The 57671-nt window shown below is 71.4% G+C and carries 47 protein-coding genes (2 of these 47 running past the window's edge); 30 read left to right on the top strand and 17 right to left on the bottom strand.

Annotated features, from left to right (window positions below; translation table 11 throughout):
- The 5 genes from WMF24_RS11600 to WMF24_RS11580 form a co-directional block, all read left to right on the top strand.
- Nucleotides 1-18: the 3' end of an NUDIX hydrolase gene (locus WMF24_RS11600; RefSeq protein WP_437736455.1), read on the top strand. It extends 672 nt beyond the left edge of the window; only the last 18 of its 690 coding nucleotides appear in the window; its start codon lies beyond the left edge, outside the window; its stop codon occupies nucleotides 16-18.
- Nucleotides 19-334: 316 nt separating this feature from the next.
- Nucleotides 335-1168 carry a protein phosphatase 2C domain-containing protein gene (locus WMF24_RS11595; protein WP_437738792.1) on the top strand — a complete coding sequence of 278 codons (834 nt, stop codon included), beginning with the start codon at nucleotides 335-337 and terminating at the stop codon, nucleotides 1166-1168.
- 134 nt (nucleotides 1169-1302) lie between these two features.
- Nucleotides 1303-3243 (top strand): hypothetical protein, encoded by a 1941-nt coding sequence (locus tag WMF24_RS11590; RefSeq protein ID WP_437736454.1) that lies wholly within the window; start codon nucleotides 1303-1305, stop codon nucleotides 3241-3243.
- Between the two features lie 55 nt (nucleotides 3244-3298).
- The gene (locus WMF24_RS11585) at nucleotides 3299-4345 is read left to right on the top strand and encodes a nicotinamidase (protein WP_437736453.1); all 1047 of its coding nucleotides are present in this window, start codon (nucleotides 3299-3301) and stop codon (nucleotides 4343-4345) included.
- Between the two features lie 52 nt (nucleotides 4346-4397).
- Nucleotides 4398-5210 (top strand): hypothetical protein, encoded by an 813-nt coding sequence (locus WMF24_RS11580; RefSeq protein WP_437736452.1) that lies wholly within the window; start codon nucleotides 4398-4400, stop codon nucleotides 5208-5210.
- 6 nt (nucleotides 5211-5216) lie between these two features.
- Here WMF24_RS11580 and WMF24_RS11575 read toward each other — a convergent pair whose 3' ends face one another.
- Nucleotides 5217-6185 (bottom strand): hypothetical protein, encoded by a 969-nt coding sequence (locus WMF24_RS11575; RefSeq protein WP_437736451.1) that lies wholly within the window; start codon nucleotides 6183-6185, stop codon nucleotides 5217-5219.
- A 150-nt stretch (nucleotides 6186-6335) separates the two neighbouring features.
- Here WMF24_RS11575 and WMF24_RS11570 point away from each other — a divergent pair, with 150 nt between their 5' ends.
- The gene (locus WMF24_RS11570) at nucleotides 6336-9608 is read left to right on the top strand and encodes a HEAT repeat domain-containing protein (protein WP_437736450.1); all 3273 of its coding nucleotides are present in this window, start codon (nucleotides 6336-6338) and stop codon (nucleotides 9606-9608) included.
- A 43-nt stretch (nucleotides 9609-9651) separates the two neighbouring features.
- Here WMF24_RS11570 and WMF24_RS11565 read toward each other — a convergent pair whose 3' ends face one another.
- The gene (locus WMF24_RS11565; protein ID WP_437736449.1) at nucleotides 9652-10647 is read right to left on the bottom strand and encodes an AraC family transcriptional regulator; all 996 of its coding nucleotides are present in this window, start codon (nucleotides 10645-10647) and stop codon (nucleotides 9652-9654) included.
- A 246-nt stretch (nucleotides 10648-10893) separates the two neighbouring features.
- On the opposite strand from WMF24_RS11565, the gene WMF24_RS11560 reads away from it, so the two are divergent.
- Nucleotides 10894-11439 carry an NUDIX hydrolase gene (locus tag WMF24_RS11560; protein WP_437736448.1) on the top strand — a complete coding sequence of 182 codons (546 nt, stop codon included), beginning with the start codon at nucleotides 10894-10896 and terminating at the stop codon, nucleotides 11437-11439.
- An 88-nt stretch (nucleotides 11440-11527) separates the two neighbouring features.
- The gene (locus WMF24_RS11555) at nucleotides 11528-12457 is read left to right on the top strand and encodes a Uma2 family endonuclease (protein WP_437736447.1); all 930 of its coding nucleotides are present in this window, start codon (nucleotides 11528-11530) and stop codon (nucleotides 12455-12457) included.
- A gap of 29 nt (nucleotides 12458-12486) precedes the next feature.
- On the opposite strand, the gene arfB is transcribed toward WMF24_RS11555, so the two are convergent.
- Complete coding sequence (gene arfB / locus WMF24_RS11550) at nucleotides 12487-12915, bottom strand: alternative ribosome rescue aminoacyl-tRNA hydrolase ArfB (RefSeq protein WP_437736446.1); 429 nt, start codon at nucleotides 12913-12915, stop codon at nucleotides 12487-12489.
- Between the two features lie 3 nt (nucleotides 12916-12918).
- Between arfB and WMF24_RS11545 the strand changes: the two genes are divergently transcribed.
- Nucleotides 12919-13143, top strand: coding sequence for a hypothetical protein (locus WMF24_RS11545; RefSeq protein WP_437736445.1), 225 nt, complete (start codon nucleotides 12919-12921; stop codon nucleotides 13141-13143).
- A 155-nt stretch (nucleotides 13144-13298) separates the two neighbouring features.
- On the opposite strand, the gene WMF24_RS11540 is transcribed toward WMF24_RS11545, so the two are convergent.
- Nucleotides 13299-14810: a DUF1990 family protein gene (locus WMF24_RS11540; protein ID WP_437736444.1), complete on the bottom strand. Its 1512-nt coding sequence runs from the start codon at nucleotides 14808-14810 to the stop codon at nucleotides 13299-13301.
- A gap of 98 nt (nucleotides 14811-14908) precedes the next feature.
- Here WMF24_RS11540 and WMF24_RS11535 point away from each other — a divergent pair, with 98 nt between their 5' ends.
- The 3 genes from WMF24_RS11535 (at nucleotide 14909) to WMF24_RS11525 (ending at nucleotide 17740) form a co-directional block, all read left to right on the top strand.
- Nucleotides 14909-15289, top strand: coding sequence for a hypothetical protein (locus WMF24_RS11535; RefSeq protein WP_437736443.1), 381 nt, complete (start codon nucleotides 14909-14911; stop codon nucleotides 15287-15289).
- A gap of 272 nt (nucleotides 15290-15561) precedes the next feature.
- Nucleotides 15562-16749, top strand: coding sequence for an FIST signal transduction protein (locus WMF24_RS11530; protein ID WP_437736442.1), 1188 nt, complete (start codon nucleotides 15562-15564; stop codon nucleotides 16747-16749).
- A gap of 7 nt (nucleotides 16750-16756) precedes the next feature.
- Nucleotides 16757-17740 carry an STAS domain-containing protein gene (locus tag WMF24_RS11525; RefSeq protein ID WP_437736441.1) on the top strand — a complete coding sequence of 328 codons (984 nt, stop codon included), beginning with the start codon at nucleotides 16757-16759 and terminating at the stop codon, nucleotides 17738-17740.
- 67 nt (nucleotides 17741-17807) lie between these two features.
- Here the strand turns inward: WMF24_RS11525 and WMF24_RS11520 are convergent, their stop codons facing one another.
- A complete protein-coding gene (locus WMF24_RS11520; RefSeq protein ID WP_437736440.1) occupies nucleotides 17808-18212 on the bottom strand; it encodes a hypothetical protein in 405 nt (134 codons plus the stop codon).
- A 496-nt stretch (nucleotides 18213-18708) separates the two neighbouring features.
- Between WMF24_RS11520 and WMF24_RS11515 the strand changes: the two genes are divergently transcribed.
- On the top strand, nucleotides 18709-21480 hold the full coding sequence (locus tag WMF24_RS11515) for a hypothetical protein (RefSeq protein WP_437736439.1): 2772 nt from the start codon (nucleotides 18709-18711) through the stop codon (nucleotides 21478-21480).
- 92 nt (nucleotides 21481-21572) lie between these two features.
- Here WMF24_RS11515 and WMF24_RS11510 read toward each other — a convergent pair whose 3' ends face one another.
- The gene (locus WMF24_RS11510) at nucleotides 21573-22199 is read right to left on the bottom strand and encodes a CAP domain-containing protein (protein WP_437736438.1); all 627 of its coding nucleotides are present in this window, start codon (nucleotides 22197-22199) and stop codon (nucleotides 21573-21575) included.
- A gap of 507 nt (nucleotides 22200-22706) precedes the next feature.
- Between WMF24_RS11510 and WMF24_RS11505 the strand changes: the two genes are divergently transcribed.
- From WMF24_RS11505 to WMF24_RS11490, 4 genes are all read left to right on the top strand, one after another.
- Nucleotides 22707-23900 (top strand): alpha/beta hydrolase, encoded by a 1194-nt coding sequence (locus WMF24_RS11505; protein WP_437736437.1) that lies wholly within the window; start codon nucleotides 22707-22709, stop codon nucleotides 23898-23900.
- A 400-nt stretch (nucleotides 23901-24300) separates the two neighbouring features.
- Entirely contained in the window at nucleotides 24301-25956 is a 1656-nt protein-coding gene (locus WMF24_RS11500) for a DUF1592 domain-containing protein (protein WP_437736436.1), read from the top strand.
- Between the two features lie 9 nt (nucleotides 25957-25965).
- Complete coding sequence (locus tag WMF24_RS11495) at nucleotides 25966-27270, top strand: DUF1552 domain-containing protein (protein ID WP_437736435.1); 1305 nt, start codon at nucleotides 25966-25968, stop codon at nucleotides 27268-27270.
- 321 nt (nucleotides 27271-27591) lie between these two features.
- Nucleotides 27592-27714 carry a hypothetical protein gene (locus WMF24_RS11490; protein WP_437736434.1) on the top strand — a complete coding sequence of 41 codons (123 nt, stop codon included), beginning with the start codon at nucleotides 27592-27594 and terminating at the stop codon, nucleotides 27712-27714.
- Nucleotides 27715-27870: 156 nt separating this feature from the next.
- Here the strand turns inward: WMF24_RS11490 and WMF24_RS11485 are convergent, their stop codons facing one another.
- From WMF24_RS11485 to WMF24_RS11465, 5 genes are all read right to left on the bottom strand, one after another.
- Nucleotides 27871-30846, bottom strand: coding sequence for a glycoside hydrolase family 3 C-terminal domain-containing protein (locus WMF24_RS11485; protein ID WP_437736433.1), 2976 nt, complete (start codon nucleotides 30844-30846; stop codon nucleotides 27871-27873).
- Nucleotides 30843-33197 (bottom strand): alpha-xylosidase, encoded by a 2355-nt coding sequence (gene yicI / locus WMF24_RS11480; RefSeq protein WP_437736432.1) that lies wholly within the window; start codon nucleotides 33195-33197, stop codon nucleotides 30843-30845. Before yicI ends, WMF24_RS11485 begins: the two co-directional genes overlap by 4 nt.
- Entirely contained in the window at nucleotides 33194-33961 is a 768-nt protein-coding gene (locus tag WMF24_RS11475; protein ID WP_437738791.1) for a carbohydrate ABC transporter permease, read from the bottom strand. The genes yicI and WMF24_RS11475 overlap by 4 nt, the downstream gene beginning before the upstream one ends.
- 116 nt (nucleotides 33962-34077) lie before the next feature.
- Nucleotides 34078-34989: a carbohydrate ABC transporter permease gene (locus tag WMF24_RS11470; protein ID WP_061618040.1), complete on the bottom strand. Its 912-nt coding sequence runs from the start codon at nucleotides 34987-34989 to the stop codon at nucleotides 34078-34080.
- A complete protein-coding gene (locus WMF24_RS11465) occupies nucleotides 34986-36272 on the bottom strand; it encodes an ABC transporter substrate-binding protein (protein WP_437736431.1) in 1287 nt (428 codons plus the stop codon). The genes WMF24_RS11470 and WMF24_RS11465 overlap by 4 nt, the downstream gene beginning before the upstream one ends.
- Before the next feature lie 305 nt (nucleotides 36273-36577).
- Here WMF24_RS11465 and WMF24_RS11460 point away from each other — a divergent pair, with 305 nt between their 5' ends.
- The 6 genes from WMF24_RS11460 (at nucleotide 36578) to WMF24_RS11435 (ending at nucleotide 43770) form a co-directional block, all read left to right on the top strand.
- A complete protein-coding gene (locus tag WMF24_RS11460) occupies nucleotides 36578-38329 on the top strand; it encodes a DUF4215 domain-containing protein (RefSeq protein ID WP_437736430.1) in 1752 nt (583 codons plus the stop codon).
- 1124 nt (nucleotides 38330-39453) lie between these two features.
- Nucleotides 39454-39756, top strand: a complete 303-nt coding sequence (locus WMF24_RS11455) for a hypothetical protein (RefSeq protein ID WP_437736429.1) — start codon at nucleotides 39454-39456, stop codon at nucleotides 39754-39756.
- A gap of 268 nt (nucleotides 39757-40024) precedes the next feature.
- Nucleotides 40025-40549 carry a hypothetical protein gene (locus tag WMF24_RS11450; protein WP_437736428.1) on the top strand — a complete coding sequence of 175 codons (525 nt, stop codon included), beginning with the start codon at nucleotides 40025-40027 and terminating at the stop codon, nucleotides 40547-40549.
- Between the two features lie 65 nt (nucleotides 40550-40614).
- A complete protein-coding gene (locus tag WMF24_RS11445) occupies nucleotides 40615-41544 on the top strand; it encodes an HTTM domain-containing protein (protein WP_437736427.1) in 930 nt (309 codons plus the stop codon).
- Between the two features lie 86 nt (nucleotides 41545-41630).
- Nucleotides 41631-42929 (top strand): flavin-dependent oxidoreductase, encoded by a 1299-nt coding sequence (locus tag WMF24_RS11440; protein ID WP_437736426.1) that lies wholly within the window; start codon nucleotides 41631-41633, stop codon nucleotides 42927-42929.
- A gap of 205 nt (nucleotides 42930-43134) precedes the next feature.
- A complete protein-coding gene (locus WMF24_RS11435; RefSeq protein WP_437736425.1) occupies nucleotides 43135-43770 on the top strand; it encodes an HD domain-containing protein in 636 nt (211 codons plus the stop codon).
- Between the two features lie 55 nt (nucleotides 43771-43825).
- On the opposite strand, the gene WMF24_RS11430 is transcribed toward WMF24_RS11435, so the two are convergent.
- Nucleotides 43826-44260, bottom strand: a complete 435-nt coding sequence (locus WMF24_RS11430) for a hypothetical protein (RefSeq protein ID WP_437736424.1) — start codon at nucleotides 44258-44260, stop codon at nucleotides 43826-43828.
- Between the two features lie 602 nt (nucleotides 44261-44862).
- Here WMF24_RS11430 and WMF24_RS11425 point away from each other — a divergent pair.
- The 3 genes from WMF24_RS11425 (at nucleotide 44863) to WMF24_RS11415 (ending at nucleotide 48054) form a co-directional block, all read left to right on the top strand.
- Nucleotides 44863-46302 carry an FAD-dependent monooxygenase gene (locus WMF24_RS11425; RefSeq protein ID WP_437736423.1) on the top strand — a complete coding sequence of 480 codons (1440 nt, stop codon included), beginning with the start codon at nucleotides 44863-44865 and terminating at the stop codon, nucleotides 46300-46302.
- 229 nt (nucleotides 46303-46531) lie between these two features.
- Nucleotides 46532-47842 carry a cytochrome P450 gene (locus tag WMF24_RS11420; protein WP_437736422.1) on the top strand — a complete coding sequence of 437 codons (1311 nt, stop codon included), beginning with the start codon at nucleotides 46532-46534 and terminating at the stop codon, nucleotides 47840-47842.
- Between the two features lie 56 nt (nucleotides 47843-47898).
- Nucleotides 47899-48054: a hypothetical protein gene (locus WMF24_RS11415; protein WP_437736421.1), complete on the top strand. Its 156-nt coding sequence runs from the start codon at nucleotides 47899-47901 to the stop codon at nucleotides 48052-48054.
- 27 nt (nucleotides 48055-48081) lie between these two features.
- On the opposite strand, the gene WMF24_RS11410 is transcribed toward WMF24_RS11415, so the two are convergent.
- Complete coding sequence (locus tag WMF24_RS11410; protein WP_437736420.1) at nucleotides 48082-48543, bottom strand: macro domain-containing protein; 462 nt, start codon at nucleotides 48541-48543, stop codon at nucleotides 48082-48084.
- A 71-nt stretch (nucleotides 48544-48614) separates the two neighbouring features.
- On the bottom strand, nucleotides 48615-49679 hold the full coding sequence (locus tag WMF24_RS11405) for a hypothetical protein (protein WP_437736419.1): 1065 nt from the start codon (nucleotides 49677-49679) through the stop codon (nucleotides 48615-48617).
- A 227-nt stretch (nucleotides 49680-49906) separates the two neighbouring features.
- Here WMF24_RS11405 and WMF24_RS11400 point away from each other — a divergent pair, with 227 nt between their 5' ends.
- The 4 genes from WMF24_RS11400 (at nucleotide 49907) to WMF24_RS11385 (ending at nucleotide 54977) form a co-directional block, all read left to right on the top strand.
- Nucleotides 49907-51274: an RNA polymerase sigma factor gene (locus WMF24_RS11400; protein ID WP_437736418.1), complete on the top strand. Its 1368-nt coding sequence runs from the start codon at nucleotides 49907-49909 to the stop codon at nucleotides 51272-51274.
- A gap of 197 nt (nucleotides 51275-51471) precedes the next feature.
- Entirely contained in the window at nucleotides 51472-52515 is a 1044-nt protein-coding gene (locus WMF24_RS11395) for a hypothetical protein (RefSeq protein ID WP_437736417.1), read from the top strand.
- Between the two features lie 156 nt (nucleotides 52516-52671).
- Nucleotides 52672-53850, top strand: a complete 1179-nt coding sequence (locus tag WMF24_RS11390; RefSeq protein ID WP_437736416.1) for a hypothetical protein — start codon at nucleotides 52672-52674, stop codon at nucleotides 53848-53850.
- A gap of 254 nt (nucleotides 53851-54104) precedes the next feature.
- Nucleotides 54105-54977, top strand: a complete 873-nt coding sequence (locus WMF24_RS11385; RefSeq protein ID WP_437736415.1) for a hypothetical protein — start codon at nucleotides 54105-54107, stop codon at nucleotides 54975-54977.
- A gap of 151 nt (nucleotides 54978-55128) precedes the next feature.
- Here WMF24_RS11385 and WMF24_RS11380 read toward each other — a convergent pair whose 3' ends face one another.
- The 3 genes from WMF24_RS11380 to WMF24_RS11370 form a co-directional block, all read right to left on the bottom strand.
- Nucleotides 55129-56472, bottom strand: a complete 1344-nt coding sequence (locus WMF24_RS11380; protein WP_437736414.1) for a serpin family protein — start codon at nucleotides 56470-56472, stop codon at nucleotides 55129-55131.
- Nucleotides 56473-56790: 318 nt separating this feature from the next.
- A complete protein-coding gene (locus tag WMF24_RS11375) occupies nucleotides 56791-57357 on the bottom strand; it encodes a hypothetical protein (protein ID WP_437736413.1) in 567 nt (188 codons plus the stop codon).
- Between the two features lie 104 nt (nucleotides 57358-57461).
- A protein-coding gene (locus WMF24_RS11370; RefSeq protein ID WP_437736412.1) for a hypothetical protein crosses the window boundary here: on the bottom strand, nucleotides 57462-57671 show its final stretch. 336 nt of this gene lie beyond the right edge of the window; only the last 210 of its 546 coding nucleotides appear in the window; the start codon falls outside the window, past its right edge; its stop codon occupies nucleotides 57462-57464.

The following is a 57671-nucleotide window of genomic DNA, read 5'->3' as shown; positions in this document are numbered from 1 at the left end:
TTCAGCTTCGAGATCTAGGCGCGCGCCACCCCCGGCGGCCCTCGGGCCCCCGCCGCCGGCGCGCGCTGCGCGGCGAGGGCGGCCGGTCCGCCGGCGCCCGGCTTGACAACGTGTATATCGAACACTAAGCTTGGTGTGTACGACACACGAACGGCCGAGGGCTCGCCGCGCGCGAGCGCCGCAGGCCGGCATGGACGGTGGAGCAGACGGTGGAGCGCTGGCGTCGGGAGCGGCGCGCGCCTCCCGGTCCGTCTGCCCGATGTCCGGACGCAGCGCGCCCTCGCCGGGCGCAGAAGGGAACTCCATGTCTCGCGAGGTCGCTTTCTTGGCTGACGTGGGCGGGGGCTCGGCCTTCCAGGTCGCCGGAGGCACGGTGACCGGGACAGACCACCTCGCGGCCGGGCGGCCCAACCAGGACGCCTATGCGTTCCGGGCCGAGGGCGGCTGTCTTGCCGCGGTCGTCTGCGACGGCTGCGGCAGCGGCGCGCGCAGCGAGGTGGGCGCGGCGCTCGGCGCGCGGCTCGTCGTCGAGCAGGTGCTCGGCGCGCTCCGGCGCGGCGGAGACATCGAGTCGCCGGAGACATGGGAAGAGGTGCGGCGCGGGGCGCTCGCGCCGCTCCGGGCGGTGGCCGCCGGCATGGGCGGGAGCCTCGCCGAGGTCGTGTCGACCTACTTCCTCTTCACCGTCGTCGGCCTCGCGGTCTCCGGCGGCAGGGCGTGCGCGTTCTCGCTCGGCGACGGCCTCATCGCCCTCGGCGACGAGGTCCTGCGGCTCGGCCCCTTCCCGCGGGACGAGCCCCCGTACCTCGCGTATGGCCTGCTCGACCGGCCGCCGGGCGGCGAGGCGCCGCGCTTCACCGTGCACCGCGCCCTGCCGTCGAGCGCGCTCCGGGCTGCCCTGCTCGGGACCGACGGCGCCGTCGATCTGCTGGAGTCGTCGTCCCGGCAGCTCCCGGGCGGCGGCGGCGAGGTCGGCCCGCTGTCGAGCTTCTGGGAGGACGACAGGTATTTCCGGAACCCCGACGCGGTGAGGCGGCGGCTCGCGCTCATCAACCGATCGGTGGCGCGGCCCGTGTGGAAGGAGGAGCGGATGCATCGCGAGGGCGGGCTGCTCCGCGACGACACGACGGTGGTCGTCGTGCGGAGGGCGCAGAGCGCCCTCGATTGACGCGCGGCCCTGCGCGGGAGCGCAGCGGCCGCGGAGGGAGGCGGCGGGGCGCTTCACGCGCCAGGTCGCCGCGGATCGAGCTCGATCGAGCTCGATTGCGCTGGCTCGCGTTCGATTGCCCGGAGGAGGCGAAGGTGGACGTTTATCTCGGTGCGAAGCGCGTGAAGCTCGATCCCCGGGCCTCGATCGGCAAGGGCGGGGAGGCCGACGTGTTCGACCTCGGCGACGGCCGCGCGATCAAGGTCTGGAAGACGCCCGATCACCCGGATTACGCCGGGCAGGACGCCGAGCAGCGCGCCGCCGAGGCCCGCATCGAGCGCCACCAGGACAAGCTGCGCGCGTTCCCGCCGGCGCTGCCCGATCAGGTGATCGCGCCCGTCGAGCTCGCGACCGACCGATCCAGAAAGCGCATCGTCGGCTACGCCATGCGCCTCGTGCGCGGCGCGGAGCCGCTCCTGCGCTACGGCGAGCCGTCGATGCGCCACGGCGGGCTCTCGGCGGCCACCGCCTCTGCGGTGCTCGCGCGGCTCCACCGGGCCGTCGCGGCGATCCACGACCGAGGCGTGGTGATCGGCGACTTCAACGACCTCAACGTGCTCGTCGCCGGCGGCGAGGTGTTCGTCATCGACGCCGACAGCTTCCAGTTCGGCCCGTTCCTCTGTCAGGTCTTCACCGAGCGCTTCGTCGATCCGCTGCTCTGCGACGCTTCCCTCCCCCGGCCGGTGCTGTCGCGCCCGTATTCGCGCGACTCCGACTGGTACGCGTTCGCCGTGATGGTCATGCAGAGCCTGCTCTGCGTCGGGCCGTATGGCGGCGTCTTCCGGCCGCGGTCCGCGGCGGCGCGGGTGCCCGAGAGCGCGAGGCCGCTCCGCCGCATCACCGTGTTCGACAGCGAGGTGCGGTATCCGAGGCCGGCGATCCCCTACCGCGTCCTGCCCGACGATCTGCTCGACGCGCTCTACCGCGTCTTCGTCAAGGACGAGCGCGGCGTGTTCCCGCGCCGGCTGCTCGACGCGCTCGCCTGGACGAGGTGCCCGTCGTGCGGCGTCGAGCACGCGCGCGCCGCCTGCCCCACCTGCGCGGGCGCCGCGCCGGCCGCCGTCAAGGAGTCCACCGTGGTCCACGGCGAGGTGCTCGCCACGCGGCTCCTGAGCACGCGCGGGGTGATCCTCGCGGCGTCGGTCGGCGCGGGCGGGCTCTCGGCCCTCGTGCACGAGGGCGGGCGCTTCGTGCGGGAGGACGGCGCCGTCGTCATGTCCGGCGCGCCCCACCCCGCGATGCGCTTCGCGGTCCAGGGCCGGTCGACGCTGATCGGCCGGGGCGGCGAGCTCGTCGTGCTCTCGCCGGGCGCCGCGCCCGAGCGGATCCAGGTGGATTGCCTCGGGACGACGCCGGTCTTCGACGTCAACGACCGGGCCCGCTACTGGGCGCGCGGCGGCCAGCTCCTGCGCAGCGGCCGCCCCGCCGCGCCCGCGCTCTCGGGCGAGGCGGGCGCCGTCGCGATGGGCGACGTCCTCGCCGGGCAGACGATGTTCTGGGTGGGCCCCCGGTTCGGGCTCGGCTTCTATCGGGCCGGGAGCGTCTCGATCGCGTTCGTCTTCGACGCCGAGCGGCCCGGCCTGAAGGACACGGTCAAGCTGCCTTTCCCCGGCGGCAAGCTCACCGCGGCCACGTGCGTGTTCGACGCGGGCGCCGCGCCGGGGGCCGGCGGCGAGCGCTCGCGCGACGGCCGCGGGCGCGCGTGGCTGTTCCTCGCCGCCGAGCAGGCCGGGCGGAGGGTGCACCGCTGCGTCGTCGTGCGCGAGGACGGCGCCGTGGAGGCCGCCGCCGACGCCGAGGCGGGGGGCGGCTCGTGGCTCGGCGCGCTCACCGGCAAGTGCGCGGCGTCGGGGTTCCTGCTCGCGGCGACCGACAGCGGCGTTGTCCGCGTCGAGGTCCGGGGCGGAGCGCTCGTCGAGGCGCGGCAGTTCCCCGGCACCGAGCCGTTCGTCACCCAGGCTTCCCGGCTGCTCGTCGGCCCCGAGGGGCTGTTCGTCGTCGACGCCCAGGCGATCACCTTGCTTCGCATCGCGTGAATCCACGGCAGTTCTTCCGGCCCGCGCGCGCGGGCCACTCGAGAGGAGAGAGACAATGAAAACGACAGAGCTCCCGCTTCCCGCCTTCTACGATCCGAAGAACGCCGAGCGGTGGGGTTATCACCCCGACCAGGAGGCGCTGCACGGCGCGGCCGCCGCGTGGAAGAAGGCGCACGGCGTGAAGCCCTCGGCCGCCGACGCGCAGAACGTCCACCTCCTGCTCATCGACGTGCAGAAGGACTTCTGCTTCCCGCAGGGCTCGCTCTACGTCGCCGGCCGGAGCGGCACGGGCGCGGTCGACGACAGCCGCCGCATCGCCGAGTTCATCTACAGGAACCTGGGGGTCATAACGAACGTCACCGTCACGATGGACACCCACTTTGCTTACCAGATCTTCTTCCCGGCCTTCTGGGTGGATCGCGAGGACCGCCCGCTCGCCGCGCACCGCGAGATCACGACGGCGCAGATCGACGCGGGCGAGGTGCGGCCGAACCCGGCCGTGGCGCGGTGGCTGTGCGGCGGGAGCTATCCGTGGCTCATGAAGCAGGTCCGGTACTACTGCGAGGAGCTCGAGAAGGCGGGCAAGTACAAGCTCTACCTGTGGCCGCCGCACTGCATCCTCGGCAGCGACGGGCACGCGCTCGCGGGGGTGGTGCACGAGGCGCGGATGTTCCACGCGTTCGCGCGCGGGGTGCAGTCGTGGGTGGAGGTCAAGGGCGGCAACCCGCTCACCGAGAACTACTCGGTGATGCAGCCCGAGGTGCTCACGCGGCACGACGGCCAGCCGCTGGCGCAGCGGAGCACGCTCTTTTTGAAGACGCTGCTCCACGCGGACGCGGTGATCATCGCCGGCCAGGCCGCGAGCCACTGCGTGCGCAGCTCGATCGAGGACATCCTGACGGAGATCGCGCTGACCGACCGCGCGCTGGCGAAGAAGATCTACGTCATGACCGACTGCATGTCGTCGGTCACGGTGCCCGACGGCAAGGGCGGCTTCGTGGCCGACTTCACCGCCGAGGCGGACAGGGCGCTTGGCCGCTTCGCCGCGGCCGGGATGAACCTGGTGAAGAGCACCGACCCGATCGCGCGCTGGCTCGTCTAGCGGCGCGCCCCGGAATTCGCGCGCTCTGAAACGTGTGACGGTGGAGGTTTCGATGAACATGAGCAAGGACGACGGGAAAAGGACGGATCTCGATATAGAGCAGCTCTTCGAGGCGGCGCGCGACGAGGGCGCGCTCTCGCCCGAGGCGATGCAGGCGCTGCACATCACCGACCTCGGCGCCCAGATCCAGGCCGGCTTCGGCGTGCAGGTGGACGACGTCGCGTCGTCGGAGGTGGTGCTGGTCACGGTGATGCCCGACGACTCGGGATCCATCAAGTTCGCCGGCAACTCCCGGGCGGTGCGGGACGGGCACAACCTCGTCGTGAGCGCCCTCGCCGACTCCAGGCAGCGCGACTCCATCCTGGCGCACAACCGGTACCTGAACGGGACGGTGCTGTACCCCTACTGCCCGATCACCCAGGCGGTGAAGATGGACACGAAGAACTACGATCCCCAGCTCGGCACGCCGCTCTACGACCAGACCGTGGTGCTCCTCGGCACGGTGATCGCGAAGGCGCAGGAGTTCGCGCTGAGCGGCGTCCCGGCCCGCACCGTGACGCTGATCATCTCGGACGGCGCCGACGCGGGCTCGACGTGGGCCAAGGCGAAGGACGTGTGCGCGCTCGTCCGCGACATGCGCCGGGCCGAGTCCCACATCGTGGCGGCGATCGGCATCGACGACGGGAACACCGACTTCCGCGCCGTCTTCCGCGCCATGGGGATCGAGGATCGCTGGATCCTGACGCCGAAGAGCGACGCGGCCGATATCCGCAAGGCGTTCGCGCTGTTCTCCCAGTCGGCGGTGCGCGCCAGCCAGGGCGGCGCGTCGTTCTCGAAGGCGGCGGCCGGCGGCTTCGGCGGGTGAGCCGCGTCAGGCCGCGGCCGCCCAGGGGAGGACGCCGTAACGACTGCGCAGCTCCTCCACATCCACGTCCATGACCGCCCAGAAGTCCCAGTCGTCCATCAGGTCGACGGTCATCTTCGTGCCTCGGACGAACGCCCGCGCGATGTCGTCGGCGAGCCCCGGCGCCGCGAGCATCCCCTGCTGCGCCGGCGCGAGCAGCGTGAGCTGGACCCCTTGCTGGAGCTGGACGAGAAGGAACACGAGGATGCCGAACGGGTTCTCGCGGCGATACCCCGCCTGGAAGGCGAGCGTCATCGCCTCGCCGTGGAGATCCGTGCCGTAGCCAGCAAGGATGTGGCTGAGATCGTGGGTGAGCACGCCCTCGGGCACCCCGCGCTTCTCGCCGGGGAAGGAGAAGCCGTTCTCTCGATAGAAGGTGAAGAGCGCCTTGCCGAGGGTGCCCTCCCTGTACCCTTCGAGCGAGCGGTAGCGCGCGGCCACGGGCTCGTTCTCGGCGATGCCGGCGAAGCTCGCGAGGTTCCTGGCGAGGCCGTAAAAGCCGCCCTCGTCCAGCATGCGCCGCACGCTCTTGCCGAGCAGCGCGTTGCGGGCGATGTCGATGCGCAGGAGCAATAGCCGCCGCTCGTGGAGGCGGTGGAGCTGGCGGACCGCGTCGGGGCGCGCGCCGAGCGCCGCGGCGAACCGCTCGACCTCGAGCAGCTCGCGCTCGTCGATGCGCTCTCCGCACAGCGTCATGGCGCAGAGGCCGCTCACGAGCTGCTCGCGGAGCGCCGGGTCGCGGACGGCGCGCGCGAGCTCCTCGGGCGCGATCGGGCCCAGCGCGTCGACGTCGAGGTCCGTGTGGAGGAGGTGCCGCTGCACGGCGGCGACGGCGGCGCGCCGCGGCCCGTCGAGGGGACCGGCCGAGGTGAGGACGACCTTCATGGCGCGCAGGCCCGCGTGCGCCTGCGCTTGGCTCGGAGTGATGTAGCTCATGCGGGAAAGAATGGGCACGGGCGGGTGTCGCGTCCTTGACCGGCCGCGCCAATGAGTTGACCGGCCGCGCCGTCAGGCGCGCTTGCGAGCAACCCCCAGGGTCTCTACCCTGGCGCTCGCTTCGAGGTCCTTGAGCTCGGGGAGGTTCACGTGAGCATCGGCGACGACGACGCATGCGCGGACACCGCGAGAGCCAGCCTGGATCCCACGCCGGTGCTGCAATTCGGGGCCACGTCGCGTGCGCTCGGGCGGAAGCTCGCTCGAGCCGAGCACCGGGACGCCGCGGACCATCGCCTGCTCGGTGAGATCTTCGACGCCCTCGCGCCAGGGGGCGAAGAGGCGCACGCGCTCTTCGCCGCGGATGGGGCGAAGCTCATCCGCCTGCTCGCGGCGCAGCTGGAGCTGCCATCGGGGCGGTTCGGCGAGGCAGAGCTATCGTTGGCCGTGCGCGCGGAGAGCGCCCTGCGTGCGGCGCGTGGCGCCCTCGACCCTGACGCCACGGCGCCGCTCGCGCCGCTCGGCCGGCTCCGGGGGGTGACAGGCGCGGCGGCGCGCGCTCTCCTCTGCGCAGCAGGGATCGATCAGCCATCCCGCCCCGTGTCGAGCCGCGGCGCGGAGCATGTGGGAGGCATGCTGGCGCGCGCGCGGGTCGATCCGGGCTGGCTCATCGAGCAAACGGCGGGCGAGCTGAGCGAGGACGTCCGGGCGGCGGCCGTGCGCGCGCTCGCATGGGATCCGGTCGAGCGCGCGCTCGTGCGGGACGCGCTCCTCGACGAGGGCGCGGCGGTGCGGGCGGCGGCGGTCCACGCGCTCGGGGAAGATGCCGCCTCGCGGCCCATGATCCGCGAAGCGCTGCGCGATCCGAGCGGCGAGGTGCGGGCAGCGGCGGTGCTCGCCCTGGCCGACGATCCGGAAGCAACGCCCTTGATCGTGGCCGCGATCCGGGACGCCGAGGCGCCTGTCCGGGCCGCCGCCGTCCACGCGCTCGCCGCCGAGCCGTCCATGCGGCCCCTCGTGATCGAGGCGTCCCGCGACACGGACAGCGCCGTGAGGGTGGCTGTCGTGAGGGCGCTCGCATCGGACCCGTCTGCGCGCGCGCTCCTGCACCGCGCGCTCGGAGATATCGATATCGCCGTCCGGGCAGCGGCCTTTCTTGCGCTGCGGCTCGACCCCGATGCGCGCCCGGTCTTGCTCGGTGCCCTCCGCGATTCGAACGGGAACGTCCGCGCCTCGGCGGTGGAGGCGCTCGCCGGCGATCCGGCGGTGTTGCCGCTCCTGCGCGGCGCGCTCGGCGACGTGGAGCACGCGGTCCGCGCCGCCGCTGTGACCGCGCTCGTGGCGGACCCGGAGGCGCGCGGGATGCTTCGCGATGCGCTCCAGGACGAGCACTGGCTCGTGCGCGCCGCCGCGCTGGACGCGCTCGCCCACGATGAGGCGGTGAGACCGCTCGTGCGGGCCGCGCTCCAGGATCCGAACCCGGCCGTCCGGGCGGCAGCGGTGGACGCGCTGTCGCACCACCCGGAAGAGCGCCCGCTCGTGCGCGAGGCGCTGGGCCAGGCGAGCTACGCGGTCCGCGCGGCCGCGATCGCCGCCCTGGCCGGGGATACCGAGGCGCGCCCGGCGCTCCGCGCCGCGCTCCACGACGTGAACTACGCCGTGCGGGCCGCAGCGGCGCACGCCTTGGCGGCCGATCCAGAGGCGCGCCCGCTGCTGCGCGCCGCGGCCCGGAGCGAGCTCCTCGCCGCGCAGGCGGCGGCATTCCAGCAGCTGGGCGGCGATCCCGGCGCGAAGGTCGCGCTCCGCGGCGCGCTCGGGAGCGAGCGGTGGGGCGTGCGGGCGGCGGCAGCGCGGGCGCTCGCAGGCGATCCCGAAGCGCTCCCGGCGCTCCGCGCGCTGGTCCAGGATCCGAGCGCCGAGGTCCGCGCGGCCGCGGTCCAGGCGCTCGCGGGCGACGTCGGATCGCACCCGGTCCTGCGCGCCGCGCTCCGCGACAAGTTTCCGCACGTGCGCAAGGCGGCCGCCGATGCGCTCGCCTCGGATCCCGAGTCGCGCCCGCTGCTCCGCGCTCTGCTCCGCGACCCAGACGCCGCGGTCTGCGCCGCCGCGGTCCATGCCCTGAACGCGGAGCCGGCTGGCGAGCCGTTCCTGTATGATATCGTCCGCGATCCGAACCCGGCGGTGCGGGCGGCAGCCGCCCAGGAGCTCGCGTCGGATCCTGCCGCCCGTGCGGTGCTCCCCGGCATGCTCCGCGATGCGAGCTGGAGCGTGCGGGCCGCGGCCGTTCGCTCCCTCGCGTCCGATCCGTCAGCCCGGGTCCTGCTCACAGGCGCGCTCGCGGATCCCGACGACGATGTCCGCGCCGCGGCGGTCCGGGCGCTCGGGGCGGCCGAGGAGGTCAGACCAGCGCTCCGCGCAGCGCTCGCGGACGCCTCGCCTCCGGTGCGGCGGAGCGCGGCACTGGCGCTGGGCTCGGATCCCGCGGTACGGGCGCTGCTGAGCGACCCGGCCCGGGACGTCCGCGCGGCGGCCGCGGAAGCTCTGGGAGGCGCGCGCCCACGGCGCCCCGGCGTGCCCATCGCCACCCTCCCGACCGTCGCGCAGGCGGCGCGCGCGGTGGGGTGGCTCGCGGGTCTACCCCCGCGGTCCCCGCGAGCGTCCCTGCTCGAGGAGCAGCTCGCCGCTTTTGTCCGCTCCCCCTGCGACCTGGTCCTGGAGAGCGATCCGCTCCTCGCGGAGCTCTTGCTCGCCTGGCTGTGCGCCCGCCTTGGCCGCACGTCCGACGCGCCCGAGCCGGAGCGCGTCGTGCTCTTCGGCGAGCTCCGTACCCTGCCCAGCTCGCTGCTGGACGCTGTCGAGCCCATCGTGGTGCGCGTCGCCATGCCCGCCGAGGACCTCCCGGCCGAGCGCTCCTTGTACCCGGTCCATAACCTCATCGAGGCGTGGCGTGTCGCGCGGCACCTGCGGACCACGCGACCGATCGCCCTGTGGCTTGCCTGCGCCGACGTCGATTTCGACGACCTGGTTCCACCGCCTCTTCCGGAGCCCCGCGCAATCCACTGCGGCCCCACCTTCTTCGGGCTGCGGCTGGGTACGATCCACGCTGCGCCATCGGAGCTTCCGATCGAGCTCCTCGCCTCCACGAACGCCGCGGAGCGGTTCGCCGGCCTCTCCGACGAGGCGCGCGCGCCGATCCTCCAGGCGCTGGCTCGCCTCGCCCGCACGCCGGATCTCGACCCGTGGACGCTCGTCCCGCTCCTGTCGCGCATCGGAGCGGGTTTGCCGCCCGCGCTCCGCGCAGCGCTCGTCGCACGCCTGCCGGCCTCACCCGAGGCCGCGGCGGCCCACCTGGACGCGGCCCGGGCGGCCCTCGCGCCGGAAGCTGCCGCGTCAGTCGCTCCGACCGTCCGCCCGACGCGCCGGTGAGGCCGCGACGCTGGGCGTGCTCGACGTCCGCCCTCTGGCCCCGTCAGCCGGCGCGGCGGTACGCCGCGGGGCTGTGCCCGGTCCAGCGGCGGAAGGCGCGCGAGAAGGCGCTCACCTCGGAGAAGCCCAGGAGGAACGCGACCTCGGAGACGGTGCGGCCGCGCTCGCGCATGTGGGCCACGGCGAGCTTGCGGCGCGCCTCGTCGAGGACGCTCTTGTAGCTCTCGCCCTCGTCGCCGAGCCTCCGTTGCAAGGTGCGCGCGCTCATGCCGAGGGCGCGCGCGGCGGCGGCGACGTCGGGGACGCCGCGCCCCAGCGACGCGATGAGGTGGCGCTCGAGGACGCCGCGCACGCTCGGCTCGGCCGGGAGGCCGGCGAGCAGCTCGTCGGCGTGCCGGCGGAGCACGGCGCCGAGCGCCGGATCCGAGCGCAGCGTCGTGGTGTCCAGGAACGAGGCGTCGAACAGGACGGCGTTGTCGTCCGCGTCGAAGGCGAGCGGCACGGCGAGCAGGCGGTCGTACTCGCCGCGATCCGCCGGGGCAGGATGGGCGAAGGTGACCCGGTGCGGCGCGAACGGCACGCCGGTGAGGGCGCGGGCGCGCAGGACCCACAGGCCCACGACGAAGCTGGAGAGCTGGGGCGGCGCGAGCGCGCCGGCGAAGCGCTGCGAGATGCGGGCGCGCGCGCCGTCCACCGTGAGCCGCACGTCCATGGCGTCGTGGATGAGCCGCTGGTACCGCAGCACGCAGTCGATCACCTCGCGCACCGTGGCGCACTGGCCGGTGACGAAATCGACGACGTCGAACAGGTGCCCGACGAGCAGCTCGGCCGCGTGCAGGCCGAACGCGGGGTCGCGGGCGAGCTCGGGGATGCGGGTCCACGCGCGGGCGACCGTGTCGTGCGGAACGCGCGCGGTCGGGTCCTCGAGCAGGGCCGGGTCGACCCCGGCGGCGGCGAGGGCCTCGCGCGGGTCGACGCCCGCGCGCGACGCGGTGAGGACGCAGAGCCGGATGGTCTTGATGCAGCCGGTGGGGCGCATGGCGCTCGGATCCCTGTCCTATCCGATCCTGCGCCCGCCTTCACGGGCGCGCGCCGTGGCCCGGGAGCGAGGGAGCCGGCTGCACGGGGGGGCCCGGCGCTCCCGGATGTCGCGCGACCCGCCAGCGAGCCGGCGCGTGGCCCCGCTGGGCCGGCGCGCGCGACGCCGTGCCCGCCATGGGCTACGCCTGCGCCTCCGGCCTCCTCGAGGAGCGTCCGGAGCGCCCGGGCGCAGAGGTGGTTCTTCATGACGGTCGTGCGGTGGAAGGCATTGGAGCGGCGCGTGATCCAGCACTCGCCGTGGCGGCGGATCGAGGACGTCACCTTCGAGCTTCCGGACGGGCAAGTCCGCAGGTTCTCGCTCAAGAAGGAGGGGCAAGTCGTCTGCATCCTCCCGATTTCAAAGGAAAATCGCGTGATCCTGGCGCGCCAGTACAGGCCGGGGCCGGACCGGATCCTCGACGAGCTCCCCGGCGGCGGCGTCGAGCCGGGCGAGGCCCCGGAGGACGCGGCCGCGCGCGAGCTGCTCGAGGAGACGGGGTATGTCGCCGGGCGGCTCCTGCCGCTCGGCCGCCCGCTCGAGTGCGCCTACTCGACGATCGAGCGCCACGCGTTCCTGGCGGTGGACTGCGTCCGTCGCGGGGCGCAGTCGCTGGATGAGACCGAGTTCATCGACGTCGTCGAGAAGCCGATCGAGGCCTTCGTGGCGCAGCTCAGGGAGGGCGCCTGCACGGACCCGGAGGTCGGATGGATGGGGCTTTACGAGCTGGGGTACCTGAACTTGCGCGAATGATCCGGCCCGCTCCGGCGTAAGCGCGGTGTCGCGCGCGCCTCCCGCGCGCCCATCGCTGCCGGGCGCTCGTCGCGCTATGCTGCGGCCGATGGCCAAGCACGACCACGCCCTCCTCGCACCGGGCCGCGACGGCTCCGGTCGCACGCTCCACGCGCCTTCGGACGGCAGGTCGCGCGCGCGCCTCCCGCACGTGGACGACCGGCTGGCGCCGCCCGAGACGCGGGTGGAGTACCTCGACGGCGCCGAGCTCTTCGCCGCCCCGGCCGATCCGCCGCACGCGATCCAGCACTTCGATCTGACCTACGTGCTCGGCGCCCATGTCGCGAAGGACTACCGCGGCGCCGTCGACATGCTCACCCGGACCGACGAGGCCAGCGACTACGCGCCCGACGCCAGCATCTTCGCGCAGAAGCCCGACCGCAGCGGCCGCCGGCGGCTGGAGGAGATGGCGTTCGAGGTCTGCGACAAGCAGTCCCTCGCCGTCCCGACCAGCAAGGCGCGCCGGCTCATCGAGCGCGGCGTGCGGCGGGTGTTCTGCATCCTGGTGAAGCAGCGCCGGGTGCTCGAGTGGTCGCGCGAGACCGACGGCTGGCGGCCGCTCCCGAAGGACGCGGTCATCGAGGATCCGTGCCTCGTGCGCCCGCTGCCGATTCAAGCGTTGCTCGACGCCACGTCCTCGGACGACGCCGTGGCCCGCGCGCTGCTGGACAAGCGCGTGCCCGCGCTCGAGCAGGCGGTCGCAGAGGGCGAGGCCCGCGGCGAGGCCCGCGGCGAGGCCCGCGGCGAGGCCCGCGGCGAGGCCCGCGGCGAGGCCCGCGGCGCGGCGCTCGCTGAGGTCAGGGCGACGCAGGAGGCCATCACCACCGTGCTGCAATCGCGCGGGCTCGCGATACCCGCCGAGGTTGCGCGCGCGGTCGCTGCCTGCAACGACGTTAACAAGCTGCGGCGGTGGCTCAAGAAGGCGGTTACGGCGGCGACGGCGGCCGCGGTCGTCGCGGGCTCCCGGCGCAAGCGCTGACGGCGAGCGCGGCGCCGCCGCGCGCCGCCTCACTCGGCGTATCCGCCGCGGCGCACCTGCTTCTTCTCGCCCGTCCGCCGCTTCTCGTCGAGCCGCCGCGCCTTCGAGGCCCTCGTCGGCCGCGTCGGCCGCCGCAGCGCCGGCCGCTCCAGCGCCCGCAAGATCAGCGCGCGCAGCTTCTCCCGCGCGTCCTCCAGGTTGCGCTGCTGGTCGCGCGTGAGCTGACTCACGATCAGCAGCCGCCCCTCGGCGTCGAGCCGCCCGCGGGCGATGCCGCGCAGCCTCGCCTTGGCGTCCTCGGCGAGCTCGGGCCACGCCGCGAAGTCGAGGCGCAGCTCGACCTTCGAAGCGACCTTGTTGACGTTCTGGCCGCCGGGGCCCGACGCGCGCACGGCGCTCCAGCTCAGGAGCGCGGCGGGGACGGTCAGCTCATCGTTGATGTCGAGGGGGTGGGACACGGTATGGCTCGCTCTGCCCGGGCGGATGCCGCGCGCGACGCGCGGGTGGGCACTCTGCACCTAGAACAACAATCAATCACGTTGAGCGAGCGAGAAATGAACCGCCAAGACGCCAAGAACGCCAAGAAGAAGAAGAAGATGATGATGATGATGTCTTGGCGTCCTTGGCGTCTTGGCGGTTCGAAGTTCTGCTCGTTTCAGGCGGGTTCAACCCGTTTGTTGCTCTAGCACATGCTGCGGACGAGCCCGGCGCCTCGATGCCCGCGCCGGGCCGTGGCGGGTTGCCCCGCCCGCGCGGCGGCCGGGGCACGAAGCGACACCGCCGCCAGCCCGCCGGCCCCCCGCGCCGAGCCGCCGGCCGCCCGGGCCGATCGCGGCGCGCCTCACCCCGCGGCCATCGCGGGCGCGGGGGCGTCGTCGCGACGCACGCGGCGGAGGATGAGCTCCTCCAGCCAGCGCTCGAAGTCCTTGCCCTCGCGCTCGTCCGGGTCGTCGCGCTTCACCTCGACGCCCTCGTCCGCGCGGCCGCCGCTGCGCTCGATGACCGTCTCGACGAGCGACGTCCACGTGTACGTCTGGATCGCCCCGCCCAGCGTCTCCATCACCACCAGATCGGCCAGCGTCGACGCGCGGTTCCACGTCTGCACCTCGAAGCGGACCGCCCCGTCGCCCGCCGGCTCGGCCAGGAAGCGCACGGCGCCGGCGAGCGGGTGCCCCTCGAGCGTGGCCAGCGTGATCGCGCGCGGCGCGACCTCCTCGACGCGCACCTGCACGTGCCCGCGCAGCGGCAGGGCCATCGTCAGGGTCGCGCCCGGCGCGATGCGCTTCGGGCTCTGGGGCTCCGCGCCGACGACGACCGTCTCGCGGGGCGCGAGCGACGGGAACTCGTCGCGCAGCAGCGCGATGAGCCCCTCCGCGTCGAGCCGCGCGCCGCGGATCTCCGCGCGGTAGATCTTGCGGTGCATCGGCCCGATGCCCTCGGACGGCAGCCGCTCGGGCAGCGAGTCGCCGAGCTTGCCCAGCGCCTCGTCGAGGCGCGTCCCCTCGACGCCGAGCACGTCGAGCGCGTTCTCGCGGCCCTCGGGCACGACGTTCCCCTCCGTCACCATCGTGATCTGGTCGGCGCTGACCGGCGTCTCGATCCCGAACTTCGCCGCGAGCTTCGCCCCTGTCGACTCGATCCACGCCGGCAGCGGCAGCCGCGTCGGGTGCCTGTCGGTCATCGCCTCGAACCGGTCGAGCACCTGGTTCATCGTCGTCACCTCGGGCCCCCCGAGGTCGAGCTCGCGCCCCGCGAGGTCCGCGCGCTCGGCCGCGAGCGCGATCGCCTCGCCGCAGTCCTCGCACCAGATCGGCTGGAACGGATCGTCGCCCTTGCCGACGAGGGGCACGACCGGCAGCGTGCGCACCATCTTGAGCAGGAGCGAGATCTGCTCGTCGCCCGGGCCGTAGACGTTGCCGGGCCGGAGGATGATCCACTCGCGCGAGAACGTCCGGGCGATGTCCTCGCCCTTCTTCTTCGATCGGTGGTAGTCCGACTCGCCCCGGTCGGCGCCGAGCGACGAGACGTAGACGAAGCGCAGCACGCGCGCCCGCTCGGCCTCGGCGACGATGTTGCGTGTCCCCTCGACGTTCACGCGCTCGAACGTGACCTCCGGCGGCCGCTCCGAGACGACCGCCGCGAGGTGGACGATCGCGTCGCACCCCTCGGCGGCGCCGCGCACCGAGGCGGCGTCGCCGATGTTGCCGTCGAACGCCTCGACGTCGCCCTCGAACGCCTTCCGATCGTCGCTCGCGTGGCGCGACAGCAGCCGGACGCTGTGCCCCCTCCTCAGGAGCCGCCGCACAACCTCCGGCCCCACCACCCCTGTGCCGCCGGTCACAAGAACCTTCATCGCCCGTTCTCCTTTGCACCCATCGCTGGCCGACGACAGGCGAACGCTGTGCCAGGCCCGTCCGGCGGCGCGCCCGGAATTTGCTGGGGCACGGCCGCATGAGCCCCCGCGCGACCGCCTCAGGGCGCCCGGCGAACCCCGCGCCGGCGCCGCTCACGACGCCCGATGGGCGCTACCTGATCGTGCGCGGGCGCCTGTGGCGTCGGGCCAACCCCGCGCTGCCGGAGGAGGCCCGAGAGCGCCTCGTCTCCGAGCTCATGGCGGCGCGGCGCGAGGTCGGGCGCGCGCTGCGCGCGGGCGACGAGCGGGCGCTGCGGGAGGCACGCCGCCGCGTGCACGCGGCGAAGATCGCCCTCGGCGAGCGAGGTCCGCCGTGGTGGACCGACGGCGCGCCCGACGAGAACCGACGCCTCGTCGCGTCCACGACCTACGCGCGCTGGTACGACGAGCTCCGCGAGCAGGAGGCGTCCGTGCGATAGCGGCGCGACCGCCGTGATGTGGGTCGGCGCCCCGCTGCGCGCCGCGATCGCGCCGCACCCCGAGGCTGCGCTCCGGCGCCTCGTCGCCGCGATCGGATCAGTCGCGGTCGCGAGTTCGTGTATAAACGGCTTGAATTGCTTCGATCCTGGCCAGAGGGAGGACAGACGCCGATGCAGGGAAATGTCATGATCGCGACAGATCACCTGTCGAGCTCGCCAGGCGGCGCGCCGGCTCCGGCGGATCGGCCCGCGTGTGCGGGAGGGCCGCGCTGATGAAGATCGCCACCTCCATGTCCACCGCGGCGACGGCGAGCACGGCATTCGCCGAGGCCATGTCCGCGCTCCGCTCGAGCCTGGGCGCGGATCCCGATCACGTGTTCCTCAGCTACACCGAGCCCTACGACGTCAGCGAGCTCGCGCGCGCCACGGCGGCGCTGCCGGCCTCGGTGCGCGTCCATGGGTCGAGCTCGTGCCTTTCCGTCATGACCGGCGCCGGCGTCCACGGCGGGCCCGGCCCCGGCCTCGCCCTGCTCGGCATCGCCGACGCGGAGGGCGCCTACGGCGTCGCGGCCGAGCGGATCGGCGACGCCCCGCGCGCGGCCGGCGCCCGCGCCGCGGAGCGCGCGATCGAGGACGCCGGGCGCGCGGGCGAGCTCCCGGCCCTGCTCTGGCTCACCGCGCAGACCGGCGCGGAGGAGGACGTCCTGCTCGGCATCGAGGACGTCGTCGGCCCCAACGTTCCCGTGTTCGGCGGCTCGTCGGCGGCGGACTCCCTCGACGGGCGGCAATCGCAGGTGGAGCGCGGGCGCGCCCACGAGGGCGCCGTGCTGCTCTCCGCCCTCTACCCGTCCGGGGAGATCTCCTATGCGTTCAGCAGCGGCTACGTCCCCACCGAGCACCGCTGTCGCGTGACCCGCGCCAGCGGCAGGCGCCTGCCCGAGATCGACGGGCTCCCGGCCGCCGAGGTCTACAACCGCTGGACCGGCGGCCTGATCTCCGCGCAGCTCGGCGGCGGATCCATCCTGGAGCAGACGGCGTTTCAGCCCCTCGGGCGGCCCTCGGGCTGGATCGGCAAGGTCCCCCAGTTCCTGCTCATCCACCCGAGCACCGTGGAGAAGGACAACTCCATGACGCTGAGCGCGAGCATCCACGACGGGGACGAGCTCGTGCTCATGCACGGATCGCGCGAGAGCCTGATCGGCCGGGTCCGCTCCGTCGTCGACGCCGCGCTCGAGGCCGCGCCGCCCTCGTTCCGCGCGCAGGGCGCGCTCGTCATCTTCTGCGCCGGGTGCATGCTCGCCGTGCGCGACGACATCGATCGCGTGGCCCAGGGGGTCGTCGCGTCGCTCGGGGCGACGCCGTTCCTCGGCAGGTTCACCTTCGGCGAGCAAGGCTGCTTCACCCGGGGCAGGAACCAGCACGCCAACCTCTCCATCGGCGTCGTCCTGCTCGGGCAGTGAGCAGGTGATGGAGGACGAGGCTGCCCGCGAGACGATCGCCGAGCTGGAGCGCGCGCGTGAGGAGGAGCGGGCGCTCCGGCTCGAAGCCGAGGGGCTGGCCGAGGCGCTCCTGCGCTTCACGGAGCCGGGGACGTTCGCGGAGACGCTCGCGCGCGTCGTCGAGACGACCGCGCAGCGGGTCGGCGCCGCCGCCGGGCTCGTGATCGCGTTCGAGGAGGGGGCGGACGGCCGCGTCCTCGTCGCGACCGATCCGCGCCTGTCGGCGACCGCGTGGGAGGCCGGGGCCGCGTTCACGCGGGCGCTCGCGGGGCGGCCCGTCGCGAGCTTCGACGTCCGCCAGCTCCCCGAGTGGCAGCGCCAGCCGGAGCCCGTCCTCGAGCGCTGCGGCTCCGCGCTCCACGCGCCGCTGCAGGCGGGCCCCCTGCGGGCGCTGCTCGTGCTCGTCCATCCGGCGCGCGCCTTCTTCGACGCGCGCCACGTCAGCCTCGTGCGCCGCCTCCTGCCCGCGGCCTCGCAGGCGCTCGCGCGCGCCCGCGCCGAGGAGGAGCTCGCCCGGGCCCGCGAGCTCGCGCACGAGCGGGAGATCACCGAGAAGCTGACGCTCATCGAGCACCAGCGCGCCGCCATGCGCGCGCTGTCGATGCCCATCCTCGAGGTCTGGAGCCGCATCCTGTGCGTCCCCGTCATCGGCTTCGTCGACGAGGAGCGGTGCGCGCACCTGATGGATCGGCTCCTCGACGCGGTGAAGGCCACGCGGGCGCGCGCGGTGGTCATCGACGTCACCGGGCTCGACCGCATGGAGGCGAGCGCGCTCGCGCTCTTCCTGCGCGTGGCCACGTCGGTCAGGCTCCTCGGCAGCGCCTGCGTGCTCGCGGGCATCGGCCCGGAGGTCGCCCGGGATCTCGTGCGCGAGGGCGTGCCGTGCGGCGACGTCGTGACGTACCGCCGCCTGCACGACGCGCTGAAGGCGCTGCTCCCCTCCGCCCGGTGATCCGCCGCGGCGGACCGCCGTCTGCCGGGGCGGACCGCCGTCCGCGCGGTCTCCCGATCGCCGCGGCTCAGGACGCCTTGCGCCGCGCCGACTCCCACCCGCGCCGCACGGCGCCCTTGGCCTCGTCCCAGGTGCGGCCGCTCTTGAGGTCGTTCCACTCCTCCCGGAGCTTGCTCTCCACCCGGTCGTCCCAGTCGGTGTGATCGCTGTAGTGGCCCGCCGCGCCCCAGCCGTAGCGGAGCCCCGGCTCCACCTGGTCCCAGTCGCTGTTCGGCGTGTAGCGCGGCGGGATCGGCTGCTTGCCGAGCGCCTGCTTCACCGTGTCGCCGACGTCCTGGTTGAGCTCCTGGCCCTTGTTGTTCGTGAAGTCCGCCTTGGTTTGCTCCCAGTCGCGGCGCAGCGCTTCCTTCACGCGCTCCCAGCCGGACGTCTTGTGATCATCCCACCACCTCGGATTGCTCGCATGGTTCATCGGTACCTCCTTGTTCCGGTTGAACGGGGCGCCGGCCCGAGGGCCGAGCGCGCTCCCGGAGGCTCCGGCGATACACGAACGATGCCGACGCGGCCCCCTGCGGGAAACCTCGTGCAGTTCTCGACGGTCAGGATGTTCGCTCGCGGTCCGAGCAGCGGCGCGCGGTCACAGGGCGCGCGGCCCCCGACGAGCGCGCCTGCGGCGTCTGGTCACAGGCGGGACAGTCTGCCTCGTCCTCCCTTCCGGGCCCCTCGTGGACGTGCGCGCCGTGATCGCGGCCGCCGCTGACGCGGTCCGGGAACGTCTGCCGGCGCCGGAGGTCGTCGGGCGCTGATGCCAGCGGCCTCGTGACGCACCGCCGCCTGCACGACGCGCTGAAGGCGCTGCTCCCGCCATCGGTCCACGTGCTCGGCGCAGCCCCGGCTCGACCGGATCCCGCGATGATCCCGCGCGTTTTTCATTGCGAAAGAAATTCCATTTCACGTACTTTGAAACGATGCTGCCTGAATGCCGTCTCCACCGCTTCCTGGCTGTTTGCACCGGTGCAACAGCCGCACTCCTCACTGCCGCGTTCCCCGCGGCGGCCGCCACACCGTTCACGACCTTCGAATCGGGCCAGGTCCGCCCGGTGGCCCTGTCCAGGGACGGCAAGCTGCTCTTCGCGGCGAACACCCCCGACAACCGGCTGGAGATCTTCCGCGTCCAGGCGAATCGTCTGCGGCTCGCGGCGTCCGTGCCCGTGGGCCTCGAGCCGGTCGCCGTGGCTGCCCGGGGCGACGACGAAGTCTGGGTGGTGAACCACCTGTCCGACAGCGTGAGCGTCGTCGACGTTCGAGACGTCGCCAGGGCGCGCGTCGTCCGCACGCTGCTCGTGGGGGACGAGCCGCGCGACATCGTGTTCGCCGGACAGGGGCGCTCGCGGGCCTTCATCACCACGGCGCACCGCGGGCAGAACATCCCCTTCGATCCGCAGATCACGACGCCGGGCGTCGGGCGCGCGGACGTCTGGGTGTTCGACGCCGTCGACCTCGGCACCACGCTCGGCGGCGCGCCGCTCACCATCCTGACGCTCTTCAGCGATACGCCGCGCGCGCTGGCGGCGACGCCGGACGGCAGCCGCGTCTACGCCGCCGCCTTCCATTCGGGGAACCGCACGACCAGCATCGACGAGAGCCTCGTGCCGAACGGCGGGGAGGCCACGGGCGGCTTGCCCTGGCCCAACACCAACTTCGAGGGCATCCCCCAGCCGGAGGTCGGGCTCATCCTCAAGTTCGACGGGGCCCACTGGGTCGACGAGCTCGGGCGCCCGTGGGACGACGCGGTGCGCTTCTCGCTGCCCGACAAGGACGTCTTCGCCATCGACGCGCTCGCCGATCCGCCGCGCCAGGTGGACGGGCCAGGCGGCTTCTTCACGGGCGTGGGGACCATCCTGTTCAACATGGCCGTGAACCCGGTGAGCGGGAAGGTCTATGTCTCCAACACCGACGCCCGCAACGAGGAGCGCTTCGAGGGGCCGGGCCTCTTCGCTGGCCACAGCGTGCGGGGCCACCTGCACGAGAGCCGGATCACCGTCCTCGGCCCGGACGGCGTCGTCCCGAGGCACCTCAACAAGCACATCGACTACGGCGCCTGCTGCGCGCCCATCGCGAACGGCGAGAGCGCGAAGAGCCTCGCGCAGCCGACGGGGATGGCCGTGACGCGCGACGGCGCGACCCTGTATGTCGCGGCGCTCGGCTCGGACAAGATCGGCGTCTTCGACACAGCGCAGCTCGAGAACGACACGTTCGTGCCCAGCAGCGCGGCTCAGATCCACGTCCCCGGGGGCGGCCCGACCGGCCTCGTGCTCGACGAGGGCAGGCACCGGCTCTATGTGCTCACGCGCTTCGACAACGCGATCTCGGTCATCGACACGCGGACCCGCAGCGAGGTCCAGCACGTGCCGATGCACAACCCGGAGCCCCCGAGCGTCGTCCGGGGCCGCCGCTTCCTCTACGACGCGTCGCTGAGCTCGAGCCACGGCGACTCGTCGTGCGCGAGCTGCCATATCTTCGGCGACCTCGACAGCCTCGCGTGGGATCTCGGGAACCCGGACGGCACCGCGCTGGAGAACCCGGGGCCGTTCTGCACCGATCTCTTCGGCCAGGACCCGACCCTCCATCCGATGAAGGGGCCGATGACGACCCAGAGCCTGCGCGGCATGGCCAACCACGGGCCGATGCACTGGCGCGGCGACCGGACGGGCGGTCATGATGCTCCCACATCCCAGCCGGACAGCGGCGTGTTCGACGAGCGGGCGGCGTTCAAGAAGTTCCGGACGTCGTTCGTCGATCTGCTGGGGCGGGACGAGCCGCTCTCGGACGAGGAGATGGATGCCTTCGCGGACTTCATCCTCCAGGTCACCTATCCGCCCAACCCCATCCGGGCGCTCGACGACTCGCTCACGCCCGATCAGCTCGCGGGGCGCGACTTCTTCGGGGGGCCCGTCTCGAGCATCCTCGGCGCGTCGTGCATCGGGTGTCACGTCGTCGACCCCGGCGCCAACCCCGACGACTTCGCCCCGGGCTTCTTCGGCAGCGACGGCGGCTCGGCCAACGCCAACGAGTCCCAGATCTTCAAGGTCCCGCACCTGCGCAATCAGTACCAGAAGATAGGGATGTTCGGCATGGCGGAGTCGTTCGTGTTCCCGTTCGGCGGCTCGAACGCGCACATGGGCGACCAGGTCCGCGGCTTCGGGTTCCTCCACGACGGCGCGGTCGACACGCTCTTTCGCTTCAACTCGTTCTCTGATTTCGTCCAGATCCCGGAGAACCCCGGCGGCTTCCCCGTCGGCCCCGAGGGAGACCTCCTGAAGCACCAGGTGGCGGCGTACATGCTCGCGCTCGAATCGAACCTGAAGCCGATCGTGGGCCAGCAGATCACGCTGACGTCATCGAACGCGGCGGTGGCCGGTCCGCGCATCGATCTGCTCGTGGCGCGCGCCGATGCCGGCGATTGCGATCTCGTGGTCAAGGGCTGGTCCCACGGCGACGAGCTCGGCTTTCTGTACACCGGGAGCGGCCGGTTCGATGCCGACCGCGCGTGCGAGCCGTGGCGGTCGGACGCCGAGCTCCGCCTGCTCGCCGGGGGGCGCCGCGGCGAGCTGACGTACACGTGCGTGCCGCCCGGATCGGGGGAGCGAATCGGCATCGATCGCGACGGCGACGGCTTCCGCGACGGCGACGAGCGGGACGCGGGCAGCGACCCGGCCGACCCGACGAGCGTCCCCTGACGCGATAGAAGTTACGAGGCGCCCCCGCGCCAAGACATCCGGGGTGAGCGCGACGACGAGAAGTTCAAGGAGAAGGCCACCAGCCCGCGCTCTCAGCGCGTGAAGTTCTGGACGGCCCAGACTTTGCCGCTGCTCGTCGTGTAGAAGCCGCAGGCGACCTGGGTGACGGAGTCGTCGGTCATGTTGATGAAGTGGCCGTGCATTTCGTAGCAGTCGCCGGTGCAGTCTGCGGTGGGTGGCGGGCCTTCGTCCCACATCTGTTGCATGCACAGGCCGATGACTTGCTTGTCGGAGGAGTAGCCAGGGCAGGAGTTTTGCGAGCCGCCGGGCTCACAGATTCTTGCTCCGATGCCGGCGTGAGCCATGTTGTGATCGGCGTCGTATTTCGCCATCTCGTTGGCGCAGGCTTCGCCGTCTTCGCGGCGCTTCAGCGCCGGCAGGCAAGCGCACTGCGTGAGGAACTGGTTGATGCGATCGACGCAGTCTTGCGCGAGATCGCCGGTGCTCGGCGGTGGGTCCAGCTTGCAGGCGAGGTTCTTGACGCAGGCACCGCCGCCGCCGGCTCCGCCGGCTCCGCCGCTCGCTCCGCCGGCTCCGCCGCTCGCCCCGCCGGCTCCGCCATTCGCTCCGCCAGCTCCTGCCGACGCTCCGCCGCTCGCCGTGCCCGCGCTTTCCGAGGTGCCGCCGGCTGGCTCGCCGCCCGTCGACGCTCCGCCCATCGCGGCTCCTCCTGTCGTTGTGCCGCCGTTCGTCGCATTGCCGCCGGGGCTCGTCGCGCCTCCGTTTGGTTGGGTGACGCCGCCAGTGCCGCTCGTGCCCGGGGCGCCCGCGGCGGCGCCGCCTGCGCCTCCCGAGCCGCCGGCCTCGTCTGGCGAGCTGGAGCAAGCGAATGCGAACGCGAGCACGCTGAAGGAAGCGATACGCATACCTGCAACTGTGGAGCTGCTGCGACCAACCGATCAAGTAAAAAGCAGGAGGAGGCGACGTGCTCGAGAAATTCCGCTGCGTTGGGACGAGGTTCGCTTCCAAGCGCTCGCTTCGTTACGGAGAGATCGCCGCAGAAGGATACCGCCTGCTGGCATGCATGCCGCGTCGCGGCTGGGAGGCATGCCGTGTCGCGGCGAGCAGCAGGCTCACGCTGCGACAGAAAAACTTCGCTCCGGCACGATTCGCTCTCGTGGTGAGCCGGCCCGAGGGCGATCCGCTACTGAATCCGAGGAGGATCCATGACCCGCTCCACCCCATGCAGTATCTCGCTGCTTGTCGCGCTTTCAATCGCTGCTTGCGGGCCCGACAACGACGCCGCCGACGGCTCGGGCGGCAGCGGAGGAAAAGGAAACAGCAGCTCTTCGAGCAGCAGCAGCTCTTCGAGCAGCAGCAGCTCTTCGAGCAGCAGCGGCAGCACCTCGGGCACGGGCGGCACGGACGACCCGGGCCCGAACGGCGGGGGAGGACAGGGCGGGACGATCGATCCGGTCGGCACCGAAGGCGACGGCGATTTCGAGATCGGGCCTGACTACCAGGACGCCCCGGAGATCAGGAGGATCGACGGCGTTCCCCAGGGGCGGACGTTCACGTTTTCCCTGCCGTCCCGGGAGAGCGAAATCTTCACCGGCCACGATCCAACCTTGAACGACAACGCCAAAGGAGATTTCAACCGCCGCGTGGAGGTCGCGATCCCCGCGACGTACGTCGACGGCGAGGAGGCGCCGTTCATGGTCGTCCAGGACGCGCGCGACAGGAACGAGATCATCAACACGATCAACAACCTCGTCGCGGACCCGAACAACGGTTTCCCGAGCGTCATCGCCATCTTCGCCGCGAGCGGAGGGGGCGACTCGTACGGCAGCGAGCGGGGGCTCGAATACGACACCATGTCGGACGCCTATCAGAGGTTCGTCGATACGGAGCTCCTCGAGGCGGTCAAGAACGACCAGGCCGTCCACGCCGCGTACCCCAACCTGAAGTTCACCAGCGATCCGGACGGACGCGGCACGTACGGATGCAGCTCGGGCGGGGCGGCGGCGCTGACCATGGGCTGGTTCGGCCACGACACCTACCGCAAGATCGTCACCTACTCCGGCACGTTCGTCGACCAGCAGAACCCCCGCGCGCCCACCGAGGCCGAGTATCCCGACGGCGCCTGGGAGTACACGGAGGGGCTCATCCGGGACAGCCCGCGCAAGCCGCTGCGCATCTTCCTGCAGGTCGGCGACAACGACCTCGGCAGCACCAGAGATGAAGCCAGCCACCACAACTGGGTGATGGCGAACCAGCGCGTGGCGGCGATCCTCAAGGAGAATGGGTATCATTACCGCTTCGTCTACTCGAAGGGCGCCAGCCACTGCGACGGGAAGGTGATCAGACAGACACTCCCCGACACGCTGCGCTGGATGTGGCGGGGCTATCCGGCCGATTGACGCATAGGAGCAGCGCGACGACCTCCCGCTCCTCGATCCGCGACGGCGGCAACGCCCCCTGCGCCGCCCCCGGCGGAGGGCGCGCTCCCGATGCGCGCGATCTCCCTGTCGGACCTGGCGAGGACCACGGGCGCGCCGAGCGGATCGTCGAAGCGGTAGACGCCGTGGGACCCGTGCCCCACGAGCCGCGGCGGTCCGGCTACCCGCGCCGAACCCCTGGAGCGCTACCGATTTCGACACGGATGCCGTCATTCGCGGCAACAAGCGGAGATGCCACCACGAGAAGCTCGACGTTTGGATCGCGTCCAAATTTCCAGCCTCACCCAGCTTCGTCCAAATTTCACCCCAGCAAGAGCGTTCCATGCCTATCGTAAAACGAACCGGTGTACTGCGTTCACTCATGAGCCGCTCGTTTCGCCTTGCGCCGCTCGCGGTCGCCGTGGCCACCGGGTGCACGGGCGTCCTGGGACCCGACGGCGGGGGACCCGAGGGCGAGGCGGCGCCGGCGGCCGAGTGTGGCGCCACCCCTGCGCTGGCCAAACCGCGCATCTGGCGGTTGACCAACACCCAGCTTGCCAACACCTTGCGCGACGAGTTCGACATCCAGCCGGCAGCGCTGTCGAGCTTGCCGAACGAGGCCAGGCTCGACGGCTTCGCCAACCAGGCCTCGAACCTGCGCGTCGCGCCGCTCCTCGCGGAGGTATATTTCGCGCTCGGCGAAGAGCTCGGGGCGCACGCGCTGCAGAACCCCGACAAGTTCGGGATCGCTTGCGACGTCGCCAGCTTGGCGCCTGGCAGTTGCCTGGACGGCTTCGTCGCCCAAACGGGGCGAAAGCTCTGGCGCCGCCCGCTCTCGGCGGCTGAAATCACCTCCTTCAGCGCGCTCTTCGCCAAGACCGCCGCGCAGGGCGAAGGTCCTGCCGGCGGCGTCAAGAGCGTCGTGCAGGCGCTGCTCATGTCGCCGAACAGCCTGCACCGCACCGAGCTCGGCACGGTGAAGGATACCGGAGCGGTGACACCGCTGACGGATCACGAGATCGCTTCGGCGCTCTCGTACATGCTCTGGGACAGCGCGCCGGACGCTGAGCTCACCGCGCTCGCAGATCAAGGCAAGCTGCGCGACCGTACGGTGATCTTGGCCCAGGCCCAGCGCCTGTTCGAGGCGCGCGACAGGGCGGCGCCGGCCATGAACCACTTCTTCGAGCAGTGGCTGGAGCTCGAGAATCTCTCGAAGTCGGTGAAAGACGCCAGCCTCTTCCCGATGGCGACGCCCGAGCTCGCCGCCGATTTGCAAGAAGAGTTGCGCCTGTTCACGAACAGCGTGCTGTTCGACGCGGGAGCGGATCGTCGCTTCGACTCGCTGTTCTCGGGCACGTACGCGTTCGTGAACGAGCGCACCGCCCCGCTCTACGGTTTGAGCGGGGTGACCGGCAACGCCATGGTGCGTCGCGAGCTCAATCCGACGGAGCGCCGAGGCATCTTCACCTCGGTACCGTTTCTCTGGGGCCACGCGCACAGCCAAGATACGAGCCTCGTCGGGCGCGGCGCCTACGTCCGCGCAGAGGTCCTGTGCCACCGCGTGCCGCTGCCGCCCGCCGGTGTCCCGAACGCTGGCCAATTTGCCGAGCCGGGCGCCACGGGTCGGCAGAGACTCGGCATTCATGCGAGCCCGGCCTGCGCCGTCTGTCACAAGCTGTTCGATGGCATCGGGTTTGCGCTCGAGAGCTACGATGCTATCGGTCGCTACAGAACGATGGATCAGGGGCAGGTGATCGACGCGAGCGGCAGTCTGCCGCTGCCGAGCGAGGAGAACGCGCTCCCCGGAATCGTGTTTTCCAACTTCGTGGAGCTGGTGGACGAGCTGGCGCAAAAGCCGGATGTCTACGGCTGCTTCGTCCAGCAGTTCGCCGCCTACGCTTCAGGGTACGACTTGACGGAGCTCGACGCCTGCGAGAAGGAGCGCCTCGTGGACGAATTTGCGCGCTCACAGCACGCGATCGATCAGCTGGTGCTGAGCGTGATCGAGTCACCGAGCTTCATCGACCGGAGAAACTAGGAGTTAGCCATGCGCAACGTGAAATTTTCCCGGCGTGCGATGCTCCGTGGCCTCGGCTACGGAACGATCTTCTGTTCTGGGCTCATCGACAACCTCTACGCCCAAACCGTTCCGCGAATCACGCGTGTCGCCATGTTCGGCTACGCGAATGGCTCTCAGTATCAATCGGAGCCGACCGGAGGCGAGAGGGACTTCGTGCTCAAGCCGCACATGGCGCCACTCGAGGCGGTGCGCGACGACATCCTGGTGTTCAAGAACCTGACGCTCGCACGCGACCCCGGTAATGCGCACCGCTCGGCGTCGTTCTCGGTGTTCGGCCTCGGCGCGCCGACCAGCATCGATCAGGAGTTCGCCAGGTTCCTCAAGGGCACGGCGCCGCTGGCATCGCTGGAGATCGCGGTCGGGCAGACATCCGGCGACGGCGGCGTCATCCCCGGGCTGTCTCAGGTCGATGGCAGGTTCATCCCCAGCGTGACAACCCCGCTGGCTGCGTATCAGCGCATCGCGGACCGCATCAGCGGGGGCGGCACGTCCATGAACACGCCGAGCTCCGCCGAGCAGGCGCTGCTCCGCCGTCAGAGCGTGCTCGACTTCATCAAGGACGATGTACGGTCCTTTCGCGGGCGGCTCGGGCCGGAGGAAGCCGTCAAGATGGACTTCTACCTCGAGTCGCTGCGCACGCTCGAACGCGATGTCGGCGGCAGCATCCCCAGAGAGAGCTCGTGCAAGGAGATCGCGTCGCCGCTGCTCAGCAAGAACACCATGATGAACGACATGCCGGAGCACAGCCGGCTATATCTCGACATCATGGCGATGGCCTTCGCCTGCAACATCACTCGCGTGGCATCCATGATGTGGGGCGGCGGCGAGAACAACGAAGCCATCAAGTTCGGCGACATCGATATTTCAGCCTGGCACTCCGTCTCACACGGCGATCCGGACGGCGCTCCGGGACGACAGATCACCCGGCTCCAGGCCTATTTCGCGGGAGAGTTCCGCTATTTCGTCGAGAAGCTGAAGAGCCTCGCCGACGGCGAGTTCTCGCTGCTCGACAACACCGCAGCGGTTCTTTGCACCCAGAACGGCAGCAGCCAGCTGGGCTCGGCCCAGAACTTCGCCGAGACCGACCACCCGCCCCAACACGCACCTTTCGTGGTTGCCGGCAGCTGTGGAGGTGCTTGGAAGACCGGGCGCCTGCTCGACGCCGGCGGGCGCAATCACAACGACGTTTATGTCAGCATCGCCCGGGCGATCGGCATGGACGTGACGTCTGTCGGCCGCGCTGCCTGGTGTCGAGGTCCGCTCATCACATAGCTGGGGGCCAATCGCGGCGCGGCAACGGCAGTGCCGTGCTACGACACCCGGGGGGCGCTCCGGCTCACCGCGCAGCGCGCGCGCTCCGCCTGTCATGCCTGCGGCGACGGCGGGTGGAGCTCCTGCCGCTCGTGGTGCGGCACGCGTCGAGGCGCGGGAGGATCTCCAGGCCAACCGGCGCGTGCAGCGTGGCCGTACGGTGGGACGTCGTCTCCGTACATTCTATGACCGGATAGAGCGTGAGCTCGACCGTGGCAGGCCGGGAGGCCGGGCAGTCCTCGCCCCCGCAACGCACCATTCCCGCGCGGAACGGAGGCGGCGATGCGGCTTCGGGCAAGCTCATTCCTGCGGTGCCACCGGCACCCCGAGCAGCCGACCGATCGCATCGTGAATGACCCGGGCTGCCACGTCATCGCCGACGGCGACGGCGCTGCTCAGGGATGAAGGTGCACGGATGGAACGATGGTTGCCGCCGGTGGAGCTGTCGCGGCAGGAACAGGCGCTCATGAAACGGTTGACCCGGGTGCGAGCCCTGTTCGGCTTTCTCAGGCTGCACCGGCACGAGCTATTCGACGAGACGTTCCAGGAGCAGCAGCTGCCTCAGTCGATCGCGAAGGTGGACAGGCGGGCGGCCCCACGGAACACGAGGTAGACGTCGCGTCGCCCGTGAGCGCCGTCGAGCTCGGCGGTCGCGGTGGCGTATGCATACACGTCGCCCGTGCTCGGCACGACGGCGGTCCCGACCAGCTTGCCGCGGACCGGATCGTCGAGCCGGATCTCGACGAGCGCGTCGCCCGCCTCGGCGCGGGCGAACCCGCCGCTGAAGTGGCTCGCGCCGCTGCCCAGCTCCACATCGGAGAAGCGGAGCCAGCCGCCCGCGGTGGCGCCTACGGCATCGCCCCACTCCATGCTCTCGTCGACCAGCTCGATGCCGGCATGGTCGTCGAAGTCGACCGCCCGCGTCTCGCGGGCGAGGTCGCGCGCCGGGATGCGCTCGCCGCGCACGCGCACGGTCGTGCGGCGGCGGATGTCCGCCGAGGAGGAGCCGACCATCAGCTCGACGCCAGCCGCCTCGAGCACCCAGCGGCCCCGAGTCACGTCCCAGTGGGCGAGGTCGGAGGCGGCGAAATCGAGCTCGACCGTCCGCTTCTCGCCCGGCGCGAGGTGGACCCGCTGAAACGCCCGCAGCTGCTTGGCGGGCTGCGGATCGCGCGACGACGGCTGGCGGCTGTAGAGCTGAACGACCTCGTCGCCGGCCCGCTGGCTCCTGTTCGTGACGTCGACGCGCACCGAGATCGTGTCGCCGGCCTGGACCGACCGGGCGCTCAGCTGGAGGTTGTCATACCCGAAGGTCGAGTACGACAGCCCGTACCCGAACGGATAGAGCGGATCACCGTCGAAGTAGAGATACGTCCGCCGGGCCTTGATGATGTCGTACTCGAGGATGTCTGGCAGGTCGTCCGCCGAGCGGTACCAGGTCTGGGTCAGTCGCCCGGCAGGGTTGTGGTCGCCGAAGAGGACGTCGGAGATGGCATGGCCGGTCTCCTGGCCCGCGTGGGTGGTCCACAGGATGGCAGGGACGTGGGACTTCTCCCACGGGATGGTCATCGGATAGCTGGTCTCGAGCACGACGATGGTGCGCGGATTGGCGGCGAGCACCGCCCGTACCAGGGCGGACTGCCCCTCGGCCAGCGCCATCGTCGTGCGGTCGTGATCCTCCCGCCCGTTGATGAACGGCATGCTGCCAACGACGACCACGGCGGCATCGGCGCCTGTCGCCGCGCGCACCGCTTCATCCACGCCGCTCCGGACCAGGTCGACCTCGAAGCGAGCCGCGTCGGCCGCCTCGGTCGCGGTCAGGGCGAGCGCGCCGTCCTCGGCGATGGTCAGGTAGACCTCGGGTCCGGCCCAGTCGAACGCCTTCTCGTATCCGGCGTAGCGGATGACATGCGTGCCGTCGCCCTGCGGCTCGAGGACGAACTGCTGCTGGACGAACCAGTCGTAGGGCTGGGCGGCGCGGTTCGCGAAGTTGGCGCCGAAGTTGAAGCGGTCGACCACCTTGCCGTTGGCCGCGCTCCGCAACGTGACGATGCCCTGCCCCCAGTCGAACACGTCGAACTCCTCGGTGGGACCCGCGCTGGCAGCGCTGACGCGGAGGATGTCCCCGTCGTCGTCCGCGCCGGCGGTCACGTAACGGCCGCTGGCGACGTCGCGCAGCACGATCCGGTCCACGCCCTCGCTGGAGAGGATCGTGGCGCCGCCGAGCCGCTCGCGGATGCCGGTAAGGGGCGTGACCCGGTACGGGAGCGCCCCGGAGTACCAGTCCGTGTAGAGCGTGTCCGAGAGAGGCCCGACGACCGCGATCCGCCGCGTGGCCGACGGGTCCAGCGGCAGGAGGCGACGCTTGTTCTCGAGCAGCACCATGGCCTCGTCGGCGGCCCGGCGGGCCAGCTGGCGGTGCGCCGGGCTGTCGATGACGTCGGGCCCGATACCGGCGAAGGGGCCCCCCCCCGGATCGAAATCGCCGAGCCGGAGGCGGACGGAGAGGACGTGCTCGACGGAGGCGTCGATGTCCTCCTCGGCGAGGAGCCCTTGCGCGAGCGCCGAGCGGAGGGTCTCGATGGTGGGCGCGCTGTCGTTGTTGTCGACGGTGAAGCTGTCCACGCCGGCCAGGAGCGTCGCCGCGAAGGCCTCCTCCTTCGTGGCGAAGTACCGCTGCGAGCTGGTCAAGTTGGAGGGGGCCCAGGCGTCGGACACGTTGTAGAGCGTCTTCTGCGTCCAGCTCCGCACGACGTCATTGAGATCCGGATTGACGGTGGCCGGCCTGCCGTTGACCAGGTTGTAGGAGGTCATGACGCCGGTCACGGCGTCGGCGGCGATGGGCATCTTGAAGGCCAGCTCGTCATACTCGTGCTTCACGCGCGGGCGCAGGTTTGACGACGTGGTGTCACGGCGGATCTCGTTGTTGTTGGCGAGATAGTGCTTGATGACCGGCGCGGTCTTCAGGTAGAGCGGGTGGTCCCCCTCGAGGCCGCGCCCGTATGCGGTGGCGATCACACCGGAGAGGAGCGGGTCCTCGGAGTAGCCCTCCTCGTTGCGCCCCCAGCGCGGGTCGCGCAGGAGGTTGACCACGGGCGCCCATACCTGCAGACCCCAGACGCGAGGGGCGAGCGCGTGATAGCCGCGAACCTCGTCTCCGACAGCCTCGCCGACCCGCAGGATGAGATCCGGGTTCCAGGTCGTCGCCAGGCCGATCGCCTGCGGGAACACCGTGCCGGTCGCCGTCACGACGGCGCCGCCGTTGTCGCGATCGGTCGACCAGGCCACTCCATGCAGCGCCTCGGTGCCGGCCTTGAAGTCCGGAATGCCGAGCCGCGGAATGGCAGGCTGGAACTGATGCAAGAGCGAGAGCTTCTCGTCGAGCGTGAGCCGGCCGAGCAGGTCGTCGACGCGGACCTCGATCGGCAGACCGGGGTCCTGGAACGGCAGCATGTCACCCGCGCTCGAGTCCGACGGGTGCAACGCCAGCGCGAGGGCGAACGGAACGGAAGCAGTGATCAAGCGAGATCTCTTCATCGGTCGTCTCCTTTGGGGCCGCGTGCCGTGGCTGAGCCCTTCTCTTCCAGCGTGATGACCAGCTCGCCGCCGGCCGCCCTGACCAGCGCTCCTCCCGGGTGCTCCGCGCTCTCCCCGCCTTCAACGGCCACGACCCGGCGGTTGACGAGGAGAACGTTCCAGACACCTGGGGCGCCCGCGGCCTCCACCCGCATCACCGGGCCGCGCCGAGACGTGGTGAACGTCGTGACCGCGTCCCCGTCCGCGCCCGGGATCACCGTGGTGACGCGGGCGCCGTCCGCCGGCTCGACCACGCGCAGCGTCACCCCGTTCGCATGGTCGTAGTCGGGACGGTCCTCCACCGCGCCCTCGGGGATCACCGCCCCCGGCCGGACGAGCAGCGGCACGCTGTCGAACCCGTGGCGCTCGCGCACCCAGCGGCCGCCCTCGACGCGCTCCCCCGTGAGGTAGTGCGTCCACACGCCGCGCGGCACATAATAGGAGACCTCCCCGTCGGCGGAGAAGACGGGCGCCACGAGCAGGTCGTCGCCCAGCATGTACTGCCGCTCCAGATGCGTGCAGGCCGGGTCGTCCGGGAACTCGACGACCATCGCGCGCATCATCGGTAAGCCCTCGCCGTACGCCTGCCGCGCGGCCCCGGCCAGGTACGGCATCAGCCGCATCTTCAGCCGGCTGAAGCGCCGCAGCACCTCCACCGACTCCTCGTCGAACAGCCATGGCACCCGGTAAGAGCGGCTCCCGTGCAGCCGGCTGTGCGACGACAGCAGCCCGAACGCGATCCATCGTTTGAACAGCGCCGGGTCGGGGGTGCCCTCGAACCCGCCGATGTCGTGGCTCCAGAAGCCGAAGCCCGACATGCCGAGCGACAGGCCGCCCCGCAGGCTCTCCCCCATCGCCTCGAACGTCGACTCGCAGTCGCCGCCCCAGTGCACCGGGAACTGCTGCCCGCCCGCCGTGGCCGAGCGGGCGAACACGACCGCCTCGCCCTCGCCGCGCCGCTTGCGCAAGAGCTCGAACACCGTCTGGTTGTAGAGGTAGGCGTAGTAGTTGTGCGCGCGTTCCGGGTCGGACCCGTCGTGGTAGACGACGTCGGTGGGGATGCGCTCGCCGAAGTCGGTCTTGAAGCAGTCCACGCCCATGTCGAGCAGCGCGTCGAGCTTGGCGGCGTACCACGCGCGGGCCTCGGGGTTGGTGAAGTCGACCACGGCCAGGCCCGGCTGCCACAGGTCCCACTGCCACACGTCGCCGTTCGGGCGCCGCAGCAGGTAGCCGCGCGCCCTGCCCTCCTCGAACAGCGGCGAGCGCTGCCCGATGTAGGGGTTGATCCAGACGCAGATGCGCAGGCCGCGCCCCTTGAGCCGGCGCAGCATCCCGGGCGGGTCGGGGAAGACGCGCGGGTCCCACTCGAAATCGCACCACCGGAACTCGCGCATCCAGAAGCAGTCGAAGTGGAACACGCTGAGCGGCAGGTCTCGCTCGGCCATCCCGTCGATGAACGAGGTGACGGTCGCCTCGTCGTAATCGGTGGTGAACGAGGTGGACAGCCACAGCCCGTAGGACCAGGCCGGCACCCGCGCGGGCCGCCCGGTGAGCGCGGTGTACTTGCGCAGGATCTCCCTCGGCGTCGGCCCGTAGATGAGGAAGTAGCGCATCGATTGGCCCTCGACGCTGAACTGCGCCCGCGCCATCGCCTCGGAGGCCACCTCGAACGACACGCGCCCGGGGTGGTCGACGAACACGCCGTAGCCCGCGTTGGTGAGGAAGAACGGCACGTTCTTGTACGCCTGCTCGCTGGACGTGCCGCCGTCGGCGTTCCAGATGTCCACGGCCTGCCCGTTCTTGACCAGCGGCCCGAACCGCTCGCCGAGGCCGTACACGAAATGGTCCACGCCGAGGTCGAGCTGCTCGCGCACGTAATGGCGGCCGTCGTCGGTGTCGATGATCGCCATCGCCTTCTGCGCGCTGCCGGTGAGGCGGCGGCCCCCGGCCAGGAAGTCCAGCCTCCACCCCTCGCGGCGCCCGACCCGCACCGACAGCGCGCCGGAGGTCAGCGTCGCCGCGTCCTCGTCCACCGTCACCTCCCCGGTCGGGTCGGTGGTCAGCTCGAACGCCGGGCCGCGGGGCCGCTCGCCCGCGAAGTGGGTGATGGTGACGCCGATGACGCCCGGCATCGGGGATGCGCAGGAGACGGTCACCACCGGGCCCTTGAGCAGGTCGCCGCGGTGCCGGATCCGCTGGACGGGCGCGTGCACGACGAACGTCGCCGGCCCGGCGTCGATGTCGAGGACCTCCGCCGGGTGAGCCGCGTGCACGCCTTTGCGCATCATCCAGTAACCGTCGCTGAACTTCATTCCTTGATCGCTCCTGCTGTGAGGCCGCGCGACAGCGTGCGTTGGAAAATGAGAAAGAAGACGACGGTCGGCAGCAGGCCGAGCAGCGCGGCGGCGCTGGACATGGTGGCGTCCATCAGCCGCTGGCCCTGCAGCACGCCGAGCGCGACCGAGACCGTCTGGTTGTCGTTGGAGATAAGAAAGATGAGGGGGATCAGGAACTCGTTCCAGGTCCAGATGAAGAAGAAGACGAGCATCACGGTCAGCGTGGGCCACACGACCGGCACGACCACCCGCCACAGGATCTGCCACCGGCTCGCGCCGTCGATCCGCGCCGCATCCAGGAGCGGCCGGGGGAACGCCGACATCACCGACGACAGCAGGTAGGTGCCGAACGCGCTCTGGATGACGGTGAACACGATGATGACGCTGATCCGGGTGTCGTAGAGACCGAGCTTGTTGGCCAGGGTGTACAGCGGGTAGACCAGCGACTCCTGCGGCAGCGTGTTGGCCATCAGCAAGAGGACCAGCACCCACATCCGGAGCTTGATCCGGCCGACGCCCAGCGCGTAGGCGTTCAGCACCGACAAGAGGACCGCGAGCACGGCCACCGAGCCGCTGATGAGCAGGCTGTTGAGCAGGACATCGCCGAAGCCGACGCGCTCCCAGAAATTCCTGATCCCCTCGAGATAGACTCCCTCCGGCGGGGCGAGCGGGCCATTGGCGGTGTACTCCTCCGGCGTCTTCAGCGCGTTGAAGACCACCACGGCGAAGGGGATCAGCATGATCCCGGCGAGCGCGCTCAGCGCCACCAGCACCGCGTAGGCCGACGGGCCCCGGCGGCGCCGCCGCGGCCGGCTCCGCGCGGGCGCGCTCACCGGGCTTTGGGCCAGCGCCACGGTCACTGCTCTTCCCCCAGCTCACGGCCCTGCAGCCGCAGGAAGGTGATGGTGAGCGCGAGGATGAGCAGCGTCAGCACGGTGGCGATCGCCGAGCCGTAGCCGACGTCGGTCTTCTCGAAGAAATGGACGTAGGAGTAGTAGGACGGCACGTTGGTCGCGCCTCCTGGGCCGCCCCTGGTGAGCACGAAGATGTGCGGGAACGCCTTGAGCGCCGCGATCGTCGTCCACAGCAGCACCACGAAGATCTCGGGCTTGATCTGCGGGATCGTGACGTGCCAGAAGCGCTGCGCCCACGAGGCCCCGTCGATCTCGGCCGCCTCGTACAGCGAGGGGTCCACGCGCTGCAGCCCGGACATGAAGATCACGAGGGGGAATCCGATCTGGATCCAGACCATGACCCCCATGACGCTCCACAGCGCGGTGGCGGGATCGCCGAGCCAGTCGTGCGCGAGCGAGCCGAGCCCGATCGCGTCCAGCAGGTCGTTCACCGCGCCGTTCTCGGGGGCGAGCAGCCAGCTCCAGACGATGCCCGCGATGACGATCGGCAGGACCTGCGGCAGGTAGATGCAGGCGCGCAGGACGCTGGCGGCGCGCGGGCCGAAGTGCCGGTCGATCAGGTCGGTCAGGGCGGAGGCCAGCACGAGCCCGATCATCGTCGGGATGATCGCCATCCCGACGATGACCAGGATATTGTGACGGAACGACGCCCAGAACTCGCCGTCCGTCGCCAGCTCCCGGTAGTTGTCCAGCCCCACCCACTTCGGGGTGCCGACGCCGGCCCACTCGGTGAAGCTGGTCCCGACGTTCATCAGGAACGGCGCCCCGATGACCCCGGAGAACAGCAGCAGTCCGGGGATCAGGTAGGGCAGGTAGGCGAGCCCGTCACGCCCTGTCGAGCTGCGTGCTGTCACTTGGGCAGCCCGCTGTCGTACGTCTTCTGGATGCCGCCGAGCACCGACTGCGGCGGATCGCCGTTCATGAGCTTCTGGGTATGCGAGACCCACTGGTCGTAGAAGCCCGGGACCGGCCAGTCCGGGTAGTACGAAAGGCCGCTCGACTGGGCGAGGGTGTTGAAGCCGTCGATGAGCTTCTTGGCCCTGGGCTCGGTGATGGCCGCGCTGTCGGCCGCCACCGGGACGCCGCCGGCGTTGCCGAGGATGTCCTGGATCTTCTTCTTCAGCGTGATGTCGATGAAGTCGTAGGCCAGCTGCTTGTTCTTCGCTCCCGCCGGGACGACCCACAGGTTGCCGCCCGAGCCGAGGGTCATCTTGGCGCCGGGCCACACGGAGGTATCCCAGTCGAATTTGGCCTCCTTGGCCACGCGCCCGAACCACCAGGTCCCGGAGAACATCATCGGGAACTTGCCGCTCATGAAGCCCACCCCGGCGTCCTCGGCCTTGGTGCTGACCGAGCTCTTGGCGATGTAGCCCTTGGTCACCCAGTCGGCGAACGTGGTCGCCCCGTGCGTCCAGGCCGGGTCGGTGAAGTCGGTCTTGCCGGTGTAGCGCTGGAACGCGTTCACCCACGGCTGGTCGGCCTTGTCCAGCGCGAGCTGGTAGACGTACTGCTGCGCCATGTACTCGGCGCCGGCGTTGGCCAGCGGGGTGACGCCCTTGGCGACGAACGCGTCCATCGCCTTGGTGAGCTCGTCGAACGTGGTCGGGACCTTGATGTCGTGTTTCTTGAACAGGTCCTTGTTGTAGTAGACCAGCGTGTACTCGGCGTAGTTCGGCACGCCGTACCACGTGGAGCCGCCCATGATGCCCTTCTCATCGTACTTGGCGACGACCTGCACGCCCGGGCCGATCCGCTTGTCCCAGCCGCGCTTGGTTGCCTCGGGCGTGAGGTCCTGGAGCAGGCCCTGCTTGGACAGCAGCCCGGCGGTCGCGTTGCCCTTGTTGTACTCCATGACGTCGGGGGCGCTGCTGGAATTCAGGATCATGGGCGCGGTCTTCTGGATCTGCTCGAAGCCCTTCTCCTCGAGCTTGACCTTCACGCCCGGATGGGTGGCCTCGAACTCCTTGATGGCCTCGTTCCAGGCCACGCCCATGGCGCTGCCGGGAGCCTCGTAGTGCCAGACCCGCAGCTCCTTGCCGCCGGACGCGCCGTCGTCGCTGCGACCGCACGCGGCCAGCGTCAGGGCTCCTGCGGCGAGCACGGCGAGCAGCGCTGCGCCCTTGACTCTTCCGATCATAAAATTCCTCCGGGACGAGAAGTCGACGTCGGCCCTCCTCGTCGAAGCGCTTCGAGTTGCCGGGATGTTTACCCTCATCTTAACGTTCACACAACCGGTTAAGCGGAAGAAAGTCGCTGAACACGCGTCGAAGTTGCCGAGCGTTTACCATCATTGTAAATTTCACACAAACCGGTTAAGTGAAGCTCTTCGCTGACCACGCGTTCATCGAGGCGGAGCGGGTGCGCCGAAGATATCGTCACGCTGCGCCGTGGAGTCAGGCTCACCCGCGTCATGACGGCTCTCTCTTGCGTTGGAGCAGATAGATGAACGTACGACTCGTTGCAGGTATTTTCGTGCTGGCGCTATCGGTAGCCGCGGGATGCGGAGACGATGACGGCCAAGGGGGCGCCGGCGGCAATGGCGGCTCTGGCGGTGACGGCGGCGTCGACGCCACGAGCAACGGAACTGGCACCGGCGGTGGCGGCGCAGAGCCCACCGGCACTGGCGGCGGTGGCGGCGGCGGCGCACAGCCCACCGGCACCGGCGGCGGCGGCGGTGGCGGCGCAGAGCCCACCGGCACCGGCGGCGGCGGCGGCGCACAGCCCACTGGCACCGGCGGCGGCGGCGGCGCACAGCCCACTGGCACCGGCGGCGGCGGCGGCGCACAGCCCACTGGCACCGGCGGCGGCGGCGCACAGCCCACCGGCACCGGCGGCAGCGGCGGCGCCGACCCCACTGGCACCGGTGGCAGCGGCGGCGGCGGCGGGCCGGCGGGCACGCTGTACGAGGCCTGCGCGACGGACGATGCGTGCGCCGGGGACATCTGCCTCTCCGAGGAGGAATTCGGATACCCATCTGGGCTCTGCTCGGTCCTGTGTGATCCGGCGGCCGAGCCAACGCCGGGCGGAGCGTGCGACGGCGGGGTCTGTGTCGATCTCTTCGAGGGCGAGGGCGCGTGTCTCTCGCTCTGCAGCGCGTCGTCAGAGTGCCGCGACGGGTATGCCTGCGAGGACACCGGCGGCGGCATCCGTGCCTGCGTCCCGAGGTGCACCTCGAACGCGCAGTGCCCCGCGCGCGGCGCGTGCGACACCCTGAGCGGCGTCTGCACGCTCGGCGAGACGGACTGCACGAACTACGAGGACGACGACGGGGACGGGTCCTACGACTGCGCGGACACCGAATGCGCCGCGACCTGCACCCCGATCGCCGAGGCCGCCTGCGCGAGCGCGACACCCATCCTGTCGACGACGATCCACGGCGATACGTCGGGGAGCACGAGCGGGCTGGAAGGGACGTGCTTCCTCGGCAACACGGGGCACGGACCGGAAGAGATCCACCTGTTCACGCCGCCCACCGGGCAGTCGGGCACGCTCGTGATCGAGCTCGAGTCGCCGACCGATCACAGCGTCTACGCCCGCAGCTCGTGCGCGGACATGCGCTCCGAGATCGACTGCTCCGACGAGAGCTCCCCCTATGACGGTCTGCCCGACGAAGAGCGGATCGAGATCTACGTGAGCGACGGCCAGGCCGTGCCGATCGTCGTCGACGCCTACGAGCCGCGGGAGGCCGGTCCCTACACGCTGAACGTCAGCTTCACGCCGATCGTCTGCGGCGACGGGACCGTCGGCTCGATCGAGGAGTGCGACGACGGCAACACCACGAGCGGCGATGGATGCTCCGCCACGTGCGCCTACGAGCCCGACGTGCTGTGCGAGGACGCTGCCGAGCTCGTCATCGGCGAGAACACGGGCAGCACGGCGGCCGGCACGTCGGTGTTCGAAGGCAGCTGCATCGGATGGGACCTGCCGGAGGCGCTCCACAGGTTCACGCCGCCGAGCGACGGCACGCTCACGCTGACGCTGTCCGCTGAGGCCGACCTGGGCTTCTACCTGCGCGAGAGCTGCGCGGACTCGGGCTCCGAGCTCGAGTGCGCCGACGGCGGAGGCCGCGGCGATGACGAGACGCTCGCGATCGATGTCACCGGCGGCGAGCCGCTGTTCGTCATCGTCGACACCTACATGCCGATCGGCGGAGGCCCCTACACGCTCACCGTCGCCTTCACCCCCGTTCCCTGAGCGCCCGCGCGCCGTCCGGCGCGCCAGGGTGCCCTCTCAGGGCTGCAGCACGGGGGCGCCGGAGAGCCCGTCGCCGGCGCGCCCGCGCCGGCAGCCTCGATGTTCCGCAGGGCGCCGAACAGGTCGGCGCCGCCGAGGAGGTCCGACACGAGCGCCGCGCGATGGGTGTACACCGCGGCGCGGCCGTCGGCCGTCGGCGGGCGGCGGCGGTGGCGCTCGCCGAGCACCCGGCTCGCGCTCGGATGCTTCCGGGGCGCTTCGGCACGCAACCGTCGCGCGCGGGCGAGTCGGTAGAGCTTGCGGGCACTGGCGAGCGGCAAGGCTCCGGCAGCGAGTCGACGCGAACGGCGGGCTCGACGTTCGGTCCAAGCTTGCTCACCGCTCCGGTGCCACCGGCAGCCCGAGCAGCTGACCGATGGCCTCGTGCACGACCCGGGCGGCCACCTCATCCCTGAGGGCGACGGCGCGGCTCAGCGTGCCGGCGAGCAAGGCGACGACGGCCGCCCGAGGCGACGGATCGACCGTCGCGAGCTCCCCGGGCCCGAAGTCCGGCGGTTGGGCCCATGCCCTTCGAACCGGTGCGATCCGTCGTCACGCCCCCTTCAAACTTCGGGGAAAGTGACGGATCGCGACGGTTCGCCCCCGCGAAAGAGTCCCGCCAGAAAGACCGGTCGACAACGAGCCGTCGCCGGAAGCAGCAGCAATTTCCATAGCTTCCGCCTGCTTCGCCGCCGAGGGCTGCCCCGGTGTGGCCCAGCGGGGCGCCCTCCGCCGCTGCGTCGCCCGCGGTGACGGGCTCGCGGCATCCTCGGTCCCACCGCACGGCCACGCTGCGCGCGCTGGTTCCTCGCCGGGATGTCTGCATGTTCCTGAACAAGGCCTCCCAGGATCCTGGACGCTCCCTGCCGGGGGTAGGCGCTCGACTGCCACGAATGGCGGGAATGCCGCCGGCGCCGCAGCATCGCAGCGCACCGCCCACGCATTGCGCACCTTCACCTGGTCGACCCATGGTTCATGAAGGATCTGCGCGCTGCGATCAGCAGCCTGCCACGTGCCGTACCGGTCGAGCTCGGCCCGTCTCCTGCATCACCATGGGCGCAACCGAAGCGGGAAGGAGGTGACAAATGAACCATGTGAAATTTCTTGGCCTCATCGCCGTCAGCGCAGGAGTGTGCGGGATCTCTGCGCTTGCTTCCGCGGCGAACACGGTGCCCATCGAGAACCTGAACCTCGTCGAGGAGACAGCAACACCGCCATCGCTCGACAACGAGCGTCATCTTTTCCGGCCGGCTGTCGGCTACTACCGGCCGGCCGCCGGCTACTACCGGCCGGCCGCCGGCTACTACCGGCCGGCTGCCGGCTACTACCGGCCGGCTGCCGGCTACTACCGGCCGGCCGCCGGCTACTACCGGCCCTATCGGCGCTAGAGCAGGTATGGGCCCGACCGTGATGGGCACGGAGTCGGGCGCGGCCATCGAGGAATGCCGGGCCCGCTTTGGCGAGCGCGGCGTCGAACATCACGGGCGATCGCGCTGAGACATCGCGCGTCACGCGTCGCCGCCCGGCCGCGGCCTGCGCTGCGGCCCGGTGGCAACGCGCTGGAGACGCGGGTAGCGAAGGCGGGTGGCACGCCGCGCGCAATACGGCTCCACGGGGGTGAGCTCGATGGACGAGACAGGAAACATACGAAAGCGCTTGCTCTTCGCGCTTCCCGCTGCCGCGATCCACCTCGGGCTGGTGCTCGTGCTGGGTGTGCTGCATGTGCGCTTGCCGTACGGGGGATGGGTGGAGCGCGCGGTGGGCTATTATGGCGCGCTCTCCGGGGCCAGCAGCGCGTACTCCTTCTTCGCTCCGAGCGTCGGGCCCCTGCCCTGGGCCACCTTCGAGGTCAGGGACCGCGCGGGGACGCTGACGACCGAGGTGCTGGAGACAGGAGCGAGCCGAGAAGCGGACCTCCGCGTCAAGAACATCATCAGCATGTACTGGGATGAGCAGGACCCGGCCGAGAGGCGCTCCCTCGTCGCGTCCTGGGCAGCGAAGGTGTTCGCCAAGCACCCGGAGGCGGACAGCGTCGTTGTCCGGCTCGAGAGCTACGACCTGCCCTCGATGGCGGAGTATCGCGCGGGCGACCAGCCGCGGTGGTATGTGGAATATCAGGCCAAGTTCAACCTGAAGGCGCGGCTCGCTGCCGGCGAGATCGACCAAGGGGCGACGCCATGAGGCAGCGGACCTGTACCCTGCGCCTGCCGAACGCCGGAGGGGCAGCTGCGCGCCTGTGGAGCTCGATGGAGCGATTCGCGCTCGCCCCCGCGTCGGCGCGGCCCCTGGCTGCGCTCCGGATCGGGCTCGCGTCGGTCCTCTTGGTGCAGGCGGCGCTGATCGCGCCCATCGCTCCCGAGCTGTACTCGCGTTCGGGCATCGTTCAGGGACAGCTCCTCGACGGGTCTGGCGCGGTCGGCTTCCCCCGGATCGGCCACCTCGTGGATGCATTTTCCCGCTTCGGGGTCGGTGAGAGCTCGGTGATCGCTGGCGTGGGGGTCCTCTACGCGCTGTCGCTGGCTGGCCTCCTGCTCGGCTGGAGGACGCGGCTCTCCGCGGCGTGCGCCTGGCTCGTGCACTTCACGTTGATGATGACCGCGGAGAGGACGAACTACGGAGCGGACCAGTTCGCGCACATCTTCCTGTTCTACCTCATGTTCATGCCTTCGGGCGCTGCGCTGTCGCTCGACCGCGTCTTCGGACGAGCGCCGCCCGAGCCGAGCGCGACAGCGCGTCTCGCGCTGCGGGTGGTCCAGCTGCACCTCTGTCTCGTCTACCTCTCGAGCGGCGTGGAGAAGGCGCTGGGCTCGGCGTGGTGGGACGGCGACGCGATGTGGCGTTCGCTCATGCTGCCCGAGTACCGGCGGTTCGATTTTTCGTGGCTCGCTCACCACGCCTGGATCGCCGCGGCCGGGGGGTGGATGGTGCTGCTCGTGGAGATCGGGTACCCGTTCTTCATCTGGCCACGTCGGACCCGGCGACTCTGGGTAGCAGCCACGGTCGGATTGCACGTCGGAATCGCCGTCTTCATGAGGCTGGATATCTTCGGTGCCATCATGTCGGTGTTCACCGTCGCCGCGTTCGGCGTGAAGGCGGACCCTCGACAGGCGCGAGCGCCCTCGGCCGCTCTTCACCGACGACCGGGTTCGGCGCACGACGCCGTCGGGTCCGGTTGACGGCTGCGGGCAATCTCCTTTATCTGTATCAAGGTGAGGCGCGTCTCCATCGCGCGGCGTCGAGCCGCATGTCTACGGGAGGACTTATGCAAGTGATCGTCGCAGGCGCCGGGATCGGCGGCCTTGCCGCGGCTCTGGCGCTGCACGCCTCGGGCCACGAGGTGACGGTGTTCGAGTCGGCGCCCAGCATCCTGCCGCTCGGGGTCGGCATCAACATCCTGCCCCACGCCATCGAGGTGCTGGGCGAGCTGGGCCTCGTCGAGGCCCTGTTGGCCGACGGGGTGGCGACCCGCGAGATCGTCTATTTCAACCGCTTCGGCCAGCGCATCTGGGGCGAGCCGCGCGGCCGCTTCGCCGGGCATGCCGCGCCGCAGATCTCCCTGCACCGCGGCGCCCTGCAGGGCGTGCTGTTCGACGCCGCCGTCGAGCGGCTGGGCCCCGACCGGGTGATCTGCGATCGGCGCCTCTCGGGCCACGAGGAGGACAAAGGCCGCATCGTGGCGCTCTTCCTCGATCGCGCGGGCGCGGCGTGGAAGGTCCCCGCCGACCTCCTGATCTGCGCCGACGGCATCCACTCGGCGGCGCGCGCCGGCCTCTATCCGGACGAGGGGCCGCCCATCTACGGCGGTCACATCCTGTGGCGGGGGACCACGATGGCAGCGCCCTTCCTCACCGGCGCCAGCATGATCATCGCAGGTCATCAGGACCAGAAGTTCGTCGTCTATCCGATCTCTCCACCGGGACCGGACGGCCGCCAGAGGATCAACTGGGCCGCCGATCTCGCCGTCGCCAGGAACCTGCGACGGGAGGACTGGAACCGTCCGGGCGACCCGGCCGACTTCCTGCCCAGGTTCGAGGACTGGCGCTTCGGCTGGCTGGATGTGCCCGCCCTGGTCCGGGGCGCGGAGGCGATCTACGAGTTCCCGCTGGTCGACCGCGATCCCCTGCCGCGCTGGAGCCATGGGCGCATGACGCTGCTGGGCGACGCCGCCCATCCCATGTATCCGAACGGCTCCAACGGGGCCAGCCAGGCCATCCTGGACGCCCGCGCCCTGGTCCGCGCGCTCGCCGCCCACGCCGACCCGGTGGAGGCGCTGGCCGCCTACGAGGCCGAGCGCCTGCCCGCCACCGCCGCCATCGTCGCGGCAAATCGCCGCAACGGTCCGGAGCATTGCCTGCAGATCGCCTACGAGCGCGCCCCCGACGGCTTCGACCGCATCGAGGACGTCTTCGCCCCCGGCGAGCTGGAGGACATCGCCGCCAGCTACAGGGTGCTGACCGGCCTGAAGCGCGCCACGGAGCCCCCCGTGCCCGGCCTGGCACAGGCGGACCTGGGGAACGGCACATCGGGTGTGTCGTCGACCGAAGCTGGCGGATCCTTCTGATGGTGGTCACGCCTGGTCGCCCTCAGGTTGTTCGGCAAGAAGGGCGGCCGGATGCCGCGGAGCCAGATCGCCGGTCCTGACTCGCCGACGGGGAGAATCTCGCCGGCCTGAAGGACATCCGCCCGAGGGCCCAGGTCCTGTGCTCGGCCGGGCGCGAGGCGGGAGATTCGCTCCGGGCTCGGCGCCCCACGAAGGAGAGAGGACCGTGAAGAACGAGATCGCTGGCATCCGCGTCCCTGACAGCCACCTGGCCGCGGCAGCGACCGAGCTCGCGCGGGAGATGTCGGCGCCCTTCCTCTTCAACCACGTCATGCGCACGTACATCTTCGGCGCGCTGCTCGCGAAGCGACGCGGGCTCGAGCTCGATCTCGAGCTGTTCTACCTCGGGGCGGCGCTCCATGACCTCGGCCTGGCCGGGAGGTTCCGGGGCCCGGAGCGGTACGAGGTCGAAGGCGCAAACGCGGCGAGCGACTTCCTGAAGCAGCACGGCGTGCCCGAGGAGGCGATCGGCGTCGTGTGGGACGCCATCGCGCTGCACACCGTGAGGGGGGTCCCGCCCTACAAGCGGCCCGAGGTGGCGCTGCTCCACGTCGGAACCCTCATGGACATCACCGGCAAGGACTTGAAGGAGCTCTCTGCGGACGAGGTGGAGGAGGTGCTCCAGGCGTACCCGCGCCTCGATTTCAAGCGCGCATTCCCGCAGGCGATCGCTGACATGCTCGCCAGCAAGCCCGAGACTGCCTTCTACAACTTCACGGCCGACATCGCCGAGCGCCTGATCCCGGGCTTCCATGCCCCCAATTTCTACGACGTCATGCAGGCGGCGCCGTTCAAGGAGTGACTCTCCGTGCACCGGAGGCGCCGCCTTCGCTCCACGGTCTCGGTCGCAGCGGACGTCAGCCGACGCCGCCGCCCATGATCGTCCCGTCGGCACGGACGCACTGGCACTGATAGCCGAGCTGCCCCGGCGTGCCCGACTCCCAGTAGTTCGCCGTCAGGTAGGACGACAGCGCGTAGCCCCAGCGGCCGAGCGAGTACGAGTAGCCGTACGACCACGCGCCGCTGGTCGACTGGACGTAGAACTTCGAGATGCCCTGCAACGGGCCGGTGTACATCGTGCCGATCGTCGCTCCGCCGGGCGAGCTGCGGAGCGTCAGGGACTGGGCGCAGGCGGCGTTCACCACGCCGTTCGTCACCGCCTGCTCCGCGCTCTCGACCCCCTCGTCTCCTGCCAGCTCGTCCGTACCCTCGAGCTCATCCGGGGCGACGACACACCCCGTGAACGCGAACGCCGAGACCAGGACGAGAGCAGCCTTGAATACCTTCGTCATGAAGCACCCTCCAATGTTCGCCATCTGGCGATTCCACACCGTCATTCCACGCGAACGTGCCGAGGGTGCACGTCGGGTCTTCCCCGAGAGCAGCCGGGTGCCCGGCCCTCATGAGGCATCACGCGTGGACAGGGAACCGACCCGATCCACCGCGCTGTTCCCGGTCGTCACGCCGTTCAAGCCGTCGAGAGCGTTTCCTAAAACGATATCTCATGAACGCGCTCCGGGGAAGACCTTTCGGAGGGCTGACTCCGGGCGTTCAGTGGGTTTCGAAAGTTGCAATCGCACCTGCAACGGCCCGAGGCGTTGTTGCTGCTCGCCCCACAAGGTGCGTCTGCTCGCGCGCGCCTGCGCCTCGCCGATCCCGGCGCGCGCGAGATCGCGCGCGTACGGCCAGCGCGCCTCGACCGGGGACGGGCGCGATCGCGGCGCCATCGGCCGAAAAATGGCGCCCGCACGAGGCGCGTGGGCACGGCGGCCGCGGGCGGAGATGAAGGCGCCCCTCGCTGCCTGCCAGGTCCACTGTATACCAGACATACCGGCTTGCCGGAAGCCCCCCGTCGTGCGCCACAGTTCGCGCATCCCGGACGAGGAGGATGGTCATGACGGAGCATCGCGTGGTGATCGCGGGCGGAGGGCCGACGGGCCTGATGTTGGCGGGCGAGCTGGCGTTGGCGCGGGTGGACGTCGCCGTTGTCGAGAAGCGCGAGAGCCAGGACCTCATGGGCCTGCGCGCAGGCGGGCTGCACATGCGCACGCTCGAGGTGCTCGACCAGCGTGGCATCGTGGAGCGCTTCGTTGCGCAAGGGCAGCCGCACCGCGCCGCGCCCTTCGCGCGCACGACGCTCGACCTGAGCGACGCGCCGACGCGCCACAACTACTTCCTCGCGCTCTGGCAGGCGCGCGTCGAGCGCACGCTGGCCGAATGGGTCGGCGAGCTGCGCGTGCCGATCTACCGCGGGCGCGAGGTCACCGGGCTCGCGCAGGACGACGACGGCGTGAACGTCGCCCTGTCCGACGGCCGCTCGCTGCGCGCGCAGTACCTCGTCGGGTGCGACGGCGGCCGCAGCGCCGTCAGGAAGCGCGCGGGCATCGACTTCCCGGGCTGGGATGCGACGACCAGCTACTTGATCGCGGAGGTCGACCTGGCGGAAGAGCCCGCGTGGGGGATGCACCGCACCGAGAAGGGCTTCGCCGGGATCGGCAAGCTGGAGGACGGGAAGGGCGCGCGCGTCGTGGTGAGCGAAGCGCAGATAGGCCGCGGCGAGCCCAGCTTGAGCGACCTTCGCGAGGCCCTGACCGCGATCTGCGGCACGGACTTCGGCCTGCGCAGCGCCGGCTACCTCTCTCGCTTCTCCGACATGACCCGGCAGGCCGCGGCGTACCGGCGAGCGCGCGTGCTGCTCGCGGGCGACGCGGCGCACGTACACACGCCGATGGGCGGGCAGGGGCTCAACCTCGGCGTGCAGGACGCCGTGAACCTGGGCTGGAAGCTCGCGCAGGTGGTGCACGGCGACGCGCCCGAGAGCCTGCTCGACAGCTACCACGCCGAGCGACACCCGGTGGGCGCGCGCGTGCTGCGCAACACGATGGCGCTCACCGCGCTCGAGCGCGGCGACGCGCGCAGCGAGGCGCTGCGCGAGATGACGTGCGAGCTGATGCGCTGCGACGAGACCCGCAGGCACTACGTCGCGATGCTCTCGGGGCTCGACGTACACTACGACCTCGGCGGAGAGCACCCGCTGTGCGGGCGCCGCATGCCCGATCTCGATCTGGACACCGAGCACGGCCCGCGGCGCGTGTTCACGTTCCTTCACGAGGCCCGCCCGCTGCTCTTCACGCTCGCGCGCGGAGACTTCGCGCTCGGGACGGATCGCGTCCGGCGCGTCGACGCTCGTTCCACGGGGCGCTGGGAGCTGCCGGCGCTCGGCGAGGTCCCGGCGCCCTCTGCGGTGCTGGTGCGCCCCGACGGATACGTGGCGTGGGCGGGCGACGACGCGCGCGGCCTTCGTGAAGCGCTCACCACGTGGGGCTGGGCTTAGTCCCTACGCGGCGCTGCAGGCGGGCGTGGTAGAACCACGATCACGTTGAGCGAGCGAGAAATGAACCGCCAAGACGCCAAGGACGCCAAGGAGAAGACAATGTCTTGGCGTCCTTGGCGTCTTGGCGGTTCGAAGTTCTGCTCGTTTCAGGCGGGTTCAACCCGTTTGTTGCTCCAGCATGTCACCTGCGTCGAACAGCGGACGCAGTACCATCGAAGGAAGGCGACCCATGACCACGTTGCCCAGAGGCCCCACCAGCAACATCCTCGTGAACCTGCAGGGAATGGTGGACCCGATCGGCTTCACGCTGCGCCTGCGGAAGCGCTACGGCGATCCGATGTCGTGCCCGAAGATGGACGGCAAACCGGTGCTGGCCACCGGCAGCGTGGAGGGCCTGCGTTCCGTCTTCGCGGTGCCGCCGGAGAACCTCGACCAGATGCTGTCCGACAACTTCAACGCGTTGTTCGGAGAGTCGTCGCTGTTCGTGCTCTCGGGCGCGCGGCACACGGCCATGCGCAAGCTGCTCATGCCGCCGTTTCACGGGCAGCGCATGCGCCTGTACGGGAAGCAGATGTGCGATCTGGCCCTGCAGCAGTCCCGGGACCTCAAGCCGGGCCAGCAGCTCGTGGCGCAGGACCTCATGCACAAGCTCTCGCTGCAGACGATCATCCACATCGTGTTCGGGGTCACTGCACCGGCGGAAGCGGCGCGCCTCGAGGAGCTGCTCGAGGAGCTGCGCAAGAGCTTCACCCTGGGCCTGACCCTCACCCTCCTGATTCCCGGGCTGCGCCGGGAGTTCGGGGGCGTCGGCCCGTGGGCGCGCAGGCAGCGCGCGACCCGGGAGCTGCGCAGCTTCCTCGATCCGGAGCTCGCCCGCCGCCGCGCCGAGCCCGCCGAGCGCACCGATATCCTGAGCCTCCTCCTGGAAGCCCGCCAGGAAGACGGGACGGCGCTCGACGACCAGCAGATCTTCGATCAGCTTCACACGCTGCTCTTCGCGGGGTACAGCACGACCGCGGGCGCGCTCGCCTGGGCGCTCTATTTTCTCGGACACGCGCCCGCCGCGCTGCGCCGGCTGCAGGACGAGCTGACGGCGCTGGGCCCGGATCCGGAGCCCGAGGCGCTGGCCAAGGCGCCGTACCTGGAAGCGGTGTGCAACGAGACGCTGCGCCTGCGCCCGCCCAGCCCGGGGGTGGGACGCAAGCTGAATGCGCCGATGCGGATCGCAGGCTACGACTTGCCGGCCGGATCAGGCGTGTTCGCGCAGATCATCTGGGCCCACCACGATCCCGCTGTATTTCCGGAGCCGGAGGTGTTTCGCCCCGAGCGATTCCTGGAGCGGAGCTATTCCCCCTTCGAGTTCCTGCCGTTCGGCGGCGGGAATCGGCGCTGCATCGGGGCCGCCTTCGCGCAGTACGAGATGAAGCTGATCCTGGGCACGCTGCTGCGGCGCCACAGCTTCGAGCTCGTGTCCAGGAAGCCAGTGCGGGTGGGGCTGCAGGGTCTGCCCGGCTCTCCGGTGCGCGTCATCGTCCGTTGATCCCCGCCGCGGCGAATGCTGCCGAGTTATCCGGGCCAGGACCGCGGTCGACGGACATGATCGCCGTCCCCATCGGCCCGCGCGTCCAGCGCTACGCGACCGCCGCGGCGCCCGCCCTCTCGGGGCCGTTCCTCTATTATCCGGGGAGCCGGCTCGTCCCCGCGCCGCTGCGCGCCTTCATCGATTTCGTGAAGACCTCCGCGAAGCGGTGAGCGGCGGGGGGCGCTCCAGCGCTGGCGTCAGGCGCCCGGGGCGCGCACGAACTGCTCGTAGACGACGAGCGTGACCGGCTTGTCGTTGGCGACCTTCACGAGGACGCTCTTGACGCGCAGCCATTCGAGGCCGGTCTTGCCGGCGCCGACGCGCGGCACGCCGATCCGCGCGATCCCCGCCCCGGCGGCGTGCGTCACCATCGCGGCGAGCGAGCGCTCGAGCGCGGCGAGCGAGGGCCTCTTCGTCGCGTTCTCCTGGATCGCGAGGCTGTACACCGTGTCGTCGCCCTCGCTCCAGACGAAGGCCTCCCCGAGCTGGAGCTTCCGCTCGGCGCTCCGCTGCTCGAACGCCGGGAGCAGGCCCGGCCAGCGCTTCTTGAACGCCACGGAGATGCCCGTGTCCATCTGGCCCACGCAGCTCACGCCGTGCGCGTACGCGTGCAGATCCGGGGTGTTGAGGAGGTCGCCCTTGGTGAAGATCGTCGGCACGCGGGCACCCTAGCACTGCCGCAGCGAGCCCACGAGAGCGGCGGGCTCGACGTCCGGGCCGAGCCCTGCCGTCACACGCCGGGGATCAGGCGAACGCGCGATGTGAGCCGCCGCCTCTTGCTCGTGGCGAGATTCGCGGCATCGCTCTCGAAGATCAAGGTGGCGCCGATCCCCACCGCGGCAGCGTTGCTGAAGAGGTCGCCGGCGTTGCTCGTCCCGTCCTGCGGCTTCCTCTCGGTGGTTGCCACGAACGGCGCCACCTTCTCGAGCTCCGCGACCTCCTTGCTCCCCGAGGGGTGAACGAAGGTCGAGGTCACATCGATGGTGACGGTCGCCCCCCTGGACAGGGATGCAGGCAGCGGGAACGACCTCCCCGCAAGGCGCTCCTTGAGGGCGCGCGCCGCCCGGCGCCAGGCGACATCGTCCGAGCTGCCTTTGAGCTGGACGCCGAGGAGGCCGCCGCTGGCATCCAATCGCACCTCGAACGTCACCGAGCCGTCGACAGGCGTGTCCGTCCGGCGCACGACGTCGAGGACGTCGCGCGCGAGGGCGGCGGCAAACGGCGGCGGCGCCGCCTCGGGCGGGCGCGCCGGGGCCGATTCGCTCCTCGGCCCGAGCGCGCTCGGGGCGGCCGCAGCGGCCGACGGGCCGATCACGCCGGGGATGGACCACACGGGGGCGCCGCCGAGGCCGGGCGCCGCCGCTGGCCTCGGCGCCCCCGGCGGTCCGCCGTACTCGTCGGGCCCGGCGGGGCTGCTGGCGTCGGCCTGCGCGGGAGGCGCGGCGGCGTCGTCCGGTGATGGCGTCGTCGGCTCGACAGGCCGCGGGCCTCCGCCCTCCGGCCGGCGGCGATCCGGCCTCGACAGGGCGAGCGAAGGCGCCCCGGGAGGGGCGGCCGGCGCCGTGGCGGCGGCGACGCGCGGCGACGCCGGCTCGGCGAGGAGGAGATCGATCGGCAGCTCGTCCCCAGGCAGGTGACCCGGCGCGTCCGTCCGCGCCGCGCGGAGGGGGAGAGCGACCTGCGCGAGGAGCGGAATCAGGATGTGCAGCCCGATCGCGAGCGACGCTGGGCGATACCACCGGGCAGCGGCCTCCCGCAGCCTGGGAGCATCGCCGCCGCGGAGCCCGAAGCGCATGTGCCCGCTTACCCGATCGACCGGGCAGGCACAAGCGGACTGGCAGGCGGTGACCGGAGCGCGTTCGCCCCGGGCACCGGGCGGTGCGTTTTCGACACGGATCCGGAGAGCTCTCCGCAAATCTGGATATGAGTCAACGCTTCGCTGCCCCTGAAGACACCCCCCGCGATCCCACCTGGGACGCCGTTCACGCCGCCGCCCTGCGCATTCTCCCCCGTACGCTTCGGTTGCTGGGGGTCGACGAGACCGACATCGACGACCTGTGCCAGGAGGTCCTGATCGCGGCGTACGAGAGCCTGGATCGGTTCGATCCCGCGTACCCCGACTCGCCGCCGCCGCTCGAGGCGGCCTCGCCGCCGCCGCTCGAGGCCGCTGCGCCGCCGCCGATCGAGGCCGCTTCGCCGCCGCCGATCGAGGCCGCCTCGCTGCCGCCGATCGAGGCCGCTTACGCCTCGCTGCCGCAGCAGGAGGGACGGCCCACGAAGGGCGGCAACGCGGAGGCCCGGTGGGTGTTCGGGATCGCCTGGCGGAAGGTCAGCCACTACCTCGACCGCGCCTACCGCCGCCGCGAGGTCCCGAACGGCTTGCACCCCGCGCCATACGGCCAGCCCGTCGATCCCGTGCCGAGCAGCGAGCAGCGCATCGCGGAGCGAGAGCGGCTCGCGATCGCGATCGAGGTGCTCGGCACGATCGCCCCGGAGCGGCGGATCGTCCTCGCCCTGCACGAGGCCTACGAGGTGCCGATCGTCGAGATCGCGCGTGCGCTCGCCATCAACTACAACACCGCCTGCAGCCGGCTGCGCCTCGCCCGCGAGGACTACCGCGCCGCCGTCCAGCGGCTGCGCCCGGAGCAGCGACAGGCGCTGCGCGCCTGCTGGCTCCCGCTCCCGCTGGCCTCGAGCTTCCTGGCGCTCGCCGACGGCGCGGGCACCGCCGCGCCGCCCGTCCCCTCCCCGCCCTCGCCAGCGCCCCCCGGCGGAGCCGCCCCGCCGGGGCCGCCTGCGCCCCCGCCTGCGCCCCCCGGGGCCCCCGCGCCCCCGGGGCCTCCTCCGCCCTCGCCCGCGACCTCGGCCCTGCGGCGGAGGCTCGCCCTTGTCGGCCTATCGCTCGGGTCGGCCGCGGCGGGCGGCGCCGGGACGGTCGCCGTGCTGCTCGCCCTCGCCCCGCAGCCGGTCCCCTGGGCTCGCCGCTTCGGGGCGCTCCTGCCTGAGACGCCGCCCGCGCGCAGCGCCCTTGCCGCAGCGATCCCGCCCCATGCGGCGGCGGAGCCGCCCCACCCGGCGGAGCCGCGGCCCGCGCCGACCGCGGCCGAGGCGCTGCCTCGCCCCTGCGCCACCACGCCGCGGACAGCGCCGTCGGCCGTCGCACGGGAGGGAGCGGAGGAGACGTTCGAGGAGGAACGCCGGCTGCTCGCCGCGGCGCACGAGACGCTCGCCGCCGGCGATCCCGCCGGGGCGCTCCGGCAGCTCGCCGCGCACGAGGCGCGGTTCCCCGCCGGCAGGATGAAGTCCGTACGGGAGCAGTTGCGCACCGTCACCCGGACGCGCCTCGCCCAGGCCGCGCAGAGCCCGGCAGGAACGGAGCCGTCGCGATGAGCAGGCCCAGGATCGGACACGCGTCGGGCCAGCGCCCGACCCGCAGCGCCCCGGGACCGCTGCGGGGCCCTGGGCGACCGGCGCCCGACGCGGGGCGACCGACGCCCGACGCGGGGCGACCGGCTCCAGACGTAGCGCGACCGGCGCCCGCCGCAGGACGACCCGCGCCTGACGCAGGGCGACCGGCGTCCGCGGCAGTGACGGCGGCCGTCGTGGCCGCGGCCATGGGCCTGCTCTCCGCCGCCGACGCGCACGCCGCGCCGGCGCCTCCCCGGCCGGCGGTGCGGCTCGAGGTCGTCCGAGGCCCCGGCACCGAGGGCTGCCCCGACGCGACGTTCGTGCGCGCCGAGGTGGCGCGCCGGCTCGGCGCCGACCCGTTCCACGACGACGCCCCGCAGGTGCTCACCGTCCGCGTCGCCCGCGAGGGACCGGAGCTCACGGCCTCGCTGACGCTGCGCGACCGCGCGGGAGAGACCCTGTGGGCGGAGGGCTTCGGCACCCGCGGCCGCTGCGACGCGCTGCTCTCCGGCGTGGCCCTCGCGATCGTGGCGCAACAGCTCGGCGCGCAGGCGCCGGCTCCCCCGCAGCCCGAGCGCTCACCGCCGCCCGAGCTCCCGCCCGTCGGGCCGTCGCCCCGGCCCCCGCAGGCGCGGCGCGGCGCGCCCGAGCCACCCCGCGTGGCCGAACCGCCGCAGGCGAGATCGCGGCCGGATGGGACGCCGGCGCCCGCGGAGCGGACGCGGCTCGAAGCGGGGATCGGGGCGACCCTGGGCCTCGGGATCACGCCCGGGGCCGCGGCCGGGACGGCGCTGTCGCTCGGCGTGCGCAGGGCCGGATGGTCGGTCGCGCTCGAGGGGCGGGGGCTCGTGTCCCTCGCGCAGGAGGTGAACGCGATCGCCATCGGGGCGAGCGCCTTCACCGCGTCGGCCGTCGGCTGCCTTCGCGGCCATCACCTGTTCGGCTGCGGGGTCGCCAGCGCCGGCTTCGTCCGGTTCGTCCCCCGGCCTCCGTGGGACATGGTGTTGCGCGCCGACGCGCTGTTCAGCGCCGGCGCGCGGCTCGGCAGCGACTGGCCCCTCTCGGACCGGTGGAGCGCGCACGCCTACGCCGAGGCCACCACGACCGTGGCGGACGCGGTGCTCCGGCGCCAGAGCGCGCGGCGCGAGACCGCCGGATCGATCACCTGGTCATCCCCCCCGTTCGGCGCGTCGCTCGGACTCGGGATCACGGCGACGTACTGAGCCCCTCGTCCACGACGCGCCGTCCACGCCAGAAGACCAACACGATTTCATTTTTCGAAACGAATCCTCATACCTCTCCGTAATGCCCGGGGAGACGGCGTTTTTGCGCAGATCGCCTGTTGTCAGCGCGAGCGCTCCTTGAGTACCGTGCCCGGCATGCGAATCGTCCCCTTCCTGCTCGCTGGAATCCTCTTGTTGCCTGCCTGTGCCGGAGATCCGACCGTCTACGGTCCCTGTCAGCCGCAGGAGTACGGCTACCCGGGCTGCCCGTGGCCCGAGGAGGGCGGCGGCGGCGCCGGCGGCGAGGGTGGCGGCGGCGGCGGGGGCGGGAACGGCGAGAGCAGCGGGAACGGCGGCGGCGGGAGCGACGGGAGCGGCGGGGCCGGCGGGGGCGACGAGACGGCGTGCGCCGGCGGCTGCGTCCCGCCGGCGCCGCTCGGATGGTTCGGCCCGGCGCTGCTCTGGTACGGCCCGCCGGACCAGGCGCCGGACTGCCCCGCCGCCGCGCCGAACGTCGGCTACGAGGGGTTCGCCGACCTCGCACCCGCGCCGCTCGCCTGCGCGGCCTGCCTGTGCGATCCGCCCGACGCGACGTCGGCCTCGTGCCAGCTCCCGCTGGGGTGGTCGGCGCACGCGGCGACGTGTGCCGCCACGGGCCCCGGCACCGTCGAGACCGCCTTTGCGGCGCCCGAGGGCTGGGACGGCGCCTGCACCGCCGCGAACGCCATCCCGGCCGGGCAGGACTGCGGCGGTCAGCCGTGCGTGCAGTCGCTGTCGATCGACGCGCCCGCCGCGCTCGTGACCGCCGCGTGCACGCCGAGGGTCGACGAGCCGCCGCCGCCGGCGCGCCTCGATCCGTGGCAGACCCGAGCGCTCGCGTGCGTCCCCGGCGCCTACACCGAGTGCCCGGGCGACCGGAGCACCTGCATGCCGTCGCCGGAGCAGCCCGCGGCGCCGCCGCCCGGCGGCTTCCTGACATGCATCTTCCACGAGGGCGACGTCACGTGCGAGGAGCCCTATCTCGACCGGCACGTCTTCCACGGCGGCGCCGACGACACGCGCGGATGCTCCGAGTGCGCCTGCGGGGAACCGGAGGGCGCGTCGTGTACGATCCTGGCCTCGGTGTACAGCGACGGCGCGTGTACGGACCTCCTCGTGTCGGCCGTCGTGAGCTCGACGACGCCGTTCTGCGGGGTCACGCCGCCCGGCGTCGGCCTCGGCAGCAAGTCCGCGGAGATCGTCGCCGTGGATCCCGGCGGCTGCGCCCCGAGCGGCGGTGAGCCGATCGGCGACGTGGTGCCGACCGCGCCGTCGACGTTCTGCTGCCTGGCGTAGGCGTCGCTGCGCGCCTCGATGAAGCCACGCAGCGACAAGCGGCTCGAACCGCTTCACCGAGCTCGAACCGCTTCACCGAGCCTGCCTGGCCACACGTCGGGGCGTGACGGGTCACTTGTCGTGACCAATCCGGGGAGCTGACCGGAACTCATGGGACGGGAGGCGGCTGCTTTGGCAGGTGCGGTCTTCGCCGCACGCGCCGGGCATGTCGCGCGAGATTCCAGGATGCCTGTCACCCCCCATGAGACCCCCCGATGCCCTCTGTCACCCATGAAGCCCTGGTGGAGCTGTTCAAGAACCGGCCGACGCTGGCCGCCGAGATGCTGCACGACGCGCTCGGCCAGCCGGTGCCGGCCTTCACGGAGGCGCGTATCGTGTCCTCCGACCTCACCGAGGTCCTGCCCTCGGACCGGCGCGCCGACGTCATCGTCGTGCTGCTCGTCGGCGAGCAGCAGCGCCCCGCGATGGCCATCGTCGTCGAGGTCCAGCTCGGCGTGGACCCGGAAAAGCCGTATTCCTGGCCGGTGTACGTCAGCCAGACGCGGGCCCGGCACCGCTGCCCGACGTGGCTGCTGGTCGTGGCGATCGACCCCGCGATCGCGCGGTGGTGCGCGCGGCCGATCGAGGCGGGCCACCCCGGCTGGATCCTGACCCCGCTGGTGCTCGGGCCCGAGGGCGTCCCGGTCGTCTCCGACGCCGAGCAGGCGAAGGCGGCGCCCGAGGTGGCCGTGCTCTCGGCGATGGCGCACGGGCAGGGCGAGGCGGCCGAGGCGATCGGCGCGGCGTTCCTGGCGGCGGTCGCCGGGCTCGATGAGGAGCGCCGCACCATGTACTGGGACCTGGTGCTATCCTCGCTGAACGCAGCGGCGAGGCGGACGTTGGAGGCGATGATGAAGGCTGGTTACGAGTTTCAGAGCGAATTCGCGCGCAGCTACGTGGCCAAGGGAGAGATCAAGGCCAAGGCGCACGACGTGCTCGCTGTCCTTGAGGCCCGCGGGCTGGAGGTTCCCGCCGAGGTGCGGGAGCGCGTCCTCGCAAGCACGGACCTCGCCGAGCTGGACCGCTGGGTACGCCGGGCTGCCGTCGTCGGCGACGCGAGGGAGCTCCTCACCACCAACGGCTCCTGAGCCCCGCGGCTGCCCCGAGGGCGCCCGCGGGTAGCCCGCGGGCGCCTCGTGCCCCCTCGTGGCCTCCATCCGCAGCGACGGCGCGGGCGCGAACCTGCCCGCGTCGAGCATCGCGGCGCGTGCGCCCCCGTCGCCGGGCGGGGCGCGGTGATCAGCTCGCGCTGGGATCGGCGACGCGGCCGACGAACAGGATGCTGCCTGTCGCGTTGTCGCGGATGAAGAACAGGAACGGATTCACCAGCTCGAGCGACGCCGGCTGGGGCGCCGACTCGTCGCCGACGATGACCGCCGTCGCGGCCGCCGCCTCGGTGCCGGCCTCGTTCACGCCGACGAACGCCTTGTGGAGGACGTCCTGGATGAAGGGCTTTCCACCGGCGTTGATCCCGGTGAAATCCGCCTCGCCGGACTTGAACGCGACCTCCATCCCCATCGCCTTCAGCGTGTCCTTGAGGCCCAGCGTGTACTCGAACTTGAACTTTGGCATCGTCGTGTCGACGAGGTGCTCGCTCATCGCGTCGACGATGCCGTCGACCTTCGCCGCGTCGAGCGACGCCTCGAACGCGTCGAGCGTGCCCGCCTCCGGCAGGACGATCACCATCGACAGCTCGCTCCCGTCGTAGGGCATCGCGACCGCCTTGTAGCCGTCGCCCTCGGCGTACAGCATCTCCAGGCTGGCGTGCATGAGGGGCACGGTCACCTCGGTGTCGTCGGCCGTCACGAACTGGCCGTCCTCCGTCGCGGAGGTCTCGAACGGGATGCGCCACGCGGCGTTGAAGTAGATGGCGTTCGTGAGGATGAGCACCGTCTCGGGGGTGATCGCCTCGACGGGCACGAGCTCCTCGATCTTGCCCTCGGTCTTGTCGCTGACCCAGCCGTTGATGAGATCGGCCGCGTCCTGCGGGGCGCCCACGAAGTCGACGACGTTCATGCCGGCGCCGTAGTGAAGGCCGAGCGTGTCGAGGAAGGGGGCCTCGAACGCGTAGCCGTGCTGCCCCCAGAGCGCGTTCACGACGTTGAGGCGGAAGCCCCCTCCGTCGGCGCCGTCGGCGCCCTGCCCGCGGCTGTCGAGCTCGTGGTCGAGCCAGTTGAACGCCGGGTGGAGCTTGTCCTGCCCGAGGTCGAAGTGCATCGTGCCGGCCATGGCCGTCTCGGTCTCGCCCTTCGCGCCGGCCCACGTCATCGCGAGCGCCGTCGAGATGCTGTAGGGCGAGTAGAAGACGTTGCCCGGCTTCTCGCGGATGTGCTGGTAGACGTCGAGCGCGAACGCGGTGTTGCCCGAGACGAGCGCGGCCGTGTCCTCGGCAGGCACGTCCGGGGACGAGATGCGCTGTTTGTCCGAGGCGACCACACATACGGGCGCGGCGACGTCGGCGCACGCCTCGGCTCCGGGGCCGGGGGTCGGGTCGTCGCCGGGGTCGGTGGTGGACGTCTTGCAGCCGAGGGTGGCGGCAAGAGACAGGAGGAAGAAGGGAGCGAAGGTTCGAAGGGTTCGCATGGTTCGCATGGTTCGCAGCATACAGGCCCGTTGAGCATCCGGCGTGCCGCGGCGGGGGATCGAGGGCGGGTGATGGCGGTTCCGAGACGGCGCGCGCGGCGCGGGCGAGGCGCCGCAGAGGGCGCGCGGCGGAGCCCTGACAGCGGGCGAGAGGGGTGGCCCGGTCTGGCACAGGATCCCGACGCGAGGCCGGTGCGGACGGGCGTGGCGGCGACGACGGGCCCGGCGGCCACCGAGCCCCGATCCTTGGACTTGGACGCAGTCTCTCCCCTGTCGCGGCCGAGCTCGTCCTCGTGGACGGCGGGCACCAGGGAAGGTCTACGCCGGATCCACCCAGGTCCACACGACCGAGAAGAGGCACATGTAGATCGTCGCCTTGCCCATCGACACCCCGTCCATGTCCACATCCGGCACCACCTCGTTCCCGAGCTCCGGCGGGATCCGTCGGTAGCCGGGGTACGTGGCCTCGATCTCGGCTGCGACCGCCGCCGGTATCTCGTCGGGCCCGCCCCTATCGTGGATCCCGTAATAGGGCGCGAGGAGGCTCACGTGGAAACTGAGCGAAGCCCTGCTGCTGAGCGAGGGAACGGGCTCCAGGTCCTTGGGGCGATAGATGCGGGCCGAGTACGCCGGGTCGCCCCCCCCCGCCAACAGGTGGAGCGACTCGTCTTGAAGGCGGAATCGACTTCTCAGGCGGCGGGTCATCGCTTTCCACGTCGGGTACTCCGCTCGCCCACGGCTTCCGGCTTCCACCAGGCGGCGGTGCTCCTCCGTGTCGTCGTAGACGGGCTCATTGGGAGGCACCTGGATGCGATCGGTCTTATGCACGCCCCGTGGGTAGAAGCGATAGACGACATCGAGCAGCTCGGAGCGATTTATCAGCATGGATTCGCCACCTTGGTACCGGGCCCCGATCCTTGGACTTGGACGCAGTCTCCACCCTGTCGCGCCCGAGCTCGTCCACGTGGACGGCGGGCGCCACGGAAGGTCTACGCCGGATCCACCCAGGTCCACACGACCGAGAAGAGGCAGATGTAGATCGTCGCCTTGCCCATCAACACCGCGTCCATCGCCACATCCGGCACCACCTCGTTCCCGAGCTCCGCCGGGATCGGTCGGTAACCGGGGTAGGTGGCCTCGATCTCCCGAGCGACCTCGCGCGCCACCGGCTCCTGCTCGGGGATGCCGGGGAGGTGGAT

The organism is Sorangium sp. So ce1335, assembly GCF_051521615.1.
Lineage (GTDB): Bacteria > Myxococcota_A > Polyangia > Polyangiales > Polyangiaceae > Sorangium.
This window is presented reverse-complemented; position numbering and strand designations above follow the sequence as displayed.

Coding starts and splice junctions, on each gene's coding strand:
- WMF24_RS11425 (WP_437736423.1), top strand. CDS start 44,863: ATGACGGAGCATCGCGTGGTGATCGCGGGCGGAGGGCCGACGGGCCTG.
- WMF24_RS11555 (WP_437736447.1), top strand. CDS start 11,528: ATGGCCAAGCACGACCACGCCCTCCTCGCACCGGGCCGCGACGGCTCC.
- WMF24_RS11585 (WP_437736453.1), top strand. CDS start 3,299: ATGAAAACGACAGAGCTCCCGCTTCCCGCCTTCTACGATCCGAAGAAC.
- WMF24_RS11520 (WP_437736440.1), bottom strand. CDS start 18,212: ATGAACCATGCGAGCAATCCGAGGTGGTGGGATGATCACAAGACGTCC.
- WMF24_RS11495 (WP_437736435.1), top strand. CDS start 25,966: ATGCGCAACGTGAAATTTTCCCGGCGTGCGATGCTCCGTGGCCTCGGC.
- WMF24_RS11405 (WP_437736419.1), bottom strand. CDS start 49,679: ATGCGCTTCGGGCTCCGCGGCGGCGATGCTCCCAGGCTGCGGGAGGCC.
- WMF24_RS11475 (WP_437738791.1), bottom strand. CDS start 33,961: ATGCTGATCCCCTTCGCCGTGGTGGTCTTCAACGCGCTGAAGACGCCG.
- yicI (WP_437736432.1), bottom strand. CDS start 33,197: ATGAAGTTCAGCGACGGTTACTGGATGATGCGCAAAGGCGTGCACGCG.
- WMF24_RS11460 (WP_437736430.1), top strand. CDS start 36,578: ATGAACGTACGACTCGTTGCAGGTATTTTCGTGCTGGCGCTATCGGTA.
- WMF24_RS11440 (WP_437736426.1), top strand. CDS start 41,631: ATGCAAGTGATCGTCGCAGGCGCCGGGATCGGCGGCCTTGCCGCGGCT.
- WMF24_RS11515 (WP_437736439.1), top strand. CDS start 18,709: ATGCTGCCTGAATGCCGTCTCCACCGCTTCCTGGCTGTTTGCACCGGT.
- WMF24_RS11385 (WP_437736415.1), top strand. CDS start 54,105: ATGCCCTCTGTCACCCATGAAGCCCTGGTGGAGCTGTTCAAGAACCGG.
- WMF24_RS11530 (WP_437736442.1), top strand. CDS start 15,562: ATGAAGATCGCCACCTCCATGTCCACCGCGGCGACGGCGAGCACGGCA.
- WMF24_RS11390 (WP_437736416.1), top strand. CDS start 52,672: ATGCGAATCGTCCCCTTCCTGCTCGCTGGAATCCTCTTGTTGCCTGCC.
- WMF24_RS11465 (WP_437736431.1), bottom strand. CDS start 36,272: ATGATCGGAAGAGTCAAGGGCGCAGCGCTGCTCGCCGTGCTCGCCGCA.
- WMF24_RS11580 (WP_437736452.1), top strand. CDS start 4,398: ATGAACATGAGCAAGGACGACGGGAAAAGGACGGATCTCGATATAGAG.
- WMF24_RS11540 (WP_437736444.1), bottom strand. CDS start 14,810: ATGAAGGTTCTTGTGACCGGCGGCACAGGGGTGGTGGGGCCGGAGGTT.
- WMF24_RS11500 (WP_437736436.1), top strand. CDS start 24,301: ATGAGCCGCTCGTTTCGCCTTGCGCCGCTCGCGGTCGCCGTGGCCACC.
- WMF24_RS11420 (WP_437736422.1), top strand. CDS start 46,532: ATGACCACGTTGCCCAGAGGCCCCACCAGCAACATCCTCGTGAACCTG.
- WMF24_RS11535 (WP_437736443.1), top strand. CDS start 14,909: ATGAGCCCCCGCGCGACCGCCTCAGGGCGCCCGGCGAACCCCGCGCCG.
- WMF24_RS11560 (WP_437736448.1), top strand. CDS start 10,894: ATGACGGTCGTGCGGTGGAAGGCATTGGAGCGGCGCGTGATCCAGCAC.
- WMF24_RS11525 (WP_437736441.1), top strand. CDS start 16,757: ATGGAGGACGAGGCTGCCCGCGAGACGATCGCCGAGCTGGAGCGCGCG.
- WMF24_RS11430 (WP_437736424.1), bottom strand. CDS start 44,260: ATGACGAAGGTATTCAAGGCTGCTCTCGTCCTGGTCTCGGCGTTCGCG.
- WMF24_RS11575 (WP_437736451.1), bottom strand. CDS start 6,185: ATGAGCTACATCACTCCGAGCCAAGCGCAGGCGCACGCGGGCCTGCGC.
- WMF24_RS11415 (WP_437736421.1), top strand. CDS start 47,899: ATGATCGCCGTCCCCATCGGCCCGCGCGTCCAGCGCTACGCGACCGCC.
- WMF24_RS11565 (WP_437736449.1), bottom strand. CDS start 10,647: ATGCGCCCCACCGGCTGCATCAAGACCATCCGGCTCTGCGTCCTCACC.
- WMF24_RS11510 (WP_437736438.1), bottom strand. CDS start 22,199: ATGGGCGGAGCGTCGACGGGCGGCGAGCCAGCCGGCGGCACCTCGGAA.
- WMF24_RS11380 (WP_437736414.1), bottom strand. CDS start 56,472: ATGCGAACCCTTCGAACCTTCGCTCCCTTCTTCCTCCTGTCTCTTGCC.
- WMF24_RS11490 (WP_437736434.1), top strand. CDS start 27,592: ATGCGGCTTCGGGCAAGCTCATTCCTGCGGTGCCACCGGCACCCCGAG.
- WMF24_RS11375 (WP_437736413.1), bottom strand. CDS start 57,357: ATGCTGATAAATCGCTCCGAGCTGCTCGATGTCGTCTATCGCTTCTAC.
- WMF24_RS11545 (WP_437736445.1), top strand. CDS start 12,919: ATGGCTCGCTCTGCCCGGGCGGATGCCGCGCGCGACGCGCGGGTGGGC.
- WMF24_RS11445 (WP_437736427.1), top strand. CDS start 40,615: ATGGAGCGATTCGCGCTCGCCCCCGCGTCGGCGCGGCCCCTGGCTGCG.
- WMF24_RS11505 (WP_437736437.1), top strand. CDS start 22,707: ATGACCCGCTCCACCCCATGCAGTATCTCGCTGCTTGTCGCGCTTTCA.
- WMF24_RS11455 (WP_437736429.1), top strand. CDS start 39,454: ATGAACCATGTGAAATTTCTTGGCCTCATCGCCGTCAGCGCAGGAGTG.
- WMF24_RS11485 (WP_437736433.1), bottom strand. CDS start 30,846: ATGAAGAGATCTCGCTTGATCACTGCTTCCGTTCCGTTCGCCCTCGCG.